This window comes from Methyloversatilis sp. XJ19-13 (assembly GCF_024580155.1).
Lineage (GTDB): Bacteria > Pseudomonadota > Gammaproteobacteria > Burkholderiales > Rhodocyclaceae > Methyloversatilis.
Window position 1 is genome coordinate 1 of sequence record NZ_JANINH010000016.1, and the last position, 57,671, is coordinate 57,671.

48 protein-coding genes and 1 pseudogene (1 of these 49 running past the window's edge) are annotated in these 57,671 nt (G+C 64.9%); 18 read left to right on the forward strand and 31 right to left on the reverse strand.

The genetic code is table 11. The annotated features are described in order from the left end of the window. Positions 1-182 (forward strand): ATP-binding protein (locus NMQ14_RS16400; protein ID WP_257097747.1); only part of this gene is annotated, 182 nt, incomplete at its 5' end. Between the two features lie 577 nt (positions 183-759). On the opposite strand, the gene NMQ14_RS16405 is transcribed toward NMQ14_RS16400, so the two are convergent. The 3 genes from NMQ14_RS16405 to NMQ14_RS16415 all read right to left on the reverse strand — a co-directional run bounded on the left by NMQ14_RS16405 (position 760) and on the right by NMQ14_RS16415 (position 3,236). Then, a complete protein-coding gene (locus NMQ14_RS16405) occupies positions 760-1,146 on the reverse strand; it encodes a type II toxin-antitoxin system RelE/ParE family toxin (RefSeq protein WP_257097836.1) in 387 nt (128 codons plus the stop codon). Next, positions 1,139-1,492 (reverse strand): type II toxin-antitoxin system Phd/YefM family antitoxin, encoded by a 354-nt coding sequence (locus tag NMQ14_RS16410; RefSeq protein WP_257097837.1) that lies wholly within the window; start codon positions 1,490-1,492, stop codon positions 1,139-1,141. Before NMQ14_RS16410 ends, NMQ14_RS16405 begins: the two co-directional genes overlap by 8 nt. A 223-nt stretch (positions 1,493-1,715) precedes the next feature. After that, positions 1,716-3,236, reverse strand: a complete 1,521-nt coding sequence (locus tag NMQ14_RS16415) for a ComEC/Rec2 family competence protein (RefSeq protein ID WP_257097838.1) — start codon at positions 3,234-3,236, stop codon at positions 1,716-1,718. Between the two features lie 853 nt (positions 3,237-4,089). Between NMQ14_RS16415 and NMQ14_RS16420 the strand changes: the two genes are divergently transcribed. Beyond that, positions 4,090-5,250 (forward strand): Fic family protein, encoded by a 1,161-nt coding sequence (locus NMQ14_RS16420; protein WP_257097839.1) that lies wholly within the window; start codon positions 4,090-4,092, stop codon positions 5,248-5,250. Between the two features lie 27 nt (positions 5,251-5,277). Here NMQ14_RS16420 and glmS read toward each other — a convergent pair whose 3' ends face one another. Continuing rightward, entirely contained in the window at positions 5,278-7,116 is a 1,839-nt protein-coding gene (gene glmS / locus NMQ14_RS16425) for a glutamine--fructose-6-phosphate transaminase (isomerizing) (protein WP_257097841.1), read from the reverse strand. A 48-nt stretch (positions 7,117-7,164) separates the two neighbouring features. Then, complete coding sequence (glmU, locus tag NMQ14_RS16430; RefSeq protein WP_257097843.1) at positions 7,165-8,523, reverse strand: bifunctional UDP-N-acetylglucosamine diphosphorylase/glucosamine-1-phosphate N-acetyltransferase GlmU; 1,359 nt, start codon at positions 8,521-8,523, stop codon at positions 7,165-7,167. Positions 8,524-8,679: 156 nt separating this feature from the next. Between glmU and NMQ14_RS16435 the strand changes: the two genes are divergently transcribed. Beyond that, positions 8,680-9,195 carry a DUF4124 domain-containing protein gene (locus tag NMQ14_RS16435; protein WP_257097845.1) on the forward strand — a complete coding sequence of 172 codons (516 nt, stop codon included), beginning with the start codon at positions 8,680-8,682 and terminating at the stop codon, positions 9,193-9,195. A gap of 1,584 nt (positions 9,196-10,779) precedes the next feature. Here NMQ14_RS16435 and NMQ14_RS16440 read toward each other — a convergent pair. The 10 genes from NMQ14_RS16440 to NMQ14_RS16485 form a co-directional block, all read right to left on the reverse strand. Further along, a complete protein-coding gene (locus tag NMQ14_RS16440; protein ID WP_257097847.1) occupies positions 10,780-12,261 on the reverse strand; it encodes a glutamate synthase subunit beta in 1,482 nt (493 codons plus the stop codon). A gap of 14 nt (positions 12,262-12,275) precedes the next feature. Continuing rightward, positions 12,276-16,943 (reverse strand): glutamate synthase large subunit, encoded by a 4,668-nt coding sequence (gltB, locus tag NMQ14_RS16445; RefSeq protein WP_257097849.1) that lies wholly within the window; start codon positions 16,941-16,943, stop codon positions 12,276-12,278. Between the two features lie 289 nt (positions 16,944-17,232). Then, entirely contained in the window at positions 17,233-18,354 is a 1,122-nt protein-coding gene (locus NMQ14_RS16450) for a deoxyguanosinetriphosphate triphosphohydrolase (RefSeq protein ID WP_257097851.1), read from the reverse strand. Beyond that, the gene (gene aroB / locus NMQ14_RS16455; RefSeq protein WP_257097853.1) at positions 18,347-19,435 is read right to left on the reverse strand and encodes a 3-dehydroquinate synthase; all 1,089 of its coding nucleotides are present in this window, start codon (positions 19,433-19,435) and stop codon (positions 18,347-18,349) included. Before aroB ends, NMQ14_RS16450 begins: the two co-directional genes overlap by 8 nt. Continuing rightward, positions 19,423-19,950, reverse strand: a complete 528-nt coding sequence (locus tag NMQ14_RS16460; protein WP_257082040.1) for a shikimate kinase — start codon at positions 19,948-19,950, stop codon at positions 19,423-19,425. The genes aroB and NMQ14_RS16460 overlap by 13 nt, the downstream gene beginning before the upstream one ends. Positions 19,951-20,027: 77 nt before the next feature. Then, on the reverse strand, positions 20,028-22,148 hold the full coding sequence (locus NMQ14_RS16465; protein WP_257097855.1) for a type IV pilus secretin PilQ: 2,121 nt from the start codon (positions 22,146-22,148) through the stop codon (positions 20,028-20,030). After that, the gene (locus NMQ14_RS16470) at positions 22,145-22,672 is read right to left on the reverse strand and encodes a pilus assembly protein PilP (RefSeq protein ID WP_257097857.1); all 528 of its coding nucleotides are present in this window, start codon (positions 22,670-22,672) and stop codon (positions 22,145-22,147) included. Before NMQ14_RS16470 ends, NMQ14_RS16465 begins: the two co-directional genes overlap by 4 nt. Then, on the reverse strand, positions 22,669-23,334 hold the full coding sequence (locus NMQ14_RS16475; protein WP_257097859.1) for a type 4a pilus biogenesis protein PilO: 666 nt from the start codon (positions 23,332-23,334) through the stop codon (positions 22,669-22,671). The genes NMQ14_RS16470 and NMQ14_RS16475 overlap by 4 nt, the downstream gene beginning before the upstream one ends. Then, positions 23,331-23,906, reverse strand: a complete 576-nt coding sequence (locus NMQ14_RS16480; RefSeq protein WP_257097861.1) for a PilN domain-containing protein — start codon at positions 23,904-23,906, stop codon at positions 23,331-23,333. Before NMQ14_RS16480 ends, NMQ14_RS16475 begins: the two co-directional genes overlap by 4 nt. After that, the gene (locus NMQ14_RS16485; RefSeq protein WP_223300301.1) at positions 23,903-24,982 is read right to left on the reverse strand and encodes a pilus assembly protein PilM; all 1,080 of its coding nucleotides are present in this window, start codon (positions 24,980-24,982) and stop codon (positions 23,903-23,905) included. Before NMQ14_RS16485 ends, NMQ14_RS16480 begins: the two co-directional genes overlap by 4 nt. Positions 24,983-25,150: 168 nt before the next feature. Between NMQ14_RS16485 and NMQ14_RS16490 the strand changes: the two genes are divergently transcribed. Further along, positions 25,151-27,586, forward strand: coding sequence for a penicillin-binding protein 1A (locus NMQ14_RS16490; RefSeq protein WP_257097864.1), 2,436 nt, complete (start codon positions 25,151-25,153; stop codon positions 27,584-27,586). On the opposite strand, the gene cyaY is transcribed toward NMQ14_RS16490, so the two are convergent. Continuing rightward, the gene (cyaY, locus tag NMQ14_RS16495; protein ID WP_257097866.1) at positions 27,546-27,866 is read right to left on the reverse strand and encodes an iron donor protein CyaY; all 321 of its coding nucleotides are present in this window, start codon (positions 27,864-27,866) and stop codon (positions 27,546-27,548) included. The genes NMQ14_RS16490 and cyaY overlap by 41 nt on opposite strands. A gap of 15 nt (positions 27,867-27,881) precedes the next feature. Between cyaY and NMQ14_RS16500 the strand changes: the two genes are divergently transcribed. The 6 genes from NMQ14_RS16500 (at position 27,882) to NMQ14_RS16525 (ending at position 33,967) form a co-directional block, all read left to right on the forward strand. Beyond that, positions 27,882-28,067, forward strand: a complete 186-nt coding sequence (locus NMQ14_RS16500; protein ID WP_257097869.1) for a lipoprotein — start codon at positions 27,882-27,884, stop codon at positions 28,065-28,067. Beyond that, positions 28,064-29,305: a diaminopimelate decarboxylase gene (gene lysA, locus NMQ14_RS16505; RefSeq protein WP_257097871.1), complete on the forward strand. Its 1,242-nt coding sequence runs from the start codon at positions 28,064-28,066 to the stop codon at positions 29,303-29,305. Before NMQ14_RS16500 ends, lysA begins: the two co-directional genes overlap by 4 nt. A 4-nt stretch (positions 29,306-29,309) precedes the next feature. After that, positions 29,310-29,723 carry an RNA-binding S4 domain-containing protein gene (locus NMQ14_RS16510; protein ID WP_257097873.1) on the forward strand — a complete coding sequence of 138 codons (414 nt, stop codon included), beginning with the start codon at positions 29,310-29,312 and terminating at the stop codon, positions 29,721-29,723. A 61-nt stretch (positions 29,724-29,784) separates the two neighbouring features. Then, on the forward strand, positions 29,785-30,321 hold the full coding sequence (fae, locus tag NMQ14_RS16515; RefSeq protein ID WP_257097874.1) for a formaldehyde-activating enzyme: 537 nt from the start codon (positions 29,785-29,787) through the stop codon (positions 30,319-30,321). Between the two features lie 146 nt (positions 30,322-30,467). Then, positions 30,468-31,547, forward strand: a complete 1,080-nt coding sequence (locus NMQ14_RS16520) for a sensor histidine kinase (RefSeq protein WP_257097876.1) — start codon at positions 30,468-30,470, stop codon at positions 31,545-31,547. After that, entirely contained in the window at positions 31,544-33,967 is a 2,424-nt protein-coding gene (locus NMQ14_RS16525; RefSeq protein WP_257097878.1) for an EAL domain-containing protein, read from the forward strand. The genes NMQ14_RS16520 and NMQ14_RS16525 overlap by 4 nt, the downstream gene beginning before the upstream one ends. A gap of 19 nt (positions 33,968-33,986) precedes the next feature. Here NMQ14_RS16525 and NMQ14_RS16530 read toward each other — a convergent pair whose 3' ends face one another. Genes NMQ14_RS16530 through gmk form a run of 5 tightly spaced genes read right to left on the reverse strand, consistent with a single transcriptional unit; the run spans position 33,987 to position 38,866 of the window. Then, positions 33,987-35,441: an exonuclease domain-containing protein gene (locus NMQ14_RS16530; RefSeq protein WP_257097880.1), complete on the reverse strand. Its 1,455-nt coding sequence runs from the start codon at positions 35,439-35,441 to the stop codon at positions 33,987-33,989. A gap of 43 nt (positions 35,442-35,484) precedes the next feature. Then, on the reverse strand, positions 35,485-35,691 hold the full coding sequence (locus tag NMQ14_RS16535; protein ID WP_257097882.1) for a DUF3460 family protein: 207 nt from the start codon (positions 35,689-35,691) through the stop codon (positions 35,485-35,487). A gap of 28 nt (positions 35,692-35,719) precedes the next feature. After that, a complete protein-coding gene (locus NMQ14_RS16540; RefSeq protein WP_257097885.1) occupies positions 35,720-37,981 on the reverse strand; it encodes a bifunctional (p)ppGpp synthetase/guanosine-3',5'-bis(diphosphate) 3'-pyrophosphohydrolase in 2,262 nt (753 codons plus the stop codon). Positions 37,982-38,036: 55 nt separating this feature from the next. Further along, positions 38,037-38,243 carry a DNA-directed RNA polymerase subunit omega gene (gene rpoZ / locus NMQ14_RS16545; RefSeq protein ID WP_069038465.1) on the reverse strand — a complete coding sequence of 69 codons (207 nt, stop codon included), beginning with the start codon at positions 38,241-38,243 and terminating at the stop codon, positions 38,037-38,039. A 2-nt stretch (positions 38,244-38,245) separates the two neighbouring features. Continuing rightward, on the reverse strand, positions 38,246-38,866 hold the full coding sequence (gmk, locus tag NMQ14_RS16550) for a guanylate kinase (protein ID WP_257097888.1): 621 nt from the start codon (positions 38,864-38,866) through the stop codon (positions 38,246-38,248). Positions 38,867-39,196: 330 nt separating this feature from the next. On the opposite strand from gmk, the gene fabI reads away from it, so the two are divergent. The 3 genes from fabI (at position 39,197) to NMQ14_RS16565 (ending at position 42,720) form a co-directional block, all read left to right on the forward strand. Further along, positions 39,197-39,976, forward strand: coding sequence for an enoyl-ACP reductase FabI (gene fabI / locus NMQ14_RS16555; RefSeq protein WP_257097890.1), 780 nt, complete (start codon positions 39,197-39,199; stop codon positions 39,974-39,976). 105 nt (positions 39,977-40,081) lie between these two features. Beyond that, the gene (locus NMQ14_RS16560) at positions 40,082-41,515 is read left to right on the forward strand and encodes a bifunctional enoyl-CoA hydratase/phosphate acetyltransferase (protein WP_257097892.1); all 1,434 of its coding nucleotides are present in this window, start codon (positions 40,082-40,084) and stop codon (positions 41,513-41,515) included. After that, on the forward strand, positions 41,512-42,720 hold the full coding sequence (locus NMQ14_RS16565; protein WP_257097894.1) for an acetate/propionate family kinase: 1,209 nt from the start codon (positions 41,512-41,514) through the stop codon (positions 42,718-42,720). Before NMQ14_RS16560 ends, NMQ14_RS16565 begins: the two co-directional genes overlap by 4 nt. A 268-nt stretch (positions 42,721-42,988) precedes the next feature. Here the strand turns inward: NMQ14_RS16565 and NMQ14_RS16570 are convergent, their stop codons facing one another. The 9 genes from NMQ14_RS16570 to NMQ14_RS16610 all read right to left on the reverse strand — a co-directional run bounded on the left by NMQ14_RS16570 (position 42,989) and on the right by NMQ14_RS16610 (position 52,495). Then, a complete protein-coding gene (locus NMQ14_RS16570) occupies positions 42,989-43,609 on the reverse strand; it encodes a glutathione S-transferase family protein (RefSeq protein ID WP_257097896.1) in 621 nt (206 codons plus the stop codon). Further along, positions 43,606-45,063 carry a dihydrolipoyl dehydrogenase gene (locus NMQ14_RS16575; protein WP_257097898.1) on the reverse strand — a complete coding sequence of 486 codons (1,458 nt, stop codon included), beginning with the start codon at positions 45,061-45,063 and terminating at the stop codon, positions 43,606-43,608. Before NMQ14_RS16575 ends, NMQ14_RS16570 begins: the two co-directional genes overlap by 4 nt. Before the next feature lie 8 nt (positions 45,064-45,071). Next, positions 45,072-45,551, reverse strand: coding sequence for a nuclear transport factor 2 family protein (locus tag NMQ14_RS16580; RefSeq protein WP_257097901.1), 480 nt, complete (start codon positions 45,549-45,551; stop codon positions 45,072-45,074). Between the two features lie 493 nt (positions 45,552-46,044). Further along, entirely contained in the window at positions 46,045-47,073 is a 1,029-nt protein-coding gene (locus NMQ14_RS16585) for an NAD(P)-dependent alcohol dehydrogenase (RefSeq protein WP_257097903.1), read from the reverse strand. A 29-nt stretch (positions 47,074-47,102) separates the two neighbouring features. After that, positions 47,103-49,160 carry a pyridoxamine 5'-phosphate oxidase family protein gene (locus NMQ14_RS16590; protein WP_257097905.1) on the reverse strand — a complete coding sequence of 686 codons (2,058 nt, stop codon included), beginning with the start codon at positions 49,158-49,160 and terminating at the stop codon, positions 47,103-47,105. 37 nt (positions 49,161-49,197) lie between these two features. Then, complete coding sequence (locus tag NMQ14_RS16595) at positions 49,198-49,830, reverse strand: glutathione S-transferase family protein (protein ID WP_257097907.1); 633 nt, start codon at positions 49,828-49,830, stop codon at positions 49,198-49,200. A 66-nt stretch (positions 49,831-49,896) separates the two neighbouring features. Beyond that, complete coding sequence (locus NMQ14_RS16600; RefSeq protein WP_257097909.1) at positions 49,897-50,523, reverse strand: pyridoxamine 5'-phosphate oxidase family protein; 627 nt, start codon at positions 50,521-50,523, stop codon at positions 49,897-49,899. Between the two features lie 154 nt (positions 50,524-50,677). Next, the gene (locus NMQ14_RS16605) at positions 50,678-51,580 is read right to left on the reverse strand and encodes a LysR substrate-binding domain-containing protein (protein ID WP_257097911.1); all 903 of its coding nucleotides are present in this window, start codon (positions 51,578-51,580) and stop codon (positions 50,678-50,680) included. A 60-nt stretch (positions 51,581-51,640) separates the two neighbouring features. Then, on the reverse strand, positions 51,641-52,495 hold the full coding sequence (locus NMQ14_RS16610; RefSeq protein ID WP_257081993.1) for a YicC/YloC family endoribonuclease: 855 nt from the start codon (positions 52,493-52,495) through the stop codon (positions 51,641-51,643). 163 nt (positions 52,496-52,658) lie between these two features. Between NMQ14_RS16610 and NMQ14_RS16615 the strand changes: the two genes are divergently transcribed. From NMQ14_RS16615 to hemW, 5 genes are read left to right on the forward strand one after another with little or no spacing between them, the layout of a single operon-like run. After that, positions 52,659-53,627 (forward strand): serine/threonine-protein kinase, encoded by a 969-nt coding sequence (locus tag NMQ14_RS16615; protein ID WP_257097913.1) that lies wholly within the window; start codon positions 52,659-52,661, stop codon positions 53,625-53,627. Next, the gene (locus NMQ14_RS16620) at positions 53,624-54,544 is read left to right on the forward strand and encodes a PP2C family serine/threonine-protein phosphatase (protein ID WP_257081989.1); all 921 of its coding nucleotides are present in this window, start codon (positions 53,624-53,626) and stop codon (positions 54,542-54,544) included. The genes NMQ14_RS16615 and NMQ14_RS16620 overlap by 4 nt, the downstream gene beginning before the upstream one ends. 2 nt (positions 54,545-54,546) lie before the next feature. Next, positions 54,547-55,269 carry a ribonuclease PH gene (gene rph, locus NMQ14_RS16625; protein WP_257097916.1) on the forward strand — a complete coding sequence of 241 codons (723 nt, stop codon included), beginning with the start codon at positions 54,547-54,549 and terminating at the stop codon, positions 55,267-55,269. After that, entirely contained in the window at positions 55,266-55,868 is a 603-nt protein-coding gene (rdgB, locus tag NMQ14_RS16630) for an RdgB/HAM1 family non-canonical purine NTP pyrophosphatase (protein WP_257097918.1), read from the forward strand. The genes rph and rdgB overlap by 4 nt, the downstream gene beginning before the upstream one ends. Further along, complete coding sequence (hemW, locus tag NMQ14_RS16635; RefSeq protein WP_257097920.1) at positions 55,865-57,085, forward strand: radical SAM family heme chaperone HemW; 1,221 nt, start codon at positions 55,865-55,867, stop codon at positions 57,083-57,085. The genes rdgB and hemW overlap by 4 nt, the downstream gene beginning before the upstream one ends. 321 nt (positions 57,086-57,406) lie before the next feature. On the opposite strand, the pseudogene trmB reads toward hemW, so the two are convergent. Continuing rightward, positions 57,407-57,671, reverse strand: a pseudogene (gene trmB / locus NMQ14_RS16640) (tRNA (guanosine(46)-N7)-methyltransferase TrmB); it runs 514 nt beyond the window's last position.

Here is a 57,671-nt window from a genome sequence, read left to right on the forward strand (position 1 = left end):
ACGCCAAGATGACCACCGCCATGCTTGATCGGCTCACGCATCACTGCCACATCGTCGAGACCGGCAACGAGTCCTGGCGCTTCAAAACGAGCACGGCCCGGCTTCAGCCGGGCCGTGCTCGTCACCCCAAACCTCAAGGAGACAGACCACCGGACACAGAATCCACCCAGCACCGCGTGTAGCTATACTGCACGCATAAACCGGTGGGTCAGTTTTAGATGAAAACCCCGGGTCAGTTTTACGTGGAAATCAACATCTGGATCACTACCGGCGTGAGGGCGTCCTTGAGGACTTGGGCGACTGCTCCGACGCGGACGATCTCAATGAGCTGCGAACCTCGCTCCATGAACTCACGCAGCTATATGGCCTTGAGTTTTCGCGCTTGCTTTCGTCGATTGACGAGGCATTAGCAGAACTCAACGAGGGTGAGCCGGAGTACGAACGAGGTCGTTCTTCTGGAAGTCCGCCACCAGAGCGGGCAGACGTGGTAACTGAGGACGACGTACGGGAGATGTTTAGGACGCTTCGCGGCTAGCGTAGGCACCTCAACCTATCGTTGAGGGATCAACCGGGACCTGACAGCTAAGCACAGCACGCGCCGTGATCATCACCTTTACGCGGACTATTCACTTTTCGTTTTGCCAGTCGAATGTCCGAGTGCAATCTGAAGTTTCCCCAGATCTAGAGTTGGCTGTACGCTCTCCCTCGCGTGCGAGATCGCCAACCAGGCGCGGATCGTGCGCCCGCGCCCCGCTGGGCTCAATTTCCCGCCGGCCAAAGCCCCGCGAAATCGAATGACAACTGCCGATGGTGGCGGATGGTCAGCAGATAGACCGTCGCCACGTCATCCGCCACGGTGTAGAGCATGAGGTAGTCGCCGTGCAGATACTCGCGGAGGGAGTCGGCGGCACCTGCGGGCATGGCGGCGAGCAGGGTGAGTGCCTCGGCGGATTGGGGCGGGTGGTCGAGGTAGCGCCGACCGATGCGAGGGAAGCGGGCCAGATTGGGGATGACGGTGTTGCGCAACTGATCGAGCAGGTCGTCGAAGGCGGCGCCTGCATCGGCTTCGATCAGAAAGGCTTCGATGGCTTCGAGGCGTTCCAGGAAGCTATCGGTCAGCTCGACCCGGTGGAGGGTTTCAGCCACGCGTCTTTCGGGCTTTGCCGGTGGAAGGAATAGCCTCGCTGGCGTCTGCCACCGCACCCTCCGCCCGACGCTGCTGGAGCCCGGCGATTGCAGCATCGGCCGCCTGGGTGCGCCCGGCGACGATGTCGGCCAGACCGCGCCGTGCATCGTCGATCAGCAACAGGTGGATGCGCTCGCGTTCCAGCCGGTGGTAATAGTCCAGCCGGTCGGCGTCGATCAGGGCCACATAGCTTTCACCGTTCTTGGTGATGATCTTTTCGGCGCCGGCCTTGGCCTGGTCGGCGAGTTCGGAAAGATTGGCGCGTGCCTGGGTGAAGGGCACGACATCACTGGCAGAAAAACCCATGGCTCGCTCCCTGGAGGGTGGGTAGGTAACAGAATTCTGTGCAGTCTATCTCGGCAAGTCGGGGACTGCGAGGCGGGTCATTCATCGCGGCGATGAAGTCGAGGCGCGCACTTCCACGTCGATTGACCTGACAGGTGCTGCCGCTGGAGGGCGGAGCATGCGGCAGTTGTTTGAACGATCAGGCGCAGGTGTCGCGTCCCGCGACCGGTAACGGGACGCGCGTTCAGTCCGTCCGCACCAACTCCCCCTGCGCATTGAACGCATATCGGAAGGAGAACCACTTTTTCAGGTCCGAACGGCTTTCAATGCGGAAGGCCGTCATCAGCCGCTCGCCGTCGGTCTTCAGGTAGATCGCGCCGTACACTTCCACATTGCTGCGCGCCAGTTTCTCCACGTCGCGCTTGATGGCGCCGAGCGCTTTGAGTGACAGCGCGGTGGCCAGGGCGTCGATGCGCTTAAGCAGTTTCTGCACTTTCGCGCCATCTTCGAGCGGGCGCGACGAGCGCTGCAGTTCGGTGGACAGGATGACGGGCGCGTCGCCGCGGCCGTAGCGGCCGAGGCGGCCCAGCAGATCGGGGCGCGGATGGACGTGCCCTTCCTGATCGCCCGACGAAATGATGAAGGCGGCCGGATTGACGGCGGCGAGAAAGGCGTCGGTCACCTTCTCGGAGCCGTGGTGACAGGATTTCATCACTTCGGAGCGGAATGTTTTCTGCGCCTCGGCCACCATGGCGTCGTAGTCGGGCGTGCCCGGCTTCGGGAACGTTGCGCGGCCGGTGTAGTGCTGCAGCAGAAACTTCTCGGCCGGCTCGTTCAGGTCGCCGCCGAACAGCACGGAAAACTGTCCGTACTGCAGCTTGAGCAGCACCGAATGACCGTTCTTCGTTTCACCGGGGCTCTTCAGCCGGCGCAGGGCAGGCTTGCCGCCCGGCCCTTTTTCGACCACCGGGCCGAGCACGCGGATGGTGTAGCCGCGCTGGTTCGACGGCGCGAAGTCGGGCATCCACGCCACACCGCCTTCCAGTTTTGCGTGTTCGGTCGACAGCATGCGCACGGTGCCGATTTTCGGGTTCTGCAGCGCCGCCTGCATCAGCTTCGGAAACTGGGATAGGTTTTCTTCCTGCAGCGCGCCAAACAGGCGCTGCACGTCGGCCTCGTCGATGGCCAGTGCAGTCAGGTACGAAACGCCGGTTGCCGGATCGAGCACCGGTTCGCCGCCGAGCTTGGCCCAGGTGCCGGTGCCAGTGACGGCGCGTTCGACCAGGCCGTTGTGATAGACCGTCTTGAAGCCGATCTCGGGGTCGCTGAACAGCGCCTGGAAGCCGAGATAGTGGTCGTTGTCGGGATGAGTCACGACCGCGGCGTGGAAGTTGAAGCGGCGGTAGCTCATGAATCGAGCGCTTAGGAAGGCGCACATATTGGCCGTCTTGCCGGCGTCGATGACGATGATGCGTTCGTCCTTGCCGGTTTCGGGCGAGATGAGCACCGCGCCGTCGCCCTGCCCCACGTCGACGAACACGATTTCGAGCGGGCGCCGCTCGACGGTGTCTTCGGCCGCGATGTACAGCGTGCGGCGCTTGTCGGGCGAGCGCGCCGCCCAGTCGATCTCGAGCCGGCCATCGTCCAGCGCGCGCTTCACCGTCAGGTAGTCGCCCCAGATGACTTCGCGCACCCGGCGGCCGGCTTCGTCATGGAGAAAGGTCTTCTTGCCGTCCTTGCGCAACGCGACGAACCGGTGTGCCATGGCATTCCCCTGCGAAGTCAGGTGCGAGTGAAATGAAGCCGCGGCGTGCACACCGGAAACGGATCGGGTACGCGAGGCGGGCTCGTGTGGTCAAAACTAGCACAAGGACATCGGCTTGGCTTGAAGGACGCGCGGAACGTCGGGCTTCAGCGGAGTTGTCCACACGGCAGGGTTCGCCCGCCGCTTCGTTTCAGGCAGCAATCGCGAGCAAGCTCGCTCCCACAAGGCCGGGCACCCAGCCCCGGCGCGCAAGCGCTGTATACCGAGCGGCGTAGAGAATGACCACCTCGTCGACAACAGGAGAAGGATTGCAGGCGGGGACTGAACAATCTATACGAATCAAATGATTAGCTTACTCTCACACGCCCGAACGAACGATGGACGTGATATGCACTGAGTGCTGCCTTGGCGTAATTGCCTAAAAATTAGGCAATTATCCAAATCAAGATAATTTCAGATAATTCGCGGCGCGTGCTTTGGCGGACACGCGGAACCCAGCGCGACGCGGTCCTGGTCGGATCGCGCGTCTCGTGGAAATGGCTTCTCCCTGACGGAGCCTCCGCAGGGCGCGGGCTTTGGGTGCTGGCGCAATCGCGAGCAAGCTCGCTCCCACGAAAGATCCGACTGCGATTGCGGCTTGTGCGCGGAAGTCTGAGTGCGTGCCCCCGTGGCGGATATTCAAGATGTTCAGGGTAGGCTCTGCAGAAAAAGCCCCGTGGATTTCAAGATATTTTTACGTGGATACTCTTCAGGCAATTGTTCTGAAGCACTTTTTTTGTTCTTTTAAAGATATCAGTCAAGTCGGTTACAGATAATTTATGATCCGGGTTCCATTTCGACGCCCGGGTCGCTCATGCCAGCCTTTCGCCACCATGACCTGAGTTTGCTCAACCCCGCCTTCGACTCGCCGCTCGTCGATGTAGTGACCGAGCTGGAACATCTGCGCCGCCTGCGGCTGGAAGGCAGCACGCCGGCACCGGTGTTCTTCCAGCTCAAGCAGATCTTCCATATGCTGGAAAGCTTGGGTTCGGCCCGTATCGAGGGCAACCACACCACGCTGGCCGACTACGTCGAAAGCCGGCTCGATGCAAGTGCGGCGACCGTGAGCGACACGCTGCGCGAAATGGCCAATATCGAAGAGGCCATGACCTTCATCGAAGCGCATTTCGCACCGGACGACGACATCACCGAGCATTTCGTGCGCGAGCTGCATGCGCTGACGGTGCGCGACTTGCAGCGGGAGGGTGACGCCACCCCCGGCGCCTACCGCCACGGGTCGGTGCAGATTTCGCAGTCCGACCACCTTCCGCCCGAGGCGCTGCAGGTGCCGCAGTACATGAGCGAACTGGTGGCCTTCATCAATCAGCCTGACCCGCGCAAGTACGACCTGATCAAGGTCGCGCTCTCGCACCACCGCTTCGCGTGGATACACCCCTTCGGCAATGGCAACGGTCGGGTGGTCCGGCTGCTGACCTACACCTTGATGATCAAGTACGGTTTCGACGTCAAGGCAGGCGGGCGGGTGCTGAATCCGACCGCGGTGTTCTGCAACGACCGCGACCGCTACTACGCCATGCTCGGCCAGGCGGACACCGGCACACAGGAAGGACGGGAGGCATGGTGCACCTACGTGCTGTCCGGCGTGCTCGACGAACTGGGCAAGGTGGCCCGGCTGACCGACCAGCGCTACCTCATCGACCACATCCTGACGCCGGCGTTGCGCCACGCGCGCGAGCGCGAGTCATTGACGCACATGGAAGAGCGGGTGCTCATGGCGACGGCACACGCGGGGATCGCCAAGGCGAGCGATCTGAAAGACGCGATGCCCGCAATGACGGAAGCCCAGCGCACCTACCAGATCCGCAAGCTCGTGGAACGCCGGATGCTCGTGCCGATCCGCGACGGTGCGCGTCAGTACACCGTCGGTTTCAGCAACAACGTGCTGCTGCGCGGCGTGATCCGTGCGTTGGCGGCGGAAGGCTTCGTTCCCGACGCACTGAACCGCCCCGGATGATGGGCAGCGAAGTGCGTGCGGTGCGCCTCACTCCACCGTCACGCTCTTCGCCAGATTGCGCGGCTTGTCCACATCCGTGCCCTTCACCAGCGCCGCGTGATAGGCCAGCAACTGCAGCGGGATGACGTGCAGCACGGGTGACAGCAGGCCGTAGTTCTCCGGCATGTTCAGGATGTGCAGCCCTTCGCCTTCGACCATTTCGGTGCCGGCGTCGGCGATGACATACAGCTCGCCGCCGCGCGCGCGTACTTCCTGGATATTGCTTTTCAGCTTTTCGATCAGCGCGTCGTTCGGGGCGATGGCGATGACCGGCATGTCGCGGTCGACCAGTGCCAGCGGGCCGTGCTTGAGTTCGCCGGCCGGATAGGCTTCGGCGTGGATGTAGGAAATTTCCTTCAGCTTCAATGCGCCTTCGAGCGCGATCGGGTAGTGCTGGCCGCGACCGAGGAACAGCGCGTGGTGCTTCATCGCGAAACGTTCGGCCCACACCTGGATCTGCGGTTCGAGTTCGAGCACGCGGGTGACCGCGCTGGGCAGGTGGCGCAGCGCCTTCAGGTATTTCTCTTCCTGCGCGACGCTGAGCGTACCGCGCGTCTTGGCGACGGCGAGCGTGAGCAGCGCGAGTGCGGCGAGCTGGGTGGTGTAGGCTTTGGTCGAGGCGACGCCGATTTCCGGGCCGGCGCGGGTGATGAAGCGGAGTGAGGACTCGCGCACGATGGCCGATTCCGGCACGTTGCAGATCGACAGCGTATGCATCATGCCGAGCGACTTGGCGTACTTCAGCGCGGCCAGCGTGTCAGCGGTTTCACCGGACTGCGAAATGGTGACGACCAGCGTGGCGGGGTCGGCGACCGGCTTGCGGTAGCGGTACTCGCTCGCGATTTCGACGCTGCATTCGATGCCGGCGACGTCTTCGAGCCAGTAGCGCGCGACCAGACCGGCGTGGTAGCTGGTGCCGCAGGCGAGCACGAGCACGCGGCGCACCGAGCGGAACACATTGTCGGCTTCGGCGCCGAACAGGTTGGGCGTGATCGAGCGCGCCTGGGCGAGCATTTCCAGCGTGTTCGACAGCGCGGCGGGCTGCTCGAAAATCTCTTTCTGCATGTAGTGGCGGTAGTTGCCCAGTTCGACCGCGTCGGCCGACAACTGGCTCACCTGCACCGCGCGCTCGACCGGCGTGCCGTCGAGACGGAACACGCGCATCGAGGTGCGCGTGAGTTCGGCCATGTCGCCGTCTTCCAGATAGACCATGTTGCGCGTGACCTGCAGCAGCGCCGAGGTGTCGGACGCGGCGTAGTTGCCGTTGTCCGACAGGCCGAGCACCAGCGGCGAGCCGTGGCGCGACACGACGATGCGCGAATCTTCGCCTTCGGTGACGATGGCGATGGCGTAGGCGCCGATCAGTTCGGCGCAGGTGGCGCGCACGGCGTCGATCAGGTCCGGACTGCTCTTGAGATGGTGGCGTACCAGATGGGCGATCACCTCGGTGTCGGTTTCCGACGTGAAGGTGTAGCCCAGCCCGGTCAGGCGGGCGCGCAGCGGCTCGAAGTTCTCGATGATGCCGTTGTGCACGACGGCCAGACCGTCGCTGATGTGCGGGTGGGCATTGCGCTCGGACGGCACGCCATGCGTGGCCCAGCGCGTGTGCGCGATGCCGATCGACGCTTCGAGCTTCTGTTCGTCGGCCTGGGCGGCCAGTTCGGCCACGCGGCCGACCGAGCGCAGGCGGCGCAGTTGCGTGCCCTGGGCGCCGTTGAGCACGGCCAGACCGGCCGAGTCATAGCCGCGGTATTCGAGTTTGCGCAGTCCTTCGAGCAGGACGGGGACGATATTCTGGCCGGAGATGGCCGCGACGATGCCGCACATGGGTCAATCCTTTAAGCAGAGCTGCGCAAGATTCGGGTAGGAAACGCGTTACTTTTTCTTCACCGGCCGGGTCCAGCCGGTGATGGTGATCTGGCGCGCACGCGAAATCGTCAGCGCGCCGGGGGGCGCGTCTTCGGTCAGCGTGGTGCCCGCACCCAGGGTTGCACCGCGGCCGACGGTGACCGGTGCGACGAGCTGGGTGTCGGAGCCGATGAACACATCGTCTTCGATGACGGTGCGGAATTTGTTCGCACCATCGTAATTGCAGCAGATGGTGCCGGCACCGATGTTCACGCGGCTGCCGACGGTGGCATCGCCGACGTAGGCGAGATGATTGGCCTTGCTGTGGGCTGCGATGTCGCTGTTTTTCACCTCGACGAAATTGCCGATGTGCACGTCTTCGGCCAGCCTGGCGCCGGGGCGCAGGCGGGCGTACGGGCCGAGCTGGCAGCCGGCGCCGACGGTGGCGTCGTCGAAGTGGCAGAACGGCGCGATGCGCGTGCCGGCGGCGATGGTGACGTTGCGCAGCACCGAATGGGCGCCGACGACTACGCCGTCGCCCAGCTCGACGCGGCCTTCGAAGATGCAACCGATGTCGATCTCGACGTCTCGACCGCACACGAGCTCACCGCGCACGTCGATGCGCGCCGGGTCGCGCAGCGTGACGCCCTCGTTCAGCAGGCGCTCGGCGTTTTCGCGCTGATGGGTGCGTTCGAGATCGGCCAGTTGTGCCTTGTCGTTCACGCCCAGCGTTTCCGAAACCCGCGCCGGTTGCGTGCTCACCACCGGCACGCCGTCGCGCACGGCGGCGGCGACCACATCGGTCAGGTAGTACTCGCGCTGCGCGTTATCGTTCGACAGGTGCGTCAGCCAGCCGGCCAGCCGAGCACCGGGCACCACCATGATGCCGGTGTTCACTTCATGGATCTTGCGTTCGCCCTCGGTCGCGTCCTTCTGTTCGACGATGCGCACGATGCGCCCGGCGGCGTCGCGTACGATGCGGCCATAGCCGGTAGGGTCGTCGAGCGTGACGGTGAGGATGGCCAGCTTGTCGTCGCCGGCCGCTTCGGCCAGCTTGACCAGCGTGTCGGCACGCAGCAGCGGCACGTCACCGTAGAGGATGAGCACCGGTTCTTCGCGCGACAATGTTGGCAGCGCCTGCATCACGGCATGGCCGGTACCCAGTTGTTCGGCCTGCAGCGCCCAGTCGACCTTCAGATCGGAGAAGGCGGCGCGCACGGCGTCACCGCCATGGCCATACACCACACAGGTGCGCGAGGGCTGCAACGAGGCCGCGGTTCGCAGCACGTGCCCGAGCAGCGGACGGTCGGAAAGCGGTTGCAACACCTTGGGCAGCGCGGAACGCATGCGCTTGCCCTGACCGGCGGCGAGGATAACAATCTGCATCGGACACCCTGTAGCGGAAAACCGCGTCAACTCTAGCATTGGGGGACATTGGCCTGCTGCGCAGCAATTCTCGCACAGCCGGGAAAGTGCACCGGTGATGCAACCTGCGCCCGCGCATGCGGACCAATGAAGGCTATGGCTTCGAGTACTTACGACATGAGATACGGATCGCTTTACATCGCCGCGCTGATTTCTTTCAGCACGATTGCGGCCGCCGACACGGTGCATCGCTGGAAGGACGAAAACGGGGTGATCAACTACGGTCACACGCCGCCAGCCGGCGTGCGTTCGACACCGGTACCGACGGTGGATCCGCTCAAGGTGACGCGACCACCGGGGGCGACGGCCGACGCACCGGCTGCGCCGGGCGCACCGGCGAATCTGGATCGCAACGCGGTACGCGATGAGGTCGAACGGGCGCTGCGCCAGCAATCCGCCAACCAGGCCGCCGAAGCCCGCGAACAGGAAGAAAACGCCCGCCTCGCGGCGAGAAAGCGCTGTGAAGCCCAACGCCGGGTGGATTGCGACGACCCGGCTGTGCTCGACGACAGCCTTTATGGCGTGCCGCCGCGCATCGTGCGGCGACATTTCCCGTCCCAGCCGCTGTACCCGCCGATCCGCCCCCCGGCACCGCCGGCCGAGCGGCCAGCGCTCATGCGCAAGCTCGATTGAGCCACGACAGATTTGCAGGCGAGATCGGTTGATCGCGAATCCCCGCGCTGAACAGCGGACTTCACGCGATCGACGCGCTGTTCGCGATCAGTGGATCGCTCCTGCGGAAACATCGCAATGGCGGCGCATTGCGCCGGGCCGCCTTCGGCATGGTCCTGCCGCAGGCAGTTCCGATCCGCCGCGAGACAGGCGGCCCGCCTTGTAGGAGCGATCCACTGATCGCGAATCCCCGCGTTGAACAGCGGATTTCACGCGATCGACGCGCCGTTCGCGATCAGTGGATCGCTCCTGCGCAAACATCGCAATGGCGGCGCACTGCGCTGGGTCGACATTCGGCATGGTCCTGCCGCAGGCAGTTCCGATCCGCCGCGAGACAGGCGGCCCGCCTTGTAGGAGCGATCCATTGATCGCGAATCCCCGCGTTGAACTGCGGACTTCACGCGATCGACGCGCTGTTCGCGATCAGTGGATCGCTCCTGCGGAAACATCGCAATGGCGGCGCATTGCGCCGGGCCGCCTTCGGCATGGTCCTGCCGCAGGCAGTTCCGATCCGCCGCGAGACAGGCGGCCCGCCTTGTAGGAGCGATCCACTGATCGCGAATCCCCGCGTTGAACAGCGGATTTCACGCGATCGACGCGCCGTTCGCGATCAGTGGATCGCTCCTGCGCAAACATCGCAATGGCGGCGCACTGCGCCGGGCCGGCCTTCGGCATGGTCCTGCCGCAGGCAGTTCCGATCCGCCGCGAGACAGGCGGCCCGCCTTGTAGGAGCGATCCATTGATCGCGAATCCCCGCGTTGAACTGCGGACGTCACGCGATCGACGCGCCGTTCGCGATCAGTGGATCGCTCCTGCGGAAACATCGCAATGGCGGCGCCTTGCGCCGGGCCGCCTTCGGCATGGTCCTGCCGCAGGCAGTTCCGATCCGCCGCGAGACAGGCGGCCCGCCTTGTAGGAGCGATCCATTGATCGCGAATCCCCGCGTTGAACTGCGGACTTCACGCGATCGACGCGCCGTTCGCGATCAGTGGATCGCTCCTACAGAAACATCGCGGTTGCAGCGCAAGACTCGAAGCAGGCAGTCGGAATGTTTCTGCTGCGTGCGCTTTCGATCCACCGCGAAACGGGTGCCCGCATCGTAGGAGCGATCCATTGATCGCGAATCCCCGCGTTGAACAGTGGAAGCCACACAATCGACGCGCCGTTCGCGATCAGTGGATCGCTCCTACAGAAACATCGCGGTGGCAGCGCAAGACTCGATACACAAAGACGGGATGTTTCTAATGCGGGATGTTCGATCCACCGCGAAACGGGTGGCCGCATCGTAGGAGCGATCCATTGATCGCGAATCCCCGCGCTGAACAACGGAAGTCACATGATCGACGCGCCGTTCGCGATCAGTGGATCGCTCCTACAGAAGCATCGCCGCCCGGCGTGGCCGGGGGCGAGCGCTCAGCTCGGCAGGGTCGACTGACTCATGAGAAAGACGTCAACTCCGCGGGCGCATTGACGACCCTCTCCACGCCGGCCGGTCGGCCGGCGTTCCCCTTTTCGCCCGCAGGGCGATCCGGGAAGGGCGGGCGATCAGCGTGGCAGGGTCGATGAACCCATCAGGAATTGATCCACTTCGCGGGCGCACTGACGACCTTCACGGATCGCCCACACGACGAGCGACTGGCCGCGACGCATGTCGCCGGCGGCGAACACCTTGGGCACGCTGGTCGCGTAGCAGCCTTCACCGTCGGTCGTGGCCTTTGCATTGCCGCGGGCGTCCTTGTCGACGCCGAAACTGTCGAGGATGCTGGCGGCCGGGCTGACGAAGCCCATCGCGAGCAGCACGAGATCGGCGTCCATCAGGGTTTCCGAGCCCGGCACTTCCTGCATGCGGCCGTCTTTCCATTCGACGCGCACGGCCTTGAGCTGCTTGACCTTGCCGCGATTCGGGCCGTCTTCATGACCGATGAACTCCTTGGTCGCCACCGCCCAGTCGCGCTCGCAGCCTTCTTCATGGCTGGACGAGGTACGCAACTTGACCGGCCAGTACGGCCACACCAGCGGCTTGTTCTCGCTTTCCGGCGGCTGCGGCAGCAGTTCGAACTGGCTCACGCTGGCTGCGCCGTGGCGGTTCGACGTGCCGACGCAGTCCGAACCGGTGTCGCCGCCGCCGATCACGACGACGTGCTTGCCGGTCGCCATGATCTGGTTCGGCACGGTATCGCCGGCGACGACGCGGTTCTGCAGCGGCAGGAAGTCCATCGCGAAATGCACGCCGTCGAGATCACGGCCCGGCACCGGCAGATCGCGCGGCTGTTCGGCACCGCCGGCCAGCACGACGGCGTCGAACTCGGCGTTCAACTGCGCCGGGCTGATGACCGTTGAGGCATCGCTGTGCACCGGCGAACCTTCCGGCAGATCACCGATGCGCACGCCGGCGCGGAAGGTGACGCCTTCGGCTTCCATCTGCGCGACGCGACGGTCGATATGCGACTTTTCCATCTTGAAGTCGGGGATGCCGTAACGCAGCAGGCCGCCGACACGGTTGTTCTTCTCGAACACCGTCACGTCGTGGCCGACGCGGGCCAGTTGCTGCGCCACCGCCAGACCCGCCGGGCCGGAGCCGACGACAGCCACCTTCTTGCCGGTCTTGACGGCCGGCGGTTGCGGTACGACCCAGCCCATTTCCCACGCCTTGTCGATGATGGCGTGCTCGATCGACTTGATGCCCACCGCGTCGCTGTTGATGGTCAGCGTACAGGCGGCTTCGCACGGCGCCGGGCAGATGCGGCCGGTGAATTCCGGGAAGTTGTTGGTCGAATGCAGCACATCGATCGCCTGCTTCCAGTCCTGGCGATACACCAGGTCGTTGAAGTCGGGAATGATGTTGTTGACCGGGCAGCCGTTGTTGCAGAACGGAATGCCGCAGTCCATGCAGCGCGCACCCTGCACCTTGGCTTCTTCGTCGCTCAGGTGCAGCACGAATTCGCGGTAATTGTGGACGCGCTCGGCGACCGGCAGCGACGCCTCGGACAGGCGCTGGAATTCAAGAAAACCGGTGGACTTTCCCATGACTCGTGTTCCTGTTACTTGGCCAGGACTGCGCTGGGCGCTTCCGCCTTTGCAGCCATTTCGCGCAGCGCGCGACGGTATTCGATCGGCATCACCTTGACGAACTTCGCGCGCCACTGCGCCCAGTTGTCGAGCACGTCGCGCGCGCGCGCCGAGCCAGTGAAGTGCAGGTGACGCGTGACCAGGCGACGGATGATCTCTTCGTCGCACATGTCGACATGGTTCACCACCGCGCGACCGATCACGTCGATGTCGGCGTCGTCCGCCAGATCACCGCTGAGTGCGTCGATTTCGACCATGGACATGTTGCAGCGTTTGGCGAAGCTGCCGTCCTCGTCGAGCACGTAGGCCACACCACCCGACATGCCGGCGGCGAAGTTGCGGCCGGTCTGGCCGAGCACGACCACGGTGCCGCCGGTCATGTACTCGCAGCCGTGGTCACCGGTGCCTTCGACCACCGCGATGGCGCCCGAATTGCGCACCGCGAAGCGTTCGCCGGCCACGCCGCGGAAGTAGCACTCGCCTTCGATCGCGCCGTACAGCACGGTGTTGCCGACGATGATGTTCTGTTCGGCCTTGCCGCGGAACGCATCGCTCGGCTTGATGATGATGCGGCCGCCGGACAGGCCCTTGGCGACGTAGTCGTTGCCCTGGCCGGTCAGTTCCAGCGTGATGCCGCGTGCGATGAACGCGCCGAAGCTCTGGCCGGCGGTACCGGACAGCTTCACCGTGATGGTGCCGTCGGGCAGGCCGGCGTGGCCGTACTTGCTGGCCACGGCGTGCGACAGCATGGTGCCGGCGGTGCGGTTCACATTGGTGATCGGTGATTCGATGACCACCGGCTTGCCGGTTTCGATGGCGTCCTTCGCCTTGGTGATCAGCGCATGGTCGAGCGCGCGGTCGATGCCGTGATCCTGCGTTTCCGAATGGCAGCGCGACACTTCGGCCGGCACCGGCGGCATGAAGAAGATGCGCGAAAAGTCGAGTCCGCGCGCCTTCCAGTGTTCGATGCCGGCACGCGTGTCGAGCAGGTCGGCGCGGCCGATCAGGTCTTCGAACTTGCGGATGCCGATCGACGCCATCAATTCGCGCACCTCTTCGGCGACGAAGAAGAAGAAATTGACGACGTGTTCAGGTTGGCCGGTGAATTTCTTGCGCAGCACCGGATCCTGGGTCGCGACGCCGACCGGGCAGGTGTTCAGATGGCACTTGCGCATCATGATGCAGCCTTCAACGACCAGCGGCGCGGTGGCGAAACCGAATTCATCGGCGCCGAGCAGCGCACCGATCAGCACATCGCGGCCGGTCTTCATCTGGCCGTCGGCCTGCACGCGGATGCGGCCACGGAGGCGGTTCAGCACCAGCGTCTGCTGGGTTTCGGCCAGGCCGAGTTCCCACGGCGTGCCGCAGTGCTTGATCGACGAAATCGGGCTGGCACCGGTGCCGCCGTCGTGACCGGCGATCACGACGTGGTCGGCCTTGGCCTTGGACACGCCGGCAGCCACGGTACCGACACCGATTTCGGACACCAGCTTGACCGACACCGACGCCTGCGGATTCGAGTTCTTCAGGTCGTGGATCAGCTGTGCCAGATCTTCGATCGAGTAGATGTCATGATGCGGCGGCGGCGAAATGAGGCCGACGCCCGGCACCGAGTGACGCAGGAAGCCGATGTATTCCGACACCTTGTGGCCGGGCAGCTGACCGCCCTCGCCCGGCTTGGCACCCTGTGCCATCTTGATCTGCAGCTGGTCGGCGCTGGCCAGGTATTCGGCGGTGACGCCGAAACGGCCGGAGGCGACCTGCTTGATCTTCGAGCGCAGCGAATCGCCTTTCTTCAGCGGCAGGCTCACTTCGACGCGCGACGAACCGATCAGCTTGTCGAGCGTGGTGTCTTCGGTCACCGGCTTGAAGCGGATCGGATCTTCGCCGCCCTCACCGGTGTTCGACTTGCCACCGATGCGGTTCATCGCGATCGCCAGCGTGGTGTGCGCCTCGGTCGAGATGGAGCCGAGCGACATGGCGCCGGTGGCGAAGCGCTTGACGATGTCCGCCGCAGTTTCGACTTCCGACAGCGGCACCGGCGGGCCGGCCGGCTTGATGTCGAACAGACCGCGCAGCGTCATGTGACGCTTCGTCTGGTCGTTGATGATCTTCGCGTATTCCTTGTACGTATCGTACTTGTTGGCGCGCGTCGAGTGCTGCAGCTTGGCGATCGCGTCCGGCGTCCACATGTGCTCTTCACCGCGGATGCGGAAGGCGTACTCGCCGCCGGCATCCAGCGCATTGGCCAGCACCGGGTCGTTGCCGAAGGCCTGGGTGTGCGTGCGCAGCGCTTCTTCGGCGACTTCCGCCAGGCCGATGCCTTCGACCTGGGTGGCGGTGCCGGTGAAGTAGCGCTTCACGAAGGCCGAATTGAGACCGATGGCTTCAAAGATCTGCGCGCCGCTGTACGACTGATAGGTCGAAATGCCCATCTTGGACATGACCTTGTTCAGGCCCTTGCCGACCGCCTTGATGAAGCGCTTCGACGCTTCCTTGGTCGACAGCCCGGACGGCAGCTCATTGGAAATTTCGGCGATGGTGTCGAAGGCCAGCCACGGGCAGATCGCCTCGGCGCCATAACCGGCGAGCAGTGCGAAGTGGTGCGTTTCGCGTGCCGAACCGGTGTCGATCACCAGACCGGTCAGCGTACGCAGGCCCTTGCGCACCAGATGGTGATGCACGGCCGACGTGGCGAGCAGCGCGGGGACGGCGACGCGCTCGCGCGACACTGCGCGGTCGGACAGCAGCACGATGTTGAAGCCGTCGGCGACCGACTTCTCGGCCGCCGACTGCAGGCGCTGGAGGGTCGCGTCGCAACCGGCGGCGCCGTCGGCAGCCGGATAGGTCATGTCGAGCACCAGCGAGCGGTACTTGCCGCCGGTCAGGCGCTCGATGTCGCGCAGGCGCATCAGGTCCTGGTTGGTCAGCACCGGCTGGGTCAGTTCGAGGCGCGGTGTCAGGCCGTCTTCGTTGTCGGCGACGCCCATCAGGTTCGGACGCGGGCCGATGAAGGACGCGAGCGACATGACGATTTCTTCGCGGATCGGGTCGATCGGCGGATTGGTCACCTGCGCGAACAGCTGCTTGAAGTAGCTGTACAGCGGCTTGTTGCGGTCGGACAGCACCGGCAGCGTCGAGTCGTTGCCCATCGAACCGACGGCTTCTTCGCCGGCCGAGGCCATCGGCGCGAGGATGAACTTGATGTCTTCCTGCGTGTAGCCGAAGGCCTGCTGCGTATCGAGCAGGGTTTCAGTGCGGCTGTTCGCGTACTCGACCTCTTCCAGTTCAGTCAGGAAGAAGCGCGAATCGGTGATCCACTTGTCGTACGGATATTCGGTCGACAGCTCGTGCTTGAGCGCGCCGTCTTCGATGATCGCGCCCTTCTCGAGGTCGATCATGAACATCTTGCCCGGCTGCAGACGCCATTTCTGGATGATGCGTTCGTCCGGAATCGGCAGCACGCCCATTTCGGACGCCATGACGACCATGTCGTCGTCGGTCACCAGGAAGCGTGCCGGGCGCAGGCCGTTGCGGTCGAGCGTGGCACCGATCTGGCGACCGTCGGTGAAGGCCACGGCGGCCGGGCCGTCCCACGGTTCCATGATTGCGGCGTGGAATTCGTAGAACGCGCGGCGCTCTTCGTCCATCAGCGGATTGCCGGCCCAGGCTTCCGGGATCAGCATCATCATGGCGTGCGCCAGCGAGTAGCCGCCCATCACCAGAAGCTCGAGCGCGTTGTCGAACGACGCGGAATCGGAGCCGCCTTCTACGATCAGCGGCCAAAGCTTGTCGAGATCCTGACCCAGCGCAGCCGACTTCATCGACTTCTGGCGCGCCTTCATCCAGTTGATGTTGCCGCGCACGGTGTTGATCTCACCGTTGTGGGCAATCATGCGGAAAGGGTGGGCCAGATCCCAGGTCGGGAAGGTGTTGGTCGAGAAGCGCTGGTGCACCAGAGCCAGCGCCGACTTCGCGCGGCTGTCCTGCAGGTCGAGGAAGTACTCACCCACCTGGTTGGCCAGCAGCATGCCCTTGTAAACAATGGTGCGCGACGACAGCGACGGAATATAGAACTGACCGACGTCGGACAGCTTGAGCGCGCGCACCGCATGTTCGACGCGCTTGCGCACGACGAACAGCTTGCGTTCGAAGGCGGTCTGGTCGGCCACAGTGTCCGGACGGCCGATCAGCACCTGACGCATCTGCGGCTCCATGGCGCGGGCGGCTTCGGCCAGTACGCTGCTGTCGCGCGGCAGATCGCGCCAGCCGAGGAAGGTCAGGCCCTCTTCGTGGATGATGCGCGCGACAACCGATTCACAGGCGGCGGCGCCATTGGCGGATTGCGGCAGGAAAACGGTTCCGCAGGCGTAATCGCCGGCGGCGGGCAGCGTGATGCCGAGTTTGCCGGCTTCGTCGCGCAGCAGCGCATCGGGCAGCTGGATCAGGATGCCGGCACCGTCGCCGAGCATCGGGTCGTAACCGGTGGCACCCCGATGGTCGAGATTCTTCAGGATCAGCAGACCCTTTTCGATGATGTCGTGCGACGTGCGATTCTTGATGTTCGCAACGAAACCCACACCACATGCATCGTGCTCGTTTTCGGGGTCGTACAGACCTTGAGTATGGGGAAGACCCATTGCATTCGTCCTCGGAACTCGTTTGCCAACCGCGCACGGAACCGGCCCTGCGGCCTGTCGCACTGCGGGAATTCGCACCTCCAAGCCCGTGAAAAAGCCGGCTTCCACGATCATCGCCTGACGGCGGGACGATGTGGGCACCGGCTCGGGTGGCCTGGCCGCTTCAACGCTGAAGCCGCTCCGGGCACTTTTGGGGTGGACGACGGAGTATACGGACATGCACGGCCGCAGACAATACTCGTTCCGCGGTGCATCAGAACGTGACGGATTCCGGCGCGCAGCGGTCGCTTCAGATGTCGCCTACGGCAAACAGCCGGCGGTGTTCGCGCATGGCGTAACGGTCGGTCATGCCGGCGATGTAGTCGGCGATGGCGCGTGCGCGGTCGTCCTTCGCCATGGACTGGTACTGCGGCGGCAACAACTTCGGATCGCCGTGGAAGGCGCCGAACAGTTCTGCCACGATGCGCCGCGCCTTGGCCGTCATGCGCAGCACTTGGTAATGGCGGTACAGCTCGTCGCGCAGGAATTGCTTCAGGGTGCGCTGTTCCGCCCGCATGGCGTCACTGTAGGCGACGAGTTCCGGCCCGCCGCGCACGTCTTCGATCGACTTCGGCGCAGCCGCCGCGATGCGGGAACGGGTTTCGGCCACCAGATCAACGACTTGCGCGTTGATCATGCGCCGGATCGTTTCGTGGATCAGGCGCCGGCCGGTGATCTGCGGGTACCGATCGAGCACTTCGCGCCGGTAGCGCGCGAACACCGGCACCTCTTCCAGCTGTTCAAGCGTGATCAGGCCGGAGCGCAGACCGTCGTCGACGTCGTGATTGTTGTAGGCGATTTCGTCCGCCAGATTGCAGATCTGCGCCTCGATGGTCGGCTGGGTGCGCTCGATGAAGCGCCGGCCGAGGTCGCCGAGGTCTCGCGCGCGAGCCGGCGAGCAGTGTTTCAGGATGCCTTCTCGCGTTTCGAACGTGAGGTTCAGCCCGTCGAAGGCGCCGTAGCGCTCCTCCAGCAGATCGACCGTGCGCAGGCTCTGCAGGTTGTGCTCGAAGCCGCCGTGTTCGCGCATGCATTCATTCAGTGCGTCCTGGCCGGCATGCCCGAAGGGCGTATGGCCGAGGTCGTGTGACAGCGAGATCGCCTCGACCAGATCTTCATTCACCCGCAGCGCGCGCGCAATCGAGCGGGCGATCTGCGCCACTTCGATGCTGTGGGTCAGCCGCGTGCGAAAGAGGTCGCCCTCGTGATTGACGAATACCTGCGTCTTGTATTCGAGGCGGCGGAACGCGGTGCTGTGGATGATGCGGTCGCGGTCGCGCTGGAACTGGCTGCGCTCCGACGGCGCGTCTTCGGCGTGCACACGGCCCAGCGAGTTGTCTTCACGTGCCGCGTACGGGGCCAGTTCAGACATCGGCGCAACACTGTTCAATCGCCGATGCGATATCCGTCTGTGTGGCCTCGCCCCACACCACGGCTTCGCCGATGGCACGCAGCAGCACCAGCCGCAGCTTGCCGGCTTCGACCTTCTTGTCGTGCGACATCAGTTCGAGATAACGGTCGGTACCCAGCCGGGGGCCGCGCAGCGCCAGACCGGCTGCTTCGTGAATGCCGCGGATGCGCGCGATGTCGGCGTCGCCCAGCCAGCCCAGCCGGCGCGACAGATCGGCCGCCATCAGCGTGCCGGCGGCCACGGCTTCGCCGTGCAACCATTCTCCGTAGCCAAGACCGGTTTCGATCGCGTGGCCGAAGGTATGACCGAGATTGAGCAGCGCCCGCGCACCGGTTTCGGTTTCGTCCTCGATCACCACCTCGGCCTTGTTCCGGCAGGAGCGTTCGATGGCAAACGCCAGCGCGTCGGCGTCGCGTGCCAGCAGTCGCGGCATGTTGATTTCGAGCCAGTCGAAGAATGCGCGGTCGCGGATCAGGCCGTACTTGATCACTTCGGCCAGGCCGGCCTTCAATTCGCGCTCCGGCAGGGTGTCGAGCGTGTCGATGTCGGCCAGCACCAGCTTCGGCTGATGGAAGGCGCCGATCATGTTCTTGCCGAGCGGGTGATTGATGGCGGTCTTGCCGCCGACGCTGGAATCCACTTGCGACAGCAGCGTGGTCGGCACCTGGATGAAGGGCACGCCGCGCTGATAGGTGGCCGCAGCGAAGCCGACCATGTCGCCGATGACACCGCCGCCCAGCGCGATCAGCGTCGTCGAACGTTCGACCCGGGCGCCGAGCAGCGCGTCGAAAATGAGGTTCAAGGTCGGCCAGTCCTTGTACGCCTCACCGTCGGGCAGCACCACCAACTGGTGGGCGACATCGACCGAATCAAGCGCAGCGAGCACGCGAGCGGCATAGAGCGGCGCAACCACCTCGTTGCTGATGACGACCACGCGCTTGCGTTTGAGCACCGACGCAAACAGGTCGCCACGATCGATCAGGCCGCGACCGATGTGGATGTCGTAGGCGCGTTCATCAAGGGCGACGTTCAGGCTGCGCATCGGCTCAGGTATTCCCGTTCAAGTTGACGGACGATGGTGAGCGGGCTGCCGTGCCCGCTTTCGGCGATGAAATCCGCCACTTCACGGTACAGCGGATCGCGGATGCCGTGCAGTTCGCGCACCCGCGCGCGCGGGTCATCGACCTGCAGCAACGGACGGTTGCGGTCGCCGCGGGTGCGGTGCCAGAGCACGTCGGGGGGGACATCGAGATAGACGACCCAGCCGCCGGCCTTCAGGTGTTTGCGGTTCATCGGGTCAAGCACTGCGCCGCCACCGGTGGCGAGCACCAGACCGGAGTCCTGGGCGAGTGATTCGATCACTGCGCTTTCGCGCCGGCGGAAACCCGCCTCGCCCTCGATTTCGAAGATCGTCGGGATGCTGACGCCGGTGCGCGCTTCGATCTCGTGATCGCAGTCGACAAAGCGCTTGCGCAGGCGTCGCGCAAGCTGCCGTCCGACCGTGGTTTTGCCGGCGCCCATCAGGCCGACGAGAATGATGTTGTCGCTGTGTTCCACGGGCCGGATTCTAGCAGTGCCCGCCCGCCCCGGCAGACGGCCTCACGTTCGGGGCCGCCCCTCAGGTGGATTCAGGATCAGCGCAGCGTGAGGTTGTCGCTGACGATGCGCGGTGTCACGAAGATGAGCAGCTCGGCGCGGTTGTCGCGGGTTTCCGTGTTGCGGAACAGGAAACCGACATACGGCAGGTCGCCGAGGAACGGCACGCGCGACTGGGTGCGGCGTTCTTCCTGCGTGTAGATACCGCCGATCACCACCGTGCCGCCGTTCTCGACCAGCACATCGGTCTTGACGTGCTTGGTGTCGATGGCCACACCGGCGCCGGTGGCCAGCTGGGTGTTTGGCGTGTCCTTGTTGATGTCGAGCGCCATCTGAACGCGGCCATCCGGCGTGATCTGCGGCTTCACCTTCAACATCAGGTTGGCCTTGCGGAAGGAAATGCTGGTCGCGCCGGAGCTGGTGGCCTGCTGGTACGGAATTTCGACGCCCTGCTCGATCAGTGCTTCATTCTGGTCGGAGGTCATGACTCGCGGGCTTGAAATCACCTTGCCCTTGCCGTCCTGTTCAAGAGCGGACAGTTCGAGGTTCAGGAAGCGCGTCGCTGCCGAGTTGAACAGCACGAATGACAGCTGACCCGGCGAGCGGCCGCTGATGTTCGACGCACGCAGATTGACGCCCAGCGAATCCGTCGTGAAGTTGGGCTGCGTCTGGACCTGACCGGTCTGGAAGCCGGTCGCCAGTGAAGAACCTCCGATGTTCAAACCGGCACGTCCAAGTTGCACCGATCCGGACTGTGCCTGGTTCAGACCCAGACGCGCACCCAGGTTCTTGGCGAAGTCTTCGTTCGCTTCAACGATGCGCGCTTCGATCAGCACCTGGCGGGTGGCGATGTCGAGTTCGCTCAGGATGCGGCGGATGTCCTCAAGGCGGCTGGGAATATCGGTCACGATCAGCTTGTTGGTGCGCACGTCCATAACGATCGAACCCCGCTTGGACAGGAAACGCTTGTCCTTGTCGTCGGTGATCGCCTTGTGCAGCACATCGGCCTTGTGATAGTTCAGCTGGAAGGTTTCGGTGCGCAGCGGCTCGAGTTCGCTGACCTGCTGCTGGCTTTCCAGAGCAAGTTTTTCCTTGGCCGACAGTTCGTCGCGCGGCGCGATCCAGATCACGTTTCCGGTCTTGCGCTTGTCGAGGCCCTTGGCGTCGAGAATGATGTCGAGCGCCTGATCCCACGGCACATCCTTCAGACGCAGGGTGAGCGAACCGCCCACAGTGTCCGACGTGATGATGTTGTTGTCGGTGAAGTCGGCAATCACCTGAAGCACCGAACGGACGTCGATGTTCTGGAAGTTCAGCGACAGCTTCTCGCCCTGGTAGCCGGGCTTGCTGCCCTGAACCAGCTTGTTCGGATCTTCGACCAGCCGCTTCACTTCGAGGATGAACTGATTCTCGCTCTGGTAGGCGTTGTGCTCCCACAGGCCGGTCGGCGTCACGGTGAGGCGCGTGTTGGCGCCCGAGCGCACGACTTCCATCTGGGTGATCGGCGTGCCGAAATCGGTCACGTCGTAGCGCTTCAGGAATTCGTCGGCCACCGAGGCGCGCAGGAACTCAACCACCAGTTTGGAACCCTGCTGACGGATATCGATGCCGGTATTCGGGTCGGACAGTTCGACCACCACGCGGCCTTCGCCATCCTTGCCGCGACGGAACCCGACGTTGCGCAGCGTCTGCGCGTCCTGCGACACACCCGGCTCCGCAAAGCGCGACACATTGTCGGACTGGGCGACCGCCTCGGAACTGGCCGGCATCGCGAGGCTGATGTAGAGATCACGCCCGGAAATGCGGGTATTGAACGGCGACAGCTTGTTCAGATTCAGCACCAGACGCGTGCGATCGCCGACTTCGACGATGTTGTAGCTGCGCAGATGCGCCTCGTTCACGGTCTGCGAGTTGCGCCCCACGGCATTGCCTGTCGCGGGAAAATCGAATGCGACGCGCGCGGGCGATGCGACGCTGAAGTTGGCCGGTACCGCAGGCAGTTCGGTTTTGGTGGTGACTTTGATCAGCACCTCGCCACCTTGCTGCGACACCAGAATGGATTCGATGCTGTTGGGCTGGCTCTGGGCGAGCGCCGCAACGGGTATCAGGCTTGCGCCAAGGGCCACGATCAGGCATGCGATCTTGCGGACGAAATTCATTTGTTTGTCTCCTGCTCCAGCAACTGGAGCGTACTGGTACGTTCGACCCATTCGCCGTCCGCGTCCTGAACGATTTCCTTGAGGGTGATGCCATCATCCGCAATGGCCGTGATGACACCGAAATTCTGGCCCATGTAATTCCCTGACCTGACCCGGTGCAGTGTCGTGTCGGCCTTGATCAGCGCATACGCGATCTTGCCTTGCTGCAGCACGCCGACCATGGCAAGCGAATCAAGCGGGTATTGCTCGAGCGGCTCCTTGCGGCGATCGAGATCCGGGCCCACACCGCCCCCGCCCCCACCCTTCTTGCGCTCGGGTTCGATCTTGGCCTGACTGAACGGATCGACAAGCGACCCGGTTTCGTAGGCCACAATGATCGAAGGCTTGATTTCGGGCAGTGGCTTGACCTGTCCCTTCAGCCCCAGGGTGCTCTGTTCCATCCATGCGCGCAGATCCTGATGGTCCTCCGAACCGCAGGCCACCAGACCACTGCACAGCATGGCGAGGGTGAATGCGCGCTTCACTTCTTGTTCCCCTTTTCGCGCTCTGCCTTTTCGCGTTTCACGCGGGCCAGTTCTTCCTCGTCCAGATAGCGGTAAGTGGTCGCCACCGCATCCATTTTCAGCAATCCATCCTTGCCCGATTCAATGCCGATCGAGCCGATCGTGACGATCCGTGACAGCTTGGCCACGTCACCCGCGAAACTGCCGAGATCGTGATATCCGCCGGTCACCCGCAGCGTGATCGGCAGTTCGGCGTAGAAATCCTTGACCGCTTCGCTGCCCGGACGCCATATCTCGAACTGCAGGCCGCGACTCAGGCCGGCCTGACTGATATCCACCAGCAGCGATTCCATTTCCGCCTTGTTAGGCAGCTGCTTCAACAGGGCCCCGAAAGACCGGTCGATATCGTTCAGTTGCTGCTGATACTGTTCGAGATTGACTGCTTCACCCTTCTTTTGCAGCCACTGCTCCTTGAGCGCTTGCTCTTCGGCGCGCTTCTGCTCGAGCTCCACCATCAGCGGCTCCCACAGGAACCACCAGCCGGCAGCGACTGCTGCAATCAGCAGGCCGAGCAGCACCGCCAGTTTCGGCAGGATCGCCCAGTTGCCGACATCCTTCGGATCGAGGTTCTTGAAATCATCCCCGATGCGCGACAGATCGATCTTCAGCTGGATGTCCTTCATGTCTTCCTGCCTTTGGCGACGGTTTCGTCCGCGGCCCGCGTGATGTGCAGATCGAGGTTGAATTCGTTCATGCGACGCTTATCGACGTTCGACCCCTTGATTTCCACCAGCGTCGGCCGCTCGAGCAGGGGCGACGATTCGAGGTTGCGCATCAGGCTGGATACGCGGGCGTTCGACTGCGCGAAACCAATCAGATTGATCTTTCCGCCCTGCTGCGACACCTTCCGGATGTACACACCTTCCGGCACATTCTTGGCGAGTTCGTTGAACAGGCCGACCGCTTCGGACCGGTTGCCCTGCAAGGACTCGATGACCTGCTTGCGCTGGATCAGCGCGTCGGTCTGCTCGCGCAGACGCTTGATTTCGTCGATCGACTTGTCGAGCACCGCGATCTCGGTCTTCAGGAAGGCGTTCTTTTCATCCTGCGCCGACACATAACCACTGATCACGCCATTCACCAGCCCGACGATGAGCGCGCCGAACAGCAGTGTCGCGCCGGAAAACGCCACGAACTGCTGGCGTCTTGCCTTGCGCTTCTCCTCGCGATGAGGAAGCAGGTTGATCCGTATCATGCGTCGAACCTCCTCAAGGCGAGGCCGCAGGCCACGAGCAACGACGGGGCGTCCTGACTGAGCCGCTTTGCGGTGACCGCAGAGGACAGCTGCATGTCGACAAACGGATTGGCGATGCGTGTTTCCACCTGCGTGCGGTTGGCAACCACTTCATCGAGCCCCGGAATGACGGCGCAGCCGCCGGCGAGCACGATGTGGTCGACGCTGTTGTACTGCGTCGAGGTGAAGAAGAACTGCAGCGCGCGCGACACTTCGAGCGCGAGATTGTCCATGAAGGGGCGCAACAGATCGTTTTCGAAATTTTCCGGCAGCGTGTTGGTGCGCTTCGCGGCCTCGGCTTCTTCCGGACTCATGCCGTAGTTGCGCATGATGTCCTGCGTCAGCTGGTAGCCACCGAACGCCTGCTCGCGGGAATACACCGGCTGGTCGTTGCGCAGGATGATCACGTTCATCACGTTGGCACCGACATCGACCAGAACGATGTTGGTGTCCTTGCCGCCATCGGGCAGCTGTTTCTCGACCAGTTCGAACGCGGCCTGTGCGGCGTAGGACTCGACATCGACGACCACGGCACGCAAGCCGGCTGCTTCGGCGATGGCCACGCGGTCTTCCACCTTTTCCTTGCGCGACGCGGCGATCAGCACTTCGACTTCATCCGGGCTGCCCGGCGCCGGGCCGACCACCTGAAAGTCGAGATTCACCTCGTCGAGCTGGAAGGGGATGTACTGATTGGCTTCCGACTCGACCAGCACTTCGAGCTCCTGCTCGCGCTGATTGGCCGGAACGATGATCTTCTTGGTGATGACCGCTGCTGCGGGCAGCGCCAGCGCGACGTTGCGCGTCGACGTACCCATGCGCTTCCAGGCGCGGCGGACCGCGTCTGCCACGTCATCGAGCTTGGCGATGTTGCCATCCACCACCGAATCGCGCGGCAGGTTTTCGGTGGCATAGCGCTCGATGCGGTGCTCGCCTTTCGCTGTCCGCGACAGCTCGACCAGCTTGACCGCCGAGGACGACACGTCCAACCCCAGTAAAGGGCGCGCTCCCGGGTTAAAAATCGACAGGTCGAAGGCCAAGCTTTTTCCTTTTAAGACAGTGAATTAGACCCAATACTCACAATTTACATTAAGATGCTAGCAGCAAGGTATCGACAAGTAAACAAATTTTGGGTAGGCGCGACACGGGGCTTCTGCGGGTCCGCCGGCTATAATTCGCGCTTGTTGCCCGCCCGGAAATCCGTCCTCTTGCCCCCCGTCCTTCGCTGGTTCATCTACCCGTTGGCTGCTCTCGCGGGCTTGCTGCTCATCGGCGCCGCGCTTGCGTTGATCGTCGTGCTGCTTGCCTACCCGCAACTGCCGTCACTCGACATACTCACTGACTACCGGCCCAAGATCCCGCTGCGCGTCTACAGCGCCGACGGTCACCTGATCGGCGAGTTCGGTGAAGAGCGTCGATCGGTCGTTCCGATCGCCCAGGTTCCCGATTCGCTGAAGCAGGCCATCATCGCTGCCGAGGACGAGCGCTTCTATCAGCACTACGGCATCGACTACGTGGGCATCGCACGTGCTGCCCTGTCCAACATGACCACCTCCGGACGGAGTCAGGGCGCGAGCACCATCACCATGCAGGTGGCGCGCAACTTCTTCCTGTCCAGCGAGCGCACCCTGCGCCGCAAAGTCTATGAAGCCCTACTCGCGTTCAAAATCGAGAACAGCCTGACAAAAGACCAGATACTCGAGCTCTACATCAACCAGATCTATCTGGGGCAACGCGCCTACGGCTTCGCTGCCGCGTCCAGAGCCTATTTCGGCAAAAACCTCGCAGACCTTAGCGTTGCGGAATCGGCGATGCTGGCCGGGCTGCCGAAGGCGCCGTCAAAATACAACCCGGTCGTCAATCCAAAGCGTGCCGCGCTGCGTCAGGCCTACGTGTTGCGCCGCATGAAGGACCTCGGCTACATCGACGACGCAACGCGGACGGCCGCGGTCGAACAGCAACTGCCGGTGCGCCGCGACGGCGCCCAGTCCGAACAGCGCGCGGACTTCGTGGCAGAGATGGCGCGCCAGATCGCGGTGGAGAAATTCGGCGAAAATGCCTACGGACTCGGACTGCGTGTCGTTACGACCATACGCCGCTCCGATCAGGCAGCGGCGATCGAGGCGGTGCGCAAGGGCGTGCTCGATTACGACCGTCGGCACGGCTATCGGGGCGCCGAGGCCTTCATCGACCTGAAGGACGTCGTCGCCGACGATGATGAAATGCTCGATGACCTGCTGCAGGACGTGCCGGATGCCGCCGGCCTGCACGCGGCCGTCGTGCTTGACGCCAGCCCGACGGCGATCAAGGTCTACAAGCGCGGCGGCGAGGTGCTCAAGCTCGGCGCCGACGCCATCCGGTTCGCTCGCCCGATGCTCGACGACAAGGCGCCGCCGGCACGGCGGCTGCGTCGCGGCGCGCTGGTGCGCGTAATGCCGGATAACAAACTGGGTTGGGTGATCGCGCAGATGCCGGAGGTCGAGGCAGCGCTCGTGTCGATCGACAGCGCCGATGGTGCCGTGCGTGCGCTGGTTGGCGGCTTCGACTTCAACCGCAGCAAGTTCAACCACGTGACCCAGGGCTGGCGTCAACCGGGGTCGAGCTTCAAGCCTTTCATCTATTCGGCCGCCCTGGAAAAAGGCTACTCGCCTTCGACGGTCGAGGAAGACACACCGCTCGTCGTGTCGGCAGGCGAAACCGGCAGCCAGAGCTGGCAGCCCAAGAACTACGACGGCAAGTACGACGGACCGATTTCGCTGCGCACCGCGCTCGCCAAGTCGAAGAACATGGTGTCGATCCGTGTGCTGCGTTCGATCGGGCCGCGCTACGCGCAGGACTACATCACCCGCTTCGGCTTCGAGGCGGCACGCCATCCGCCGTATCTGACGATGGCGCTCGGCGCCGGATCGGTGACGCCGTGGCAGATGGCGTCCGGCTACGCGGTATTCGCCAACGGTGGCTTCCGGGTCGAGCCCTACGTGGTGCGCGAGATCCAGGACAGCAGCGGCAAGGTGCTCGCGCGTTTCACACCGACCGCGCCGCGTGACGAATCACAGCGCGTGATCGACGCACGCAATGCCTACCTGATGGACAGCCTGATGCAGGACGTGGTGCGCCGCGGTACCGCAACGCGCGCGTTGCAGCTCAAGCGCAGCGATCTTGCCGGCAAGACGGGCACCACGAACGAATACCTCGACGCGTGGTTCTGCGGCTACCAGCCGTCGCATGTCACGGTTGCATGGATAGGTTTCGACACACCGCGCTCGCTCGGCCGCGGCGAAACCGGTGGTTCTGCCGCGCTGCCGATGTGGGTGGACTACATGCGCCACGCGCTGAAGGATGTTCCGGAGGAGCGCCTGCCCTTGCCCGACGGTCTGATCAGCATCAATGCCGGCGAGGACGCGCAGGGCAATCCGCGCACCGATCTGATGTACGAAGAACACATGCCGCCCGCCCCGGAGTCGATTCCGGACGAGCCCGAGGGCCCGGCGTCGGAAGGAGAAATACTGCCTGAGGCACCCGCTGTGCCTGTGCCGCCGTCCGGACCATCGCCCTCGGGTCACATCGTTCCCGGGTCTGCCGGGCTCGGCGGCACAGCCGACTTCAGGGCATCAGGCGTACCGGTTCGCCGGCCTGCTGGCTGAGCAGGGTTTCCAGTGCCTGCATCAACTCGGCGCCGTCGCGCGTACCGATCCAGCGACCGTCTTGCGGCCGGAAGTGAAAACCGCCCGAGCGCGCCGCCACCCAGATTTCCTGGGCGACGCCATGCCGGTTGATCACCATCTTCGAGCCGTTGGCGAATTCGAGCTCAAGAACGCCGCCGGCCTGCAGTTCATAGTCGATGTCGGCACCGCTGCGTTCGACGGCCTGCTCGATCGCGGCCAGCGTCGCATCGGCCAATTTGTTAAATTCGTTCTCATCCATTACCGGCTACCTGACATGTTTTCCAGCACGCTCGTGCGCATTGCCGCACTGACCCTGATACTCGCAGGCTGCGGCACCAAGGGTCCCCTGACCCTGCCGCCCAAGGACAAGATCCGCCCGCCTGCGGCCGCAGTCCCTGCTACGCCGGCGCCCGCTCCGGCAACGCCATCGAAGGATGATAGCAAGGCGCCTGCGCAATGAAGCACTTCGAAACCCGCAATGGCAACCTGTTCGCCGAAGGTGTTCCGCTCGAACGCGTTGCCGCTGAGTTCGGCACCCCGACCTTCGTCTATTCCCGCGCAGCGCTGACCGACGCCCATGCAGCCTACGCCGAGGCGCTGACCGGGCGCGACGCCATGCTGTGCTACGCGGTGAAGTCGAATTCGAACCTCGCCATCCTGAATCTGTTTGCGCGCCTTGGCACCGGCTTCGACATCGTATCGGGCGGCGAACTGGCACGCGTCGTCGCGGCAGGCGGCGATCCGGCAAAGGTCGTCTTTTCCGGCGTCGGCAAGACGCGCGACGAAATGCGCGCAGCGCTCGAACACGGCATCTACTGTTTCAACGTCGAATCCGAACCCGAGCTGCTCCGCCTCGCCGAGGTCGCCGGCAGTCTTGGCAAGTGCGCCCCGATTGCGCTGCGCGTGAATCCGGACGTCGATCCGAAGACGCATCCCTACATTTCCACCGGCCTGAAGTGCAACAAGTTCGGCGTGCCGATCACCGACGCACACGCGCTCTATCTGGCCGCGGCGAAGCTGCCGCAGCTGGACATCCGCGGCATCGCCTGTCACATCGGCTCGCAGTTGCTCGATCCGGCGCCGGTCGCCGAAGCAGCCGCCAAGGTCGTCGCACTGGCCGAAGCACTGAACCGTGACGGCATCGAACTGCGCCATCTCGATCTGGGCGGCGGTCTCGGCATCCTCTATGACGACGAGGCGGTACCCGCTACCCGCGACTATCTCGCGCCCCTGCTGTCCGTGCTGGCCGGTCGCAAGGAAAGGCTGCTGCTCGAACCCGGTCGTTCGCTTGTCGGCAACGCCGGTGTGCTGCTGTCGAAAGTCGAGTACCTCAAGCGCGGAGAGGACCGCAACTTCGCCATCATCGACGCGGCGATGAATGACCTCGCCCGCCCGGCGCTGTACGACGCGTTCCACCGCATCGCCGAAGTGCGCCCGCACGGCACGCCCGACACCTACGACGTGGTCGGCCCGGTGTGCGAAAGCGGTGACTTCCTCGGCCGCGCACGCCGACTGGCGGTCGAGCCGGAAGACCTGGTGGCGATCTTTTCCGCTGGCGCCTACGGCATGACCATGAGTTCGAACTACAACACGCGCGCCCGTGCGGCCGAAGTCATGGTGGATGGCGACACCTGCCACCTGATCCGCGCCCGCGAACGCATCGAAGACCTGTACGCGGGCGAGCGCCTGCTGCCGTGATGCGATGAGCGGGCCGACCGACGACACGCGCGAGCGGCTGCGGCTGGACAAGTGGCTGTGGGCGGCCCGTTTCTTCAAGACCCGCACCCTGGCGGCCGACGCGATCGACGCCGGCCGCATCCAGCTCAATGAGGCGCGCGCCAAACCGTCACGGGAGGTGCGCATCGGCGACCGTCTGGACATCCAGACCGGCGAGGTGCGTTACACGGTGATCGTGCAGGCACTGTCGGGCAAGCGCGGCCCGGCCGAGGTCGCACGCACACTGTACGAAGAGACGCCCGAAAGCATGGCCGCACGCGAAGCAGCCCGCGAGCAGCGCCGGTTGCAACCCGAGCCTTCGGTCGGCCTGCACGGCCGGCCGACGAAGACACAGCGCCGCGAAATCGACCGCCTGCGCGCTAAAATTCGCGGCGAATGAGCTGCAGCCCGACACGGGTTTCGCGGCGACCGGATTTTTGATCTGTTGAAAAGGAAACGAAATGTCAGAACGTATCGTGATGAAGATCGGTGAAGCCACCGTCTTCGCCAAGGAAGGTCAGTTCACTGACGCCATGCCGGAAATCGTCATCGGTTCGATCGACGGCCCGGTGGGCCAGGCCTTCGCCCAGATGATGGGTCAGACGGCCGGCCACACCCGCATGCTCGCCGTGCGAGACTGCAACCAGATGGCCAAGCCGGCGACGATGATGGTGCCCAAGGTAACGATCAAGAATTCGCGCACCGTCGAACTGCTGGGCGGCGTGGTGCAGTCGGCCACCGCCGATGCGGTCGTCGACAGCGTTGCAGAAGGCGTCATTCCGAAGGATCTGGTGGATGAGCTTGTCATCATCGATCTGGTGTGGCTGGACCCGAACGCGGTCAAGGACCCCAACCTCGACATGAAGGACCTGTACCGCACCAACTACGAAGCGATGAAGCTGGCCATCCAGCGTGCGATGACCGGCAAGCCGACGATGGAAGAGCTGATCGCCAACCGCCACAAGATCAAGCACTGCATGTACGACCCGGACGCCTGAACGCGGCGCGTCTATCAAGCGAAAGCCCCTGCAGTGTGCGGGGGCTTTTTTTTAGCCTGAACGTTTTCAAGCCAACCTTGTTTTGAGCTCCACCGGCATCCAGAATGAATGAAGCTTGGCCATTGGCCAGGCAGGGAGGACTGCCGATGGACATTCGGGCCGAAGCCACACCCGGGCGCGAGAACGCGGCAATGCCGCAAATGAGTGACGACGCATTCCGGCGCGTCGTCGAGTATGCCCCGAGCGCCATGGTGCTGGTCGATGACCACGGCATGATGGTGCTGGTCAATGAACAGACGGAAAGGCTGTTCGGCTATCCACGCGCTGAACTGATCGGCCGCTCGGTCGACATGCTGGTGCCTTTCGCCACGCGTGCGCACCACGCCGACTTCCGCCACAGCTTCCTCTCATCACCCAGCCCACGACCGATGGGTGGTGGGCGCGACCTGTTCGCCTGCCGCGCCGATGGCAGCGAATTCCCGGTCGAAATCGGTCTCAATCCGATGGACACAGGCAACGGCGTCATGGTGCTGGCGTCCATCGTCGACATCACCGAAAGACGCCGCGCGCAGCAGGTGCTGGAGCAGGCGCTGCTCGAAAAGACGGTGCTGCTCAACGAGGTGCATCACCGGGTAAAGAACAATCTTCAGGTCATCACCAGCCTGCTCAACCTGCAGGCCAACAATGCCGACGAACCGCGCGTGCGCGACATCCTGAACGAAAGCCAGAACCGTGTGCGCGCCATGGCGCTGACCCACCAGCTGCTGTACGAGCGCAAGGACTTCTCGCGCATGGACCTCGGCGATTATCTCGACCGTCTGGCTCAACTGTTGCGCGGCACCTACCGCAGCGGCTCGAATGGTGTCGAACTGCAGCTCGAACGACCGGCACAGCCGGTGTACCTGGATCTGGAGCGCGCCATCCCCTGCGGGCTGATGGTCAACGAGCTGGTCACCAATGCCTTCAAGCACGCCTTTCCGGACCAGCGCCGCGGCGACATCACCATCACGTTGTCTGGCGACGCACAGCGGCTGACACTCGCCGTGCGCGATGACGGCATCGGCCTGCCGGCCGATTTCGATTTCGAAGCGGTAAAGTCGCTCGGGCTTCAGCTGGTACCCCTGCTGATAGACCAGTTGCACGGCGAACTGCAGATACTGCCCGGGGGCGGTGCCCATTACCGCATCACCTTCCCGGCCGCCCTTCCGATACGAGGTACGTCATGAACGCCCCGCTCCCGATCAATCTGATGCTGGTCGAAGACGAACGGGTGATCGCCTTCGATCTGAAAAACCAGCTGCAGTCATTCGGATACCGGGTCGGCGCCGTGCTGGCCAGCGGCGAACAGGCCGTCGATCGCGTCGCCGACGTGGCCCCCGATCTGGTGCTGATGGACATTCATCTGGACGGAGCTCTGGACGGCATCGATGCCGCGCTGCAGATCCAGGCACGCTACCGGGTGCCGGTGGTGTTCCTTACCGCCTACGCCGAGGATGACACCCTCAAGCGGGCAATGGACTGCCGGCCATTCGGTTATCTGGTCAAGCCCTGCGAGGCGCGCGAGCTGCACGCAACGATACAGATGGCCCTGGCCCGCCGTGAAGTCGAAGCGAATGTGGAACGCAGCGAACAGCTGTTCAAGCTGGCGCTGGACGCCGCCTCGCTCGGCGTGCTGGAGTGGCACGCCGACTCTATGCGGCTGCACGGCGATGGCCATCTGCGCGGCCTGTTCGGCGACCGGCCGGTGCCGCTGGACGAAAGCTGGGACAGCTTCCTGTCACGGGTCGATCCGGAAGACCGGGCGCGCATCACCGAAGCGCTGAACGCGGCCCTGGAACGTGGCGACCCGGTGCGCATCGAGTTCCGCACGGCCGGCAACGGCGGGGTTCGCAGCCTGGAGGCACACGCCCGCGCATATGGTGAGTCGCACAGCGAACGGCGCATCGTCGGCATCCTGCAGGATGTCACCCAGCGACGGCACGACGAGGAGGCCCTGCGCCAGTCCAGCGTGGTGTTCCACACGACGGCGGAAGCCATCGTCATCTGCGACCGGCACCGGCGCATCGTCGCCGTGAACGCCGCCTACACCCGCATCACCGGCCACGCCGAACACGACGTGCTCTCGCTCGACCCCGAGCAGGTGCTCGGCACCGGTCATGACGACGCCTTCTATGGCGCACTGATCGCTTCCGCCGGCAGCGGTTACTGGCAAGGTGAGGTGCAGTGCCGCCGCGCATCCGGCGACAGCTTTCCCGCCTGGGAGAGCATCAGTGCGGTACGCAACGAAGGTGGCGAAGTCACCCACTTCGTCGCCGCACTGTCGGACTTCACGGCCATCCACCGGATCGAAGCCAAGCTCAACCATCTGGCACATCACGACGCGCTGACCGATCTGCCCAACCGGCTGTTGTTCGACGACCGCTTCGAACAGGCGATCGAACAGGCGCGTCGCCTGGAGCATCGCTGCATCCTTCTGTTTCTTGATCTGGACAGCTTCAAGGGGGTGAATGACACGCTGGGCCATGCCGTCGGTGACGACCTTCTGCGCACCGTGGCGCAGCGCCTGCGCGCGGTGTTGCGCCGCAGCGATACGCTGGCCCGACTGGGCGGGGACGAGTTCGTCGTGCTCACAGGCAGCGTCCAGCCGGAAGAAGCGTCCCGCCTCGCACTCAAGCTTCTCAATGCGCTGAACGAGCCGTTCGACCTGGGCAAGGAACAGATCCGGATCTCCGCCAGCATCGGCATCGCGGTGTTCCCGGACCACGGGATCGACCGCAACGTACTGATGCGCGCAGCCGACATCGCGATGTATTCGGCCAAGTCGCAGGGTCGCAACCGGTACCAGTTCTTTTCCGAGGACATGTCGGAGCGCACCCATGAACGCATGCAGATGGAGCAGGGCCTGCGGCGCGCCATCGATGCCGATGCGCTGCAGGTGCATTACCAGCCGCAGTTCCGTCTGGGCGACCGTCGCATCGTGGGCGTGGAAGCGCTGGTGCGCTGGCAGCATCCGGAATGGGGCATGGTGTCGCCGTCACGCTTCGTGCCGGTGGCGGAGGAAAGCGGCGTCATCGAGGCGATGGGGCTGTGGGTGCTGCGCCGCGCCTGCCACGACATCGTCGGACTGGCGGACGGCGAGGGCCATCAGATGCGGCTGGCAGTGAATGTGTCAGTACGCCAGTTCCTGCGTGACGACTTCGTCTCCCAGGTACTCGACGTACTGGCCGAAACCGGCTTCCCGGCTGCCGCGCTGGAGCTGGAAATCACCGAATCCACTTTGCAGGTGATCGAACGCAGCGCCGGCATACTCGACGCATTGAAGCGGCTCGGCGTATCGATAGGCATCGACGATTTCGGCACCGGCTACTCGTCGCTGAGCGTGCTGCGCGGTCTGCCGATCGACCGCATCAAGATCGACCGTTCCTTCATCGTCGATCTCACCGAAAGCGACGATGCGCGCGCCATGATCGATGCCATGCTCACGCTGGGCCGGTCGCTGCGCATGAGCACCATTGCCGAAGGCATTGAACTCGACGCCCAGGCCGAACTGCTCGGCAGTCTCGGCTGCGCCGAAGGCCAGGGATTCCTGTTCGCGCGACCGATGCCGCTCGGCTCACTGCGACAGCTGCTCGCCGGACGGCACTGAGCGCGGCTCCAGCTTCACCCTATGCCGGCTCGACCGCCTCGACCGGCAGCGCTTCCAGATGGCGTCGCAGGATGCGGTAGTGGTCGTAGTCGAAGTGCGCGGCGACACCTGCCGGCAAGGCATCGGCTTCCTCGGCCGCGCTGCCCAGGTAGCACCAGTGGGACAGCCAGTGACGGTCGCCACGCTGAGTTCCGGGTCGTCGTTCGCGTACCACCACCCGGCCCGGCCACGGCCAGTCCGGTACGCGCAATCCATCCAGCGCGCTCATCAGCCGCAGATCGTGCTGCCGCGCGTCCTCGCGCCCGCAACACACGCCGCGACAGCGCTTGATCTGCACGTTCACACAGGCGGCAGTGCGTCTTTCGTGTCCTTGCAGGCCGATGCGCTTCGGGCACAGCTGCCACGCAGTCGCCATTTCGCGCAACGCCGCCATGCAGTCGCGGCGCGAACGGAATGGCCCGTACAGACCGCCCAGCTGCTGCGGCGCGACGCGGTCGAGATCGACCACGACCAGCGCCGCCTCTCCGGCAGCGACCGAGTTGCCCGGCCCCCCGCGCACGTGCAGCGCAACGGCCGGACCGGTTGCGCGTGCCGGCTTGTTGTACGGCGGCTGCAGCTGTTTCACGAGCTTCGCTTCGAGCAGCAGGGCGCCCAGTTCGCCGGCCGTTTCGGTCCATTCGACGCGCCGCGTTTCGCGCGCCAGACGCGCCGCCTGACCCGCCTTCTGCGGACCGTTGAAGTGGGACAGCACACGCGAACGCAGATTGCGGCTGCGCCCGACGAAAAGCGGGGTTTCGACCGGCGCCGGCAACAGGTCTGCGCCGACGCCGGGCGCAGCGGGTGCGCCGTAGAACAGATAGACACCGGGCGCCTCCGGCGGATCTCCCACGGCGCCCGGTGCGAAGCCGGGCACCGGCGAAGCGGTGAGCCCGGACTTGCAGATGGCCGCATCGATCTGCGCGACCGGAAAATCGCGCTTCACGATGTCGAGCACATCGCACACCACTCGAGCATCGCCCAGCGCGCGGTGACGCGCGTCGCAGTTCAGGCCCAGCCGTTCCATTACGGCATCCAGCCCGTGGCGCGGATGCCCGGGGTAGAGCGCGCGCGACAACTTGACCGAACACAGCACGCGCGGCGCGAAGGACAGCGACAGACGGGCGAACTCGTTGCGCAGGAAGCCGTGGTCGAAGCGCGCGTTGTGGGCGACGAACAGACGGTCATGCAGCAGCGTGGCCACCTGCTGCGCAATGTCGGCAAAACCTGGCGCCCGGCGCACCATCTCGTCGGTGATGCCGGTGAAACGCTGGATGTTGCCGGGAATCGGGGTGCCCGGATTGACCAGGCTGGACCATTCGACACGCTGGTCGCCGTCCACCAGCACGATGCCGACCTCGGTGATGCGATCGATCGCCGGGTCGCCGCCGGTCGTTTCCAGATCAACAACGGCCAGCGGCGTGTCGAGCAGGCTCATCGGACGAATGCGAACTTGTGCAGCGACGGATCCGGCTCCGGATTCAGTGCGCGTCGCCTGGCGTCAGGTCAGCCTGATACGGATAGGCCTTCTGCGGCACCTTGGCTTCGTTGAAACGGCGCTGGCTTTCGAGATCCTGCGGCTTGTCCCACCACAGCGCGCGCCCCTTGCGCTGCTCTTCAACCTGCTCCGGATTCTTTTCCAGGTACTCACGCATGAAACGCGTGTGATCCGATTCGTAATCAGCCACTTCAGACTCCAAAGAGAAAATTCGATGACTACTGCTGCGTGCCCCTGCGGCCTTCTTCGGCCTTTTCGCTGCCGGCACGCACCCTGTTGATGCGTACCACTTCCGGTACGCGACGCAAGCCCTTCATGATGCGCGCGAGATGCACGCGATCACTCACCTGCAGCGTGAAATGAATCTGCGTGTACAGGCTGCCGTCTTCTTCCATTCCGACATTCTGGATGTTGGCGCCGCACTCAGCGATCTCGAACGCCACCTTGGCCAGCACGCCCGGACGATTCGCCGACACGACGCGGATGCCGACTTCGAACACGCGACTGGTGTCGCGTTCCCACTCGACATCGACCCACTGGTCGCCTTCCTTGCGGTTGCGCCGCAGCGTCGGGCAGTCGTGCGCATGGATCATCAGGCCGGATCCCTTGCGCATCTGGCCGACGATGGGGTCGCCCGGTATCGGCTGACAGCAGCGCGCAATCTGCACCGCCATGCCTTCCGAACCGCGGATCAGCAGCGCGCTTTCAGGCACCTCAATCCCGCTGCCGGCCTCGCGCGCCGTCTGCAGCTCGAGCAGGCTGCGGGCGACGAAGGTGGCCGAGCTCTTGCCCTGGCCGATGTCGGCGAGTGCGTCCTTGCGGTTGCGGATATCCGCCGTTTCGAGCCAGTGTGTCCACGAAACATCGCTGATTTCGTCCGGCGTGACGCCGAACTGGCGCAGCGCCTGGGTCAGCAGCCGTTCGCCGAGCTGGGCCGATTCCTCGACCTGCATGTTCTTCAGGAAGTGGCGGATCTGCGCACGTGCCTTGCCGGTCTTCACATACCCCAGCCAGGCCGGATTCGGATTGGGGTGCGTCGCCGTGATGATGTCCACCTGATCGCCGCTGTTCAGTTCGCTGCGCAGCGGCATCAGCTCGTGATTGATGCGACAGGCCACGCAGCAGTGGCCGACATCGGTGTGCACCGCGTAGGCGAAGTCGACCGCCGTCGCACCGCGCGGCAGAGACATGATCTTGCCCTTGGGCGTGAACACGTAGACCTCACCCGGAAACAGGTCGATCTTGACGTGCTCGAGGAATTCGGCCGAATCCGGTGCAGAACTCTGCAGTTCGAGCAGTGACTGCAGCCAGCGGTGCGTATTGGCCTGCAGGTCATCCAGCGACTGTTCGCTGTCCTTGTAAAGCCAGTGCGACGCGACGCCGTTCTGCGCGATCTGGTGCATTTCGGAGGTGCGGATCTGAACTTCGACCGGCGTGCCGAACGGGCCGATCAGCGTCGTGTGCAGCGACTGGTAGCCGTTGGCCTTCGGGATCGCGATGTAGTCCTTGAACTTGCCCGGCACCGGCTTGTATAGCGCGTGCAGCGCACCCAGCGTCAGGTAACAGGCAGCCACGTCCGGCACGACCACGCGAAAGCCGTAGATGTCGAGCACCTGCGAAAAAGTCAGGTGCTTGTCGCGCATCTTGCGGAAGATCGAATACAGGCTCTTCTCGCGACCGAACACGTCGGCTTCCAGCCCGCGCTCGGGCAGGCGGGTCCGGATGGCGTCGGTGATCTTGCCGACCACCTCGCGCCGGTTGCCGCGCGCCGCCTTCATCGCGCGGTCGAGCACCCGGTAGCGAAGCGGGTACATGGCCTGGAAGGCCAGGTCCTGCAGTTCGCGATACACCGCATGCAGGCCGAGGCGGTTGGCGATCGGTGCGTGAATTTCGAGCGTTTCGCGCGCGATGCGCCGCTGCTTGTCCTGCCGCACGCTGCCGAGCGTGCGCATGTTGTGCGTACGGTCCGCCAGCTTGATCAGGATGACGCGCACGTCGCGCGCCATCGCCATCAACATCTTGCGGAAGTTTTCCGCCTGCGCGTCTTCCTTCGACTGGAACTCGATCTTGTCGAGTTTCGACACGCCATCGACCAGTTCGGCGACCACCTTGCCGAAACGTTCGGCGATCTCTTCCTTCGTGATGTCGGTGTCTTCCATCACGTCGTGCAGCAGCGCGGCACACAGCGCCTGGCTGTCGAGTTGCCAGCCGGCGAGGATTTCCGCCACTGCGACCGGATGCGACACGTAAGGCTCGCCGCTCATCCGGAACTGGCCTGCGTGGGCGCTGGCGGACAGCGCGTAGGCATCGCGCACGCGGTGCACGTCCTCTTCCCGCAGATAGGCGGAAATGGACCCGATCAGGCGATCGAAGTCTCCGCCGTGGGGACCGGCGGGATTGCCCGCATGGGGATCGTTGTCAGCCAGACCGAGGGCGACAACGGGTGCTTCAGGCGAAGGCTGTTTGACCGGGGTGGGCATGAGTATGTCGTCCACCGGCCGCATGGTTCAGTTCAGTGCCTGAGGCCCGGTCTCATCAGACCTGGCCCCGGTTCAGGATTTCGACGCCGAACTTGCCGGCGGCGATCTCGCGCAGCGCAACCACGGTGGGCTTGTCGTTCTCGGCTTCGACCTGCGGCGTGCTGCCGGCAGCGAGCTGACGCGCACGGACGGTAGCCGCCAGCGTCAGCTGGAAGCGGTTGGGGATGCGCTTGAGACAGTCTTCAACAGTGATGCGTGCCATGTTCAGTCGATGCCCAGTGATTTGAATGTTTCAGGATGCTGCGCCATCTGGCTGGTCGTCAGCAGGCGCGCGGCCTGCACGACAGTCACCAGCTCAGCTTGAGCTTGACTCAGTATGTCATTGATTATAACGAAATCGAATTCGTGAAGATGACGTATCTCGTCGCGCGCCGCGGCCAGCCGACGCTCGATGACGTCGGCAGCGTCCTGTCCGCGCCCGTTCAGCCGCGCGGACAGCGCGTCAAGGGAAGGCGGCAGGATGAAGATACCGACCGCGTCGGGGAACAGCGTGCGCACCTGCTGCGCGCCCTGCCAGTCGATTTCCAGCAGTACGTCACGGCCTGCCGACAGCTGTTCGTCGAGCCAGTGGCGCGACGTGCCATAGCAATTGCCGTGAACCTGGGCCCACTCGAGAAAGTCGCCCGCCGTGCGCATGGCGTCGAAAACAGCGGCGGACACGAAATGATAGGCCACGCCGTCGACTTCACCCGGGCGCGCGGCGCGCGTCGTGTGCGAGATCGACAGCTGTATCCGGAGGTCGCGTTCGAGCAGACCGCGCACCAGCGTGGTCTTGCCGGCGCCAGAAGGCGCACTGACGATGAAAAGCAGGCCGCGGGTTGCCATGATTGCAGTCTTGGAGGTTGTGAGCGGGATCGTTGCGATGGCGCTGCTCCGCGGACGAAGAGCCAGACGGGAACAGTGCGAAATTGGGGATTCTACTGGTGCCGGCGCTGCAGATCACGCCGTGCCATCCGATCCGGGCCTGCAGGAGACAGTTGGAGAAAACACCGCTGGTCGGACAGAACGCCCGGGAACACACGTTCACGGGATCCTGCCGACCAATGACCATCTGCCATCACGGCGCAAGAATCCGCTGCAATGATGTTGATGCTGGCCTGTTTGCAGCACACCGCGCGCCTGCGCGGAGGCGTTCATCACACACAAGGGCCCGGTATGGCTAACAGCAACAAGGGCGTGCTCAGCGGCAAGCGCGCACTGATCATCGGCATCGCCAACGAAAACTCGATCGCATGGGGCTGCGCGCGCGCGCTGCACGCGGCAGGTGCTGAACTGGCGATCACCTACCTCAACGACAAGGCGAAACCCTTTGTCGAACCGCTCGCGCAGGAACTCGGCGCCGAACTGCTGCTGCCGCTCGACGTGTCGGTGGTGGGTCAGATGGAGGACGTGTTTGCGGCGATCCACGCCACCTGGCGTCGCCTGGACATTGCGCTGCACTCGATCGCGTTTGCGCCCAGGGAGGCGCTGGCCGGCGGTCTGATCGATTGCCCGGCCGATGCATTCGCCAGGGCCATGGACGTGTCGTGTCATTCCTTCATCCGCATGGCGGGCATGGCGGCACCGCTGATGACTGAAGGCGGCTCACTGTTCGCGATGAGTTACACCGGTGCCAACAAGGTGGTGCCCAACTACAACGTGATGGGTCCGTGCAAGGCGGCGCTCGAAGCGTCGGTGCGCTATCTGGCTTTCGAGCTCGGTCCGAAGGGCATCCGGGTGCATGCCATTTCACCCGGGCCGCTGCGCACCCGGGCGGCGTCCGGGCTCAAGGAATTCGACGAACTGCTGTACGAAGCAGTACAGAAATCGCCGATCGGCGAGCGGGTCGACATCGACGATGTGGGTGTCGCCCTGACCTATCTCGCCACTGACTATGCGCGCCGCCTGACCGGCTCGACCTTCTACGTGGACGGCGGTCACAACATCATGGCTTGATGCGGATGCAGGCCCTGGGCGCGCCCGGCTGAACCGGGTCCCGGACAATCAGCCGCGGCGCGTACTTTCCCGACAATACCGATACACCCCGAACGCGGACAGCTCATGAACCACGTCACCGATCCCGATTCGCTCTGGATAGAAAACCGCACGTACGACGAGATCGCCGTAGGCGACTCGGCCACCCTGTTGCGCACGCTGCGCCACGAAGACATCCACATGTTCGCCATCATGTCCGGCGACATCAATCCGGCCCACGTCGATGCCGAGTACGCGCGTTCGTCCATCTTCACCGAAGTCATCGCCCATGGCATGTGGGGCGGCGCCCTGATCTCCACCCTGCTGGGCACCCAGTTCCCCGGTCCCGGCACGATCTACGTCGACCAGACCCTGCACTTCAGCCGCCCGGTTCGGGTCGGCGACACCGTCACCGTGACCGTGCGCTGCGATCGCAAGTTCGATCACAACCGGCACATGATCCTCGACTGCATCTGCATCAACCAGCATGGCGAGAAGGTGATTCACGGTACGGCGGAAGTACTGGCGCCGAGCGACAAGGTCCGGCTGGTCAAGACGGAGTTGCCGGAATTCCGGCTGTCCGACACGAGGAAGACGCGTTTCGAACGTCTGATGCAGATCACGCACGGCCTGACGCCGATTTCGATGGCGGTGGCGCATCCCTGCGACGCGGAATCGCTGCGCGGCGCCCTGCTGGCGCGTGACCGTGGCCTGATCGTTCCGACGCTGGTCGGCCCCGAGCCGAAGATCCGCCGGATCGCCGAGGAGTTCGGCATGGATCTCGGCGATTGCCGGATCGTCGACACCCTGCACAGCCATGCCTCGGCCGAGCGCGCGGTGGCACTGTGCCGCGCCGGCGAGTGCGAAGCCCTGATGAAGGGCAGCCTGCACACCGATGAACTGGTCAGTGAAGTGATCCGCAAGGACACCGGCCTGCGGACGGCACGCCGCATGAGCCATGTGTACGTGATGGACGTGCCGACCTATCCGCGGCTGATGCTGATCACCGATGCGGCGATCAATGTGGCGCCGACGCTGCTGGAAAAGGCCGACATCGTGCAGAACGCGATCGACCTTGCGCACATCCTGCACATTCCGGAGCCCAGGGTCGCCCTGCTTGCCGCGGTCGAAACGGTCAACCCGGCGATGCCGTCGACGCTCGACGCCGCAGCATTGTGCAAGATGGCGGACCGCGGTCAGATCCGGGGCGGGCTGCTCGATGGCCCGCTGGCCTTCGACAATGCGATCTCGGCCGCAGCGGCGCTCACCAAGGGCATCCGGTCGGTGGTGGCCGGACAGGCCGACATCCTGGTGGTGCCCGACATCGAGTCGGGCAACATGCTCGCCAAACAGCTGGAGTACCTCGCCGAGGCGCTGTCTGCCGGCATCGTGCTGGGCGCCCGCGTACCGTTCGTGCTGACAAGTCGTGCCGACTCCGCCGAGACGCGGACGACTTCGACCGCCATCGCCGTCGTCATGGCACACGCAAAGCGCAATGCAGTGACCCGGAGCGATGCATGAGCGATGCCGTGCTGACGCTCAATGCCGGCTCCAGTTCGGTGAAGTTCGCGCTGTTCGCGCTGCCGGCGAACCCCCGCGACGTGCCGCAGCAAGCCCGCATGACCGGCCGCATCGATGGCATCGGAGCGGCCGGTCGGCCGCTCCGCCTGACGGCAGAGGATGCGGCGGGCAACCGGGTGGAGGATGTCGAGCTGCCCATCGAGGGGTCGGCGGAACTGCAGCACCGCGAGGCGCTGCGCCGTCTGGCGCACTGGCTTCATGACTGCGATGCCGGATTGCGCATCACGGCGGTCGGTCATCGCGTGGTGCACGGCGGGCGGCAATTCTCGGCACCTGTCCTGCTCGATGCGCAGGTGATCGCCGCCTTGCGCGATCTGGTTTCCCTTGCGCCCCTGCATCAGCCGCACAACCTGGCCGGCATCGATGCAATGGCCGGTGCCTTGCCCGGTGTGCCGCAGGTCGCCTGCTTCGATACGGCATTCCACCGCACGCAGCCGGACCTTGCACAGATGTTCGCGCTGCCGCGCCGGATCACCGACGAAGGCGTACTGCGTTACGGCTTCCATGGCCTGTCGTACGAATTCATCGCCGACGTGCTGCCGCAGCATCTGCCAGCCACCCAGGCCGACGGACGGGTGATCGTCGCGCACCTCGGCAACGGTGCATCGATGTGCGGCATGGTCGCGCGCAGAAGCCAGGCCACCAGCATGGGATTCACCGCGGTCGACGGACTGATGATGGGCACCCGCACCGGCAGCCTCGACCCCGGCGTACTGCTTTACCTGATGGAACAACACGGCATGGACGCGAAGGCGCTGACCCGCCTGCTGTACAGCGAATCCGGCCTGCTCGGCGTGTCGGGGCTGTCTTCGGACATGCGCACGCTGCTCGAATCGGATACCGCGGAGGCGGCGCAGGCCGTCGACCTGTTCTGCTATCGGGCAGTACGGGAAATCGGTTCGCTGACGGGCGCAATCGAAGGCATCGATGCCCTCGTGTTCACCGGCGGCATCGGCGAGCACGCGGCCGCGGTGCGCGAGCGGATCTGCCGGCCGCTCGCCTGGACCGGGCTCGTGTTCGACGCAGACGCCAACGCAGCGCGCGCGACGCGGATCAGCACACCCGCCAGCCGCGTGGCGGTCTGTGTCATCCCGACCAACGAAGAGTGGATGATCGCGCGCCACACGGCCGAGTTTCTGTCGTGAATCAATGGAACGAGGACCCCGCGCGCGCAGGTACAAATGCCCCGGGTGAAAGCGCTGTTCAACGGTTCGACCGGAAAGAGGCGTCCGTTACGAAAAGTCTGGACCCTTGGAACTGACCTGGCCATCCGGGACAGCGGCGCTGTTTCGGCGAAAGCCCGGACATGCGGTTGCAACCTTGCCTTCAAGCCCTCGTCATGCGAATGCCAAGCCTTGCTCGCCGGGAATCGAGGACGCGACACCCACGGCGACGACCCTCGCCGAATCGGCGTCAGCGCAACGCTGACAGACCCCGCTGCACACCTTGTCGCAGATGCATCCTGTCGCGCCAACCGCTGACGGCAGGGTAATCCGCCAGGTTCACGCCCGCGTAGTCCGGGGCATCGAGCCAGCCGAAGTTCATGATGTCGGCCACCGAGAACTCGCTTCCGGCCAGCCAGGGCACCTGCTGCAGCCGTGCCTCCAGCACCGCCGTGAGGCGATTCGACTCCTTGCGATAGCGCTCGATGGCAAAGCCCACAGGCTCTGGTGCCGACCGTGTGAACCAGCCGGCCTGGCCGAACATGGGACCGATGCCACCGATCTGGAAGCAGGTGTATTCAAGGGCCCGCACGCGTTCGACCGGGTCGGTCGGCATGAGCCCGCCGAACTTCCCGGCCAGATACCAGAGGATTGCGCCGGACTCGAACACCGACAAGGGCGTACCGCCCGGCCCGGCTGGATCGACGATGGCGGGGATGCGGCCGTTGGGGTTGATGCGCAGGAAGTCGGGATGCTTCTGCTCCTGCGCACCCAGGTTCAGGCGGATGACGCGGTAAGGCACGCCCAACTCTTCGAGCGCAATCGGCACCTTGACGCCGTTGGGCGTGTTTGCGGTGTAGACATCGATCATGTTGCGCACTCGAGGCAGACTTCCGGAAGCGGTGCGGGAAGCAGCAGCTTGTGCTGCGCGTCACGCAGCGCGGTTCGCAACCCTTCCTCCACCACCGGATGGTAGAACGGGCTGTCGAGCATCTGCTGAACGGTGTCGCCCCGCTGCACCGACCATGCCAGCAGGTGGCCCAGGTGCTCGGCGGCCGGGCCCAGCATCTCGGCACCCAGCAGGCGGCCGCTGCCTCGCTGGGCGTAGACCTGCAGCGCACCCTGGTTGCGGTCCATGACCCGGCTGCGGCCCTGGTCGGCAAACGATACTTCGCCGATCTCGAAGTCGGCGCCCGATGCCACCAATTCAGCGTGCGTGGCACCCACCAAAGCCATCTGCGGCTCGCTGAAGACCACGGCCAGCGGCGCGCGGCGCGGCCGCTGGCGCACGTCGGGCCAGCGGCCGGCGTTGTCGCCGGCAATGCGCCCTTCGTCGGCGGCCTCGTGCAACAGCGGCCGATCGTCTGCCGCATCACCCGCCATGAAGACGACGCTGTCGCCGACCTGACCGGTGCGGTGGTCGAATACCGGCACGCCTTGCGGGTCGAGCGGCAGCGCTGTGTTTTCGAGGCCCAGGCTGTCGACGTTGGGGAGGCGGCCGGTGGCGGCCAGCAGGAACTCGAAGCGCTCCTCCTCCACCCTGCCGTGCGAAAGCACGCTGCGCAGTGCCACCGCGTCACCCTCGCGACGGGGTTGCAGGTCCTGCACACCCAGCGTCAGCGGCAACTCGCCGCCGAACACCCCGCAGGCCAGCTCCTGCAGTGCCGGATGGGTCAGCGGGCCGATGCGGCTGCCGCGGCCGAAAAGCCGCACACGCACACCCAGACGATGCAGCGCCTGCGCCAGCTCAAGCCCGACCACACCGGTGCCCACGACCGCCACCGAGCCTGGAAGATCGGTCCAGCTGAAAACGTCGTCATTGACGATCAGGCGGTCGCCCAGATCTGCTCGCCAGGCCGGCGGCACCGCGGGTCGCGAACCTGTGGCAATGACGATGCGCTCCGCATGCAGGCACCTGGTGCCGGCGGGGCCATCGACGGCGAGCGTCTGCGTGTCGACGAAGCGGGCATGTCCCTGCCACCGGTGTGCGGCGGGCCACTGCTCCACGGTATCGACGACGAACCCGACAAAGCGGTCACGCTCGCTGCGCACGCGCGCCATCACGGCCCGGCCGTCGATGTCGATGCGCGGCACGTTCACGCCAAAGCGGCCGGCGTGCCGCGCCGAGTGCGCCACGTCCGCCGCCGCGATCAGCAGCTTGCTGGGCATGCAGCCCACGCGTGCGCAGGTGGTGCCGTAGACGTGGCTCTCGATGAGGATCACGCGCTCCGTGTGACGCAGCGCAGCGCGGTACGCAGCCATGCCCGCCGTGCCCGCGCCGATGATGGCCACGTCGGTCTGTATCGGTCGTGTAGCGTGTGTCATCGGCAGCCTCACAGGCCCAGGGCACTCAAGCCCGGGTGGTCATCGGGACGCCTCCCCTGCGGCCAGTGCATCAGCCGTTCGTCCGCGGGAATGGGCTTGTCGTTGATGCTGGCAAAGCGCATCTGCATCAAGCCATGATCGTCGAAAACCCAGTTCTCGTTACCGTAGGAGCGGAACCATTGGCCGGCGTCGTCGTGCCACTCATAGGCAAAGCGCACAGCAATGCGATGCCCGTCGTGCGCCCACAGTTCCTTGATCAGCCGGTAGTCAAGCTCGCGTGCCCACTTGCGTTGCAGAAAGGCCTGGATGGCTTCACGCCCGACCGGGAACTCGGTTCGGTTGCGCCACACGCTGTCGCAGGTGTAGGCAAGGGCGACGCGCTGCGGGTCGTGCGAATTCCAGGCGTCCTCCGCCAACCGCACCTTCTGGATCGCGGTCTCGCGGGTGAATGGGGGAAGGGGCGGACGGGATTCGGGGTGGTGGTTCATGATGGCTCCTGGGTATGACTACTACTGTGATCCGGCGCGCGCTGCCTGTGAACCACCGGGCACGGGAACACTGTGTTGCAAGCTGCGCAAGAGTCCGGGAGCCTGAATGCCGACCATCGACATCAGCCAGGCGGGAGTTCGAGCGGACTGGCAGCAGGCCATGACGGCCTTCTTCGCAGTGATGGAGACTGGGTGGCCATCACAGCCGCCATCGCGGGCTTGGGCGTTGCACGCCTGCTCGGTGACCAGGGCGCGGTCCGCCTGCGATCCGGCGCACTTGTGTCCGTGCTTGCACCCCAGGAGTCCGGTGATCTGCCGATCTACGGGGTGCGCCATGGTGGTCGCAGGACCACGCAGCGGGCGCGTGCTTCATCGACATTGTGGGGGAAGGTTACGTGCCGACCCGGCCCTGAATTGAGCGCGATCGGGCCTTGTCCTCAGGCCATCAGCCCTCAATGATCCAACCCGGGAGCGCCCGGGTGGCCCTTGCCCATCAGCTGAGGTCGACGACGACCTTGCCGAAGTGGGTTGCCGAACCCAGGTGCTGGTAGGCCGCATGCGATTCGTCGAACGCAAAGGTCTTGCCGATGACTGGATGGATGCAGTGCGTCGTCAAGAACTGGTTGAGACGTTCGAAGTGCTGCACAGACCCGACGCAGACGCCGTTGATGCTGGCATTCTTGAACTGCAGCGGAAGGATGTCGGGCTGGGACGAGAAACCGGTCAGCACCCCGATCTGCGCGATGCATCCACCGAATGCGATCGCCGCGATGGAGCGATTGTAGGTGTCGGGTCCGCCCAGTTCGAGGATGTGGTCGACCCCGCGGCCCCCGGTGAGGTCCATCACGGCGGCGTCCCAGGCGGCCTGGGTCCGGTAGTTGATGGTCTCCCATGCGCCCATGGCCCTGGCCCGCGCGAGCTTCGCATCCGATGATGAGGTCACGATGACCCTGGCACCGTGCGCGGTGGCGAGTTGCAGGCCAAACAGCGCAACACCGCCGGTCCCCTGGACCAGAACAGTCTCACCTTCTCGCAGGTGGCCCCGCTCGAAGAGAGCGTGCCAGGCCGTGACGGCGGCACAGGGCAGTGTCGCGGCTTCCGCCAGGCTGAGATGATCCGGAATGGCGACCAGGGATTCGTGGTCGGCCACCACGTAGTCGCACAACACGCCATCGATTTGCCCGCCGCCAAGTGCGATCGCCAGGACGGTGGGCGAGAACGCCCCCGCGCGCCAGGTCGGGAAGAAGTTGACGCTGACCCGATCGCCAACGCGCCACCGCGTGACACCACTGCCGATGGCCACCACAGTGCCTGCACCGTCGGACAATGGGACCAGTCCATCACGGTTCGACGCGGGGTCCTGCAGGGTGAGCAAGTCGCGGTAGTTGAGGCTGGCGGCGCCCAGCCGGATCAGCACCTGCTCGGCGGCGGGCTCGTCGATGTGACGGTTGCTGCGGGCAAGTTCAAACCCGCTGCCGACGGCGGCGAGGTGGAAGGAACGGGCATTTACTTGGACGGTCATGATGAGCTGTGCAGTTGGCGGAGAAGGCCCTAAAGATCCAGCTCGATGCGTTCATCGCCACCGGCTGCCGGCCGCGCGCAGCACAGCAGCACCTCGCCCTCGCCGGGCTTCCACGCCGTCGGCTCGGCATAGGTCACGCGGCCGGCGCGCAGCGGCGTCAGGCAGGAGCCGCAATGCCCGGCACGGCAGGCGTAGGGCGGTGACAGGCCCTTGCCTTCTGCGAAGTCGAGCAGGCTGCCATGCGAAGGCGTCCAGACAGCGGTGTCGCCGCTGCGGAGGAAGCTCACCGTGGCTTCGGTGGCCGGGGGCTGCGATGGAGGCGGGGCGGTCGCGATGGCGGCGTCATCCGGGCGCCGCTTCAGCGAAGCCGGCCCGAAGGCTTCGGCCTGGATGCGCTGGTCGCGCACACCGAGTTCACGCAGACCGTCGTACAGCGCCTGCATGAAGCCGGGCGGACCACAGAGAAAGAACTCGTGGTCGTCGAACGGCAGAATGGACCTGAGCGTGTCGATGGTGAGCGGGCCGGGCAAGGTGCCCGGTGCGCCGTCGTCCTGCACGATGTGCAGCTTCAAGGCACCTCCGGCCCGGGTGGTCAGCGCTTCGAGTTCAAGCGCAAAAGCCCGGACCTGGGCGTCGCGCGCCACCTGGATCAGGTACGTGGGACGCGTTCGCCGCAGACGGAATCCTTCCGCCACCAGATGCCGCGCAAACGACACCATCGGCGTGATGCCGACCCCGGCGCCGATCAGCACCGCACTGCGGCGCAACGCGGCGTCGAGGGTGAAGCGGCCGCGCGGCGCCAGGGCCTCGATGGTATCGCCGACCTTCACCTGCTCGTGCAGGAAGGTCGATGCCGCGCCTTCGCGCTTGACGCTGATGCGCACGCCCGCCTCGCCCGGCGCGCTGGACAGTGTGTACGTGCGCTGCAGTGGCGCGGCATCACCGCCGGGGTGCAGGCGGATCGGCAGGTACTGGCCGGCTTCGAAGGCGGGTTGCGCGAAGCCGTCGGCAGGCTCGAGGTGAAAGGAGCGAATCACGCTGCTCTCGTCGACCACTTCGGCCACGCGGTAGGGCCGCCAGGTCTGCGCCAGGCGCTGCACCTCTAGCCGCCGCGCCGCTTCGTCCCAGCTGCCGGTGATCAGCGTGTTGGGGGACCAGTCGCGGAATCGCCAGCGCAGCGGGAGCGCATCGCTCAGCCGCCAGCCGGATTCGATGTGAAAGCGCCAGGCGCGTTCGGCACCTTCGAAAGTCTTCAGCTCCGGGCCGTCCCACACGACTTCAGCGCGCCCGGTCAGGGTCAGCAGGTCCCCCGTGGCGAAGTCGATGAAGATCACGCCGGCCCGCGGGTCGAGCTGCAGGTTGCCCAGCGTCATGAACAGGAAGTTGCCGGTGAAGTCGGGCACGAGCAAGGTACGCTCGTCCTCAACTCGGACGAATCCGCTGCGGCCGCCGCGGTGCGATACGTCGGCGCTGCCCGGGTGTTCGCCATCGGCCGGCGCGCGCGTGGCGACGAACAGGGTGTCTGCCGAGCGCACCAGGGCCAGCGCGGCGTCGTCCAGACGATCGAGGGCGACCGCGTCGCGCGGCGCGTTGTCGAGCGCATCGCGTACCCACTCGGTGTCACGACCCTGGATGTACTGCGGGCAATTGCCTACCGTCTGTTCGACAGCCACCCTCAAGAGCCCATCGGCAATGGACTCGACACGACCGTTCATGCGGTTGCGCCGCCGCGTGTGCAACTCGATGCCCAGAAAGCCCAGCGGCGCGCCCGTCACCAGGCCTTGCTCCAGCGGATCACCGGGCACCGGCCGCGCTGCGATGTTCAGGTGCGTGGGGTCGGGCGAACTCATGAAGCCGGGCTCGCCCAGCAGCACCGAGGCCCAGGGCCGGCCGAGCGCGTCAACGGAGCCCACCAGCACGAAAGGCAACTGGGCGTAGAACTCGCGGTGCTGGTCCGGCAGATAGGGGCGAATCACGCGCCGCCCCACGTCGAGCATGCGCTCCTGAACGCCCAGCCGCGCTTGCACCGCCTTTTCGCCTGCGTGGAACGGGTTGCCCTCGGCCGGGCTGGGTATGGAATGGTTCATGTACGGTGCTCGAAGGGGATGACCGGGGTTCGCTGGCTCAGGCTGCGAGGCCGACGGCCGTGCGCTTGAACGGCACGAATCCGGGCAAGGCTTCCACGCGGGCCAGCCAGGCGCGCACCTGCGGGTAGGCCGCCAGGTCGACGTTGCCTTCGGGCGCTGCCGAGATGTAGCTGTAGCTGGCGACGTCGGCGATGGTGGCATCCGGACCGGCCAGGAATGCGCGCGTGGCCAACTGCCCTTCCATCACTTTCAACAACACATGCGCACGGCCGATCACATCTTCCGGGTTGAATTTGGCGCCGAACACCGTGATCAGGCGCGCGGCGGCGGGGCCGAAGGCCACCAGACCAGCCGCCACCGACAACCATGCCTGCACGGCGGCCTGTTGTTTGGCGTCGCGCGGCAGCCAGCGCCGATCGGCGTCGTAGGTGGTGGCCAGGTAGACGAGGATGGCGTTCGAGTCGAACAGGATCGTGCCGCCGTCATCCAGCACCGGCACCTGGCCGAAGGGGTTCATCGCCAGGAACTCGGGCCGCTTGTGCACCGCCTTCATCAGGTCGACCTCAATCAACTCGTAAGGCAGGCCCAGCAGCGACAGCGCCAGATGCACGCGGTGCGAGTGGCCCGACAGGGGGTGGTGGTAGAGCTTGAGGGTGTGGTTCGGTTTCATGGCGGGGTCCTTGATGGCTAGGTTGGGAAACGGAGTGAAAGGGTGCGGCCCGGCGGGCCGCGAGCGTCAGTCCTGGGCCTGCCCTTGCAGGGCCTTCAGACGTGATTCGAGGTCGGCGATGCGGGCGTCGCGCTCGTCCAGCGCTCGCTGCACGTCTTCGGCGTCCAGCCGCAAGGGGATGTGCTGCGGACAGTTCCAGTCGAAGCCTTCGACGGTGACCACCATCGCGCGCTGCGGCTGGGCACGAACGCCAGGTGCCACCAGCCGCGAGACCAGTGCCGCGTCGTCGGACAGCGTCTGCACGGCCATCTTGCCCAGGAGCTTGAGGCGAATGCGGCGCGCGTAGTCCACCGCGATCAGCGCCACGCGTTGATTGCCCGCCAGGTTGCCGACGCTGATCAGTTGCCGGTTGCCGGCGTAGTCGGCAAAGGCGATATGTTGATCATCGAGAACCTGGACGAAACCCGTCTGCCCGCCACGGTGCTGGACATAGGGCCAGCCGGTCTCGGACACCGTGGCCATGTAGAAGCTGCGCAGTTGGGCGAAGAAGTCCATTTCGGCCTGACCCAGCCGATCATTGACGGTCTGTGCATCGGCCTCGAAGCTGCGTGCATAGCTGGCGCGACTGCCATCGCGCTGCTGCTCGACCTTGACCTGCGGCGTGAATGCAATCTGGGCAAAGGCGTGGGGCATGGCGGCATCTCGGAGTGCGGTGCCGAACTATGGCGCGACGACCAGTCTGCGAGAAGCCATGCAGGCGCCAAGAGACTGTTGCCGATTCCGGAACAATGACGGCATGCTGCAGAGTGCCGTGCGCAGCCTCCACGCACGGGCAGGAACGACCGCGCTATGCCTGAAGTTCAGGGAGCGCGCGCAGCCGTTCGATGGCCAGATCGAGGAAGGCGCGCACGCGTCGCGAAGCGTAGCGCCCCTCGCGGTGCAACACGTGCACCGGCAATGCGGGGGGCTCGAAGTCGCACAGGACCTCTTGCAGCTGACCGCTGGCCAGCGGCTCGGCCACCTTGTAGAACATCTGCTGCGTGAGCCCGAAGCCCGTGACCGCAGCGGCCACGGCCGACTCGTTGGTGGTGGTGGCCAGCCGGGGCTGCAACTTTATGACACGCGACCGGCCGCTCTGGCTGAAGCGCAATTCATGCCCAGGCGCCACGGCGCCCGCCGACACGATGCTGTGCGACGCCAGGTCGGCCAGCGTGCGTGGCGTGCCCTGTCTGGCCAGGTAGGCGGGTGACGCACAAGTCACCACCCGCATGCGCCCAACCGGAATTGCCTGCAACGATGAATCAGGCAGCACCGCAAAGCGCACGGCCACGTCAACGCCTTCTTCGATCATGTTGACCACGCGATCAAGGAACCAGCATGACGCACTCACTTGCGGGTGTTGGTCCAGATACGCAGTAACGATGGGGGTCAAGAACTTGGCTCCGAACCACCCGGGCGCCGTAATGGTAATCCGGCCCTGGGGTGATCCATGCTGGCCGCGCGCCGACTCGTCCGCCTCGGCCAGCTCTGAAAGGATGCGGCGGCAGACGTCGGCATAACGTGCGCCTGCCTCGGTCACACGCACGACGCGCGTCGTGCGCGTGAGCAGCCGAACACCCAGCATCTCTTCAAGATCATTGATTGCCCGGGTCACCACCGACGGTGAAATCTCAAGCTTGCGCGCGGCACCCGCCAATCCATTTGAATCGACCACGGCAACAAAGATGCTGATGAGATGGTGCTTGTCCACTGCTAGCTCCCGGTTTGCCCTTGGAACAAACTCCAGCCCAAGAACCTGCTGCGTGCATCACTACTCGATGTTCTGCACCTGCTCGCGCATCTGTTCGATCAGCAGCTTGAGTTCCATCGCGACGTTGCCGACGTCCTGCGCGACCGATTTGGACGCCAGCGTATTCGCTTCGCGGTTCAGTTCCTGCATCAGGAAGTCGAGCCGCTTGCCGGCGGAGCCACCCTTCGAGAGGATGCGCTCCACTTCTTCGAGGTGTGCGCTCAGGCGGTTCAGTTCCTCGGCCACGTCGATGCGCACCGCGAACAGGCCGACTTCGGTGCGGATGCGCTCATCGTCTGCGCTGCCGATGGCTTCCTGCAGGCGCAGGGTGAGCTTCGCCTGATATTCCTGCACCACTTCCGGTACGCGCGGCGTGACCTGGGCGACCAGTTCGCGCATGCGCGTGACGCGTTCCATCAGCATCGCGGCGAGGCGCACACCCTCTCGCTGGCGCGATGCGGTGAGTTCGCCCAGCGCCTGCCGCACGGCGCGACCGGCCGCCTCGAGCAGCGCCTCGGCAGACACCGCTTCGTCACCGAGCATGCCGGGCCAGCGCAGCACTTCGGCCACCGACAGCGGCGCAGCGTCAGGCAGGGCGTCGCGCACGCTGGCATCGAGCGCCACCAGCCGGGCCAGCAGCGGCGCGCTCAGCGCCAGTTCGCGCGCGCTGTCGCCGCCTGCCTGCAGGCCGCCACGGCAATCCACCTTGCCGCGCGACAGCGCACCGGTGATCTGCTCGCGCAACAGCGGCTCGGCGACGCGCAACTCGTCGGGCAAGCGGAAGTGCAGGTCGAGGAAACGAGAATTCACCGTCCGCAACTCAAGGTTCAGCGTTGTCTGGCCGACAGCCACTGCAGCTGTCGCAAAACCCGTCATGCTGTGAATGCTTCCCACGCGATGTTCCCTCAATGATTGTCAGGCATGATCCGCGTGGTAACCGATGGTCTGCACGATCGCCTGAGTGGCTGTCGGGCAGCTTTACAGCGTGTTACCAAACGCCCAGAATCGCGCCAAAACCAGGATCATAGCGGCCCGCAGAATGCCCCCACAAGTCAATTGCGCCCTGCCGCCGGGCTTTGAACTCGATCAGTACCGCATCCATAGCCAATTGAGCCTGGGCGGATTTTCGATCGTCTATCTGGCGCACGACCGCGACGAGACCCCGGTTGCCATCAAGGAATACCTGCCGAACGCGCTGGCGCTGCGCGAAGACGGCCAGATCACGCCGAACATTCCGGAAGAGTTCCTGCCCGCCTTCCGCTACGGCATGAAGTGCTTTTTCGAGGAAGGCCGGGCGCTGGCCGGTCTGAATCACCCGAACGTGGTGCGCGTGCTCAACTTTTTTCGCGCCAACGAAACGGTCTACATGGTGATGCGCTACGAGCGCGGCCGTACGCTGCAGGAGTACATCACGCGCCGGCGCGGCGAAATTCGCGAAAGCTTCATCCGCTATGTGTTCACGCGGCTGCTGAACGGCTTGCGCGAAGTGCATGCGCACAAGTTGCTGCACCTCGATCTGAAGCCGTCGAACATCTATCTGCGCAACAACGGCTCGCCGGTACTGCTCGACTTCGGCGCGGCGCGCACCACGCTGATGGCCGACACGCCGATGCTCAAGCCGATGTACACGCCCGGCTTCGCAGCACCCGAGCACTATCGCAACCGCGATCTGCTCGGTCCGTGGAGCGACATCTACAGCGTGGGTGCCAGCATGTACGCCTGCCTGTCGGGCGGGCCGCCGCAGGCCGCCGACCAGCGGCTGGACAGCGACAGCGTGATCCTCGCGTCGCAGCGCTGGATCGGTCAGTACTCGCCGCAACTGCTCGAAACCATAGACTGGTGCATGGATCTGAACCATCTGAAGCGACCGCAAAGCGTGTTTGCGCTGCAGAAGGCGCTGGCGACCTGGGAGCGCGATCAGGTCGAACCCGTGGCGCCGGCCGACAGCACCGAAGACAACTGGCTGGACCGCGTACGCGCCCGGCTGAGCGCGCTGGTGGGCAAATGAGATTCACGATCTTTCAGGAAAGCCGGGTCGGCAAGCGCAAGTCCAATCAGGACCGCATGGCGTATTCGTATTCGCGCGATGCGCTGTTGATGGTGATCGCCGACGGCATGGGCGGCCATCTGCAGGGTGAGGTCGCGGCGCAGATCGCCGTGCAGTACATGGTCGAATCCTTCCAGCGCGAAGCCAAGCCGCGCCTGGCCGATCCCTTCCTGTTCCTGTCGCGCGGCCTGACCAATGCGCACTGCGCCATTCTCGACTACGCCGACGAGCGCGACATCGAGGACGGCCCGCGCACCACCTGCGTCGCCTGCGTCATCCAGGATTCGGTCGCCTACTGGGCGCACGCCGGCGACTCACGGCTGTACGTGCTGCGTGCCGGTCACGTGATGACGCAGACGCGCGACCACTCGCGCGTGCAGCGCATGATCGACCGCGGCCTGCTGGACGAGGACGGCGCGATGACCCATCCGCACCGCAACCGCATCTACAGCTGCCTGGGCGGCCCGATCGCGCCGCAGATCGAGTATTCGCGCAAGACGCCGCTGCTCGCCGGCGATACGGTGTTCCTGTGCAGCGACGGTGTGTGGGGGCCACTGGGCAATGACCAGCTGCTCAGGTTGTTCACCGAAATCGACGTGATGCAGGCCGTGCCGCGCGTGATGGACAGCGCCGAAGCCGCCGGTGGCGAAACCTGCGACAACCTGACCATGGTCGCGCTGAACTGGCACGACAGCTATGCCGAGGAACCCCGCGGCTCGGTCACGACCAAAACTCTGCCGCTGGACCGCCACACCACGGTACTCGAAGGCTTCGGCGACCGCGTGCCGATCCGCGAGGACTGGGACGAATCGGCCATCGAAGCGGCCATTTCCGAAATCAATTCCGCCATCAACAAGTATTCCTCCAAAGGACAGTGACAGTGACCCGACCCAGTGGCCGCCGGCCCGACGAAGCGCGCACGCTGCGCATCACCCGCAATTTCACGCAGCATGCGGAGGGCTCGGTCCTGATCGAAGTCGGTGACACGCGCGTGCTGTGCACCGCCAGCGTCGAGGAAAGCCTGCCGCCCTTCCTGCGCGGCAAGGGCCAGGGCTGGGTGACCGCCGAGTACGGCATGCTGCCGCGCTCGACGCACACGCGCAGCGCGCGTGAAGCCGCCAAGGGCAAGCAGAGCGGGCGGACACAGGAAATCCAGCGACTGATCGGCCGCAGCCTGCGTTCGGTCACCGATCTGGTCGCACTCGGCGAGCGCCAGATCACGCTCGACTGCGACGTGCTGCAGGCCGATGGCGGCACGCGCTGCGCGTCCATCACCGGCGCCTGCGTGGCACTGCACGATGCGCTGAGCGGCCTGGTGAGCCAGGGTCTGATCGAACGCAACCCGCTGCGCGAACTGGTGGCGGCGGTGTCGGTCGGCATTCATGAAGGCACGCCGGTACTCGATCTGGACTATCCGGAAGATTCCGCCTGCGACACCGACATGAATGTCGTCATGACCGCCAGCGGCGGCCTGTGCGAAGTGCAGGGCACCGCCGAAGGCAAAACGTTCTCGCGCGCCGAGCTGGGCACGCTGATGGATCTCGCGCAAGCCGGCATCGAAGGGCTGATCGCCGCGCAACGGCGCGCACTCGGACTGCCATGAAAATCGAAAAACTCGTGCTGGCCAGCAACAACGCCGGCAAGTTGCGCGAACTGTCGGCGATGCTGGCGCCGCTCGGCATCGAAGTGGTCACGCAGGCCTCGCTCGGTGTCGCCGAAGCGGACGAGCCGCATGTCACCTTCGTCGAGAATGCGCTGGCGAAGGCCCGTCATGCGTCGCGCGAAACCGGTCTGCCCGCGCTGGCCGATGACTCCGGCCTGTGCGTGCGTGCGCTCGGCGGGCGGCCCGGCGTGCTGTCGGCGCGCTATGCCGGCGAGCCGAAGTCCGATGTCGCCAACAACGCGAAGGTGGTGGCCGAACTGCATGGCATCGAGGATCGCCGGGCACATTTCTATTCGGTCATCGTGCTGGTATGCGACGCCGACGACCCGCGGCCGCTGATCGCCGACGGCGAGTGGCACGGCAAAATCATCGAGTCGCCGCGGGGCGATGCCGGCTTCGGCTACGACCCGCACTTCTGGGTGCCGTCGCTCGAACAGACCGCCGCCGAGCTGGCGCCCGAACTGAAGAACACGCTGTCGCATCGCGCCTCGGCCATGCGTCACCTGCTGACGCGGCTGCAGGCGCTCACTGGCGGATGAGCCGGGTCATTCCGCTGGTCCCGGCGCGCTCGCTCAGCCCGGGGCGCGCGTCGGCGGACCGGCCGGCCGCACTCGAATTCACCGTACCGCCGCCGCTCGCGCTGTACATCCACTTTCCGTGGTGTGTGCGCAAGTGCCCGTATTGCGACTTCAACTCGCATGCGGTGCGCGACGGCATTCCGGAAGACGCCTACCTCGCGGCGCTGGTCGCCGACCTCGAAGCGTCGCTGCCCGACATCTGGGGCCGGCGCATTCAAAGCATCTTCTTCGGCGGCGGCACACCCAGCCTGATGTCGCCCACCGGGCTGGACCGCCTGCTGACGGCGGTACGCGCCCGCGTGAATCTGTCGCCGGGTGCGGAAATCACGCTCGAAGCCAACCCGGGCACGGTGGAAGCCGAACGCTTCGCCGGCTTTCGCGATGCCGGTGTGAACCGGCTGTCGATAGGCGTGCAAAGCTTCGATGACCGTCACCTCGCCGCACTCGGCCGAATCCACGACGCCACGGAGGCACAGCGCGCGATCGAACTGGCGCAGCGCACCTTCGAGCGCGTGAACATCGACCTGATGTATGCCCTGCCGCAGCAGACGATGCGCGAAGCGCTGCGTGATCTCGACACCGCGCTGGCCACCGGCGTGACGCATCTGTCCTGCTACCACCTGACGCTGGAACCGAACACCCCGTTCGCGGCCCATCCGCCCGAACTGCCGGACGACGACACTTCGGCAGACATGCAGGAAGCCATCGAGGCACGGCTGGCGGACGCCGGCTTCGAGCACTACGAAACGTCGGCTTTTGCACAACCCGGCCAGCGGTGCCTGCACAACCTGAACTACTGGCAGTTCGGTGACTATCTGGGCATCGGTGCCGGTGCGCACGGCAAGCTGAGTTTCCACGACCGCGTGCGGCGCGACATGCGGTACAAGCATCCGAATGCCTATCTTGAATCTGCTGCGCGCGGCGAATTCGTGCAGGAGTCACGCGAGGTCGGCGCGGCCGAGCTGCCGTTCGAATTCATGATGAATGCCGCGCGCCTGAACGACGGCTTCGCGCTCGACCTGTTCGAGCGCCACACCGCCCTGCCGCTCGACGTGCTCATGCCGCGGCTGCTGGCGGCGCGCGAAGACGGGCTGCTCGAACTGGAGGCCGGCCGCGTGACCCCCACGCTGCGCGGAAGGCGCTTCCTGAACGAACTGCTGCAGCGCTTTCTGGACTGAATCGTCGAACCGACGGCGCGACGGTTGGCTGGGGTGTGGAGCGTTGGGCATCGCTGCGCTCACCCCAACCTACGGGTTTGGCGCGATGGGGTGATGCCTGCAGGGTGTCGCTGCGCTCGCCTCACACTGCGGGGTCGACGTGACGGAGCGGCGATTGCTGGGCGCGGGGGTGTTGGGCGCGGGGGTGTTGGGCGCGGGGGTGTTGGGCGCGGGGGTGTTGGGCATCGCTGCGCTCACCCCAACTACAGCCGGGCAGTATTCGCAACCTCGCCTCACTCGTAGGTTGGGGTGAGCGCAGCGATGCCCAACACAGGCCCGAGCTCAGGCGACGCGGCGGAAGATGACGTCCCACACGCCGTGCCCAAGCCGCAGGCCGCGCGCTTCGAACTTGGTCAGCGGGCGATAGTCCGGACGCGGTGCGAAACCATCGGCGGTGTTCTCGAGCAAGGGTTCGGCGGACAGTACGTCCAGCATCTGCTGGCCGTAATNTAGTCCGGACGCGGTGCGAAACCATCGGCGGTGTTCTCGAGCAAGGGTTCGGCGGACAGTACGTCCAGCATCTGCTGGCCGTAATCCTCGATGTCGG

Excerpts from the sequence above, each read along its gene's own strand:
- NMQ14_RS16410 (WP_257097837.1), bottom strand. The coding sequence starts at position 1,492 with ATGGGTTTTTCTGCCAGTGATGTCGTGCCCTTCACCCAGGCACGCGCC.
- NMQ14_RS16415 (WP_257097838.1), bottom strand. The coding sequence starts at position 3,236 with ATGGCACACCGGTTCGTCGCGTTGCGCAAGGACGGCAAGAAGACCTTT.
- NMQ14_RS16420 (WP_257097839.1), top strand. The coding sequence starts at position 4,090 with ATGCCAGCCTTTCGCCACCATGACCTGAGTTTGCTCAACCCCGCCTTC.
- glmS (WP_257097841.1), bottom strand. The coding sequence starts at position 7,116 with ATGTGCGGCATCGTCGCGGCCATCTCCGGCCAGAATATCGTCCCCGTC.
- glmU (WP_257097843.1), bottom strand. The coding sequence starts at position 8,523 with ATGCAGATTGTTATCCTCGCCGCCGGTCAGGGCAAGCGCATGCGTTCC.
- NMQ14_RS16435 (WP_257097845.1), top strand. The coding sequence starts at position 8,680 with ATGAGATACGGATCGCTTTACATCGCCGCGCTGATTTCTTTCAGCACG.
- NMQ14_RS16440 (WP_257097847.1), bottom strand. The coding sequence starts at position 12,261 with ATGGGAAAGTCCACCGGTTTTCTTGAATTCCAGCGCCTGTCCGAGGCG.
- gltB (WP_257097849.1), bottom strand. The coding sequence starts at position 16,943 with ATGGGTCTTCCCCATACTCAAGGTCTGTACGACCCCGAAAACGAGCAC.
- NMQ14_RS16450 (WP_257097851.1), bottom strand. The coding sequence starts at position 18,354 with ATGTCTGAACTGGCCCCGTACGCGGCACGTGAAGACAACTCGCTGGGC.
- aroB (WP_257097853.1), bottom strand. The coding sequence starts at position 19,435 with ATGCGCAGCCTGAACGTCGCCCTTGATGAACGCGCCTACGACATCCAC.
- NMQ14_RS16465 (WP_257097855.1), bottom strand. The coding sequence starts at position 22,148 with ATGAATTTCGTCCGCAAGATCGCATGCCTGATCGTGGCCCTTGGCGCA.
- NMQ14_RS16475 (WP_257097859.1), bottom strand. The coding sequence starts at position 23,334 with ATGAAGGACATCCAGCTGAAGATCGATCTGTCGCGCATCGGGGATGAT.
- NMQ14_RS16480 (WP_257097861.1), bottom strand. The coding sequence starts at position 23,906 with ATGATACGGATCAACCTGCTTCCTCATCGCGAGGAGAAGCGCAAGGCA.
- cyaY (WP_257097866.1), bottom strand. The coding sequence starts at position 27,866 with ATGGATGAGAACGAATTTAACAAATTGGCCGATGCGACGCTGGCCGCG.
- NMQ14_RS16500 (WP_257097869.1), top strand. The coding sequence starts at position 27,882 with ATGTTTTCCAGCACGCTCGTGCGCATTGCCGCACTGACCCTGATACTC.
- lysA (WP_257097871.1), top strand. The coding sequence starts at position 28,064 with ATGAAGCACTTCGAAACCCGCAATGGCAACCTGTTCGCCGAAGGTGTT.
- NMQ14_RS16510 (WP_257097873.1), top strand. The coding sequence starts at position 29,310 with ATGAGCGGGCCGACCGACGACACGCGCGAGCGGCTGCGGCTGGACAAG.
- fae (WP_257097874.1), top strand. The coding sequence starts at position 29,785 with ATGTCAGAACGTATCGTGATGAAGATCGGTGAAGCCACCGTCTTCGCC.
- NMQ14_RS16520 (WP_257097876.1), top strand. The coding sequence starts at position 30,468 with ATGGACATTCGGGCCGAAGCCACACCCGGGCGCGAGAACGCGGCAATG.
- NMQ14_RS16525 (WP_257097878.1), top strand. The coding sequence starts at position 31,544 with ATGAACGCCCCGCTCCCGATCAATCTGATGCTGGTCGAAGACGAACGG.
- NMQ14_RS16530 (WP_257097880.1), bottom strand. The coding sequence starts at position 35,441 with ATGAGCCTGCTCGACACGCCGCTGGCCGTTGTTGATCTGGAAACGACC.
- NMQ14_RS16540 (WP_257097885.1), bottom strand. The coding sequence starts at position 37,981 with ATGCCCACCCCGGTCAAACAGCCTTCGCCTGAAGCACCCGTTGTCGCC.
- rpoZ (WP_069038465.1), bottom strand. The coding sequence starts at position 38,243 with ATGGCACGCATCACTGTTGAAGACTGTCTCAAGCGCATCCCCAACCGC.
- gmk (WP_257097888.1), bottom strand. The coding sequence starts at position 38,866 with ATGGCAACCCGCGGCCTGCTTTTCATCGTCAGTGCGCCTTCTGGCGCC.
- fabI (WP_257097890.1), top strand. The coding sequence starts at position 39,197 with ATGGCTAACAGCAACAAGGGCGTGCTCAGCGGCAAGCGCGCACTGATC.
- NMQ14_RS16560 (WP_257097892.1), top strand. The coding sequence starts at position 40,082 with ATGAACCACGTCACCGATCCCGATTCGCTCTGGATAGAAAACCGCACG.
- NMQ14_RS16565 (WP_257097894.1), top strand. The coding sequence starts at position 41,512 with ATGAGCGATGCCGTGCTGACGCTCAATGCCGGCTCCAGTTCGGTGAAG.
- NMQ14_RS16570 (WP_257097896.1), bottom strand. The coding sequence starts at position 43,609 with ATGATCGATGTCTACACCGCAAACACGCCCAACGGCGTCAAGGTGCCG.
- NMQ14_RS16575 (WP_257097898.1), bottom strand. The coding sequence starts at position 45,063 with ATGACACACGCTACACGACCGATACAGACCGACGTGGCCATCATCGGC.
- NMQ14_RS16580 (WP_257097901.1), bottom strand. The coding sequence starts at position 45,551 with ATGAACCACCACCCCGAATCCCGTCCGCCCCTTCCCCCATTCACCCGC.
- NMQ14_RS16585 (WP_257097903.1), bottom strand. The coding sequence starts at position 47,073 with ATGACCGTCCAAGTAAATGCCCGTTCCTTCCACCTCGCCGCCGTCGGC.
- NMQ14_RS16590 (WP_257097905.1), bottom strand. The coding sequence starts at position 49,160 with ATGAACCATTCCATACCCAGCCCGGCCGAGGGCAACCCGTTCCACGCA.
- NMQ14_RS16595 (WP_257097907.1), bottom strand. The coding sequence starts at position 49,830 with ATGAAACCGAACCACACCCTCAAGCTCTACCACCACCCCCTGTCGGGC.
- NMQ14_RS16600 (WP_257097909.1), bottom strand. The coding sequence starts at position 50,523 with ATGCCCCACGCCTTTGCCCAGATTGCATTCACGCCGCAGGTCAAGGTC.
- NMQ14_RS16610 (WP_257081993.1), bottom strand. The coding sequence starts at position 52,495 with ATGACGGGTTTTGCGACAGCTGCAGTGGCTGTCGGCCAGACAACGCTG.
- NMQ14_RS16615 (WP_257097913.1), top strand. The coding sequence starts at position 52,659 with ATGCCCCCACAAGTCAATTGCGCCCTGCCGCCGGGCTTTGAACTCGAT.
- NMQ14_RS16620 (WP_257081989.1), top strand. The coding sequence starts at position 53,624 with ATGAGATTCACGATCTTTCAGGAAAGCCGGGTCGGCAAGCGCAAGTCC.
- rdgB (WP_257097918.1), top strand. The coding sequence starts at position 55,266 with ATGAAAATCGAAAAACTCGTGCTGGCCAGCAACAACGCCGGCAAGTTG.
- hemW (WP_257097920.1), top strand. The coding sequence starts at position 55,865 with ATGAGCCGGGTCATTCCGCTGGTCCCGGCGCGCTCGCTCAGCCCGGGG.